A 57,671-nucleotide genomic window follows, 5' to 3' on the forward strand; every position below is an offset into this window, starting at 1 on the left:
CTTCGGCGACTGTCTTCCTCTCTTCGGGTGTGAGCCGGTCATAGAGGAGGTCGTAGCCGAGCGCAAGGTCGGTGAGCATGATACCGGTTATGTAGTAGGAATGCTTGCCCTGGTTGAGAATATGAGGCGGGACGTACGAGGGCCATTCAGCCATCTTGAGGAGCGCCCCGCGCGCTGCATCCCCTGCCCCGGCGTCTCCGGAGAGGGCGTAAACGAGGGCGTTCTCGCGTATGTAGTCCTGCGGCTCCCGTATCTCTCTGCCGTAATCGCCGAAAACGGGCAGCCAGTGGATGTCGTTGAGGGCGTCGAATTTATAAGCAAAATCGTCGACCGTATGTTCGGCACGAGCGCGGTCGGCGCGGCTCCTGATCGCCTCCCAGACCGTTTTCCCGCGGCCTGACGACATCTTTCCCCTGATGGCGCTCATATCCTCATGGGAATAGTACAGGCGCGGGTGGTCATCAGGGGCGTCCTTACGTCTGACAAGGAACACAAGGCTCGTGGAAAACGTCCCGCCGTTTTTATCGGCCAATGAAACGGTTGCCCGCCAGAAACCGGGGCCTGTTCCGCTCTTTTCATCGAGCGGAATGGTGACCGACCACTGTCCGCCGGAAGTACGCTTCATGGAAAACTGCCGCTCATCGCCGCCGGTGAGGGCGCGCACAAGCCGGACCTGCACCTTGCCTGTTTCGACAGGGGCTGTACCGGAAATGGTGACCGTTCCGCCCGCAGTGAAGTGGGTGCCGGCGATATGATCTTTCCACTCATCGAGCTTGTGAACCTTCGGGGCTGTGAAGACAAAGGGGCGTTCCCGCTTTCCGGTGAGCTTAACATCGTCGAGGCCGAAACGGAGGAGCGTTTCCGGGTCGGCGTTCGGACAGACCGCCATGAAAGCGATCCCGTCGACCTTTTTGCACACTCCCGCGGGAAGAATGTCCGCCAGACGGACCGTACAGTCCTTCCACACCTGGATTTCATCGAACGGCACCAGACGCTCCTTCATGACACCGTTGCCGAAACCGAACCGCACCATGACGCCTTTCGTTCCACGGTAGCTCTTGACGAAGGCGCGGAATGTCAGCACGCTCGAAGAATCCACGTACATATCGAGGAGCTTACGGGCGCCGAACTCGTAATCGATGTCGTAATCAGGGGTGATTTCACGCCAGAGAGCACGGTTTTTCACATTCTTTTCGCTGAGAAGCGGCAGAACATGAATGCTCGGGTCGTATGCCGTATCCTGGGACGGCGGGTAGCTTGCCCAGGGGCCGACTGCGCCGCTCTCGAAGTCCTCGGTATAAATACAGTCCTCAAGGACCGGCGCGCCATACGCAGCGCTGATTTCGGCGCCATCACCGGAACCGGTGAACGAAACCGGAGATGCAATCAAAAACGCTATACAGAGACAAAAAAGGGCAACTCTCATAATTTTTCCTTTCTATGGTCAACGATAAATCCGGCATATGTGGTATGATTTGTGACAAGAGAAGCATATAGTATAATACACAACCGATACCTGCATACAAATCAAAAATATATAAATGGCGGCGCCCCATTTCATCCTTGATTTTACCCGCTAAAAGCGTATTTTACGGTAAATCCGGGTTTTATCTCTGTAAACCTCTTACTTTCATATTTCATCATGACACAACCGGTATTCAGAAAGGACAACGCTTTTTTTTCAGTTCTGCTTGTCCTGTTTTCTCTCTACGCGGCCATTTTCATTTCCAGAACAAGCTTCGTTATCGACGGCGAACGGTATTTTTCACTGTTCGACGATGCCATGGTCTCCATGCGATATGCCCGGAATCTTGCCGGGGGACACGGTCTCGTCATGAATCCCGGGGAGCGTGTCGAGGGAATAACCAACCCCCTCTGGACACTCTACATGGCCGCCGTTCACCTGCTCCCCGTTCCGCAGCCGAAAATTTCTCTCGTTATTCAGATTACCGCGGCGTTCTGTCTTGTTCTCAACCTCTTTTTTGTCCGCAGCCTCGCGCTCCTGATTTCGGGAAACAGGCCGCCCGTTGCCATTGCGGCGGTTTTCCTCACCGCCTTTTATCTTCCTCTCATAAACTGGAGCCTTCAGGGTATGGAAGTGTGTCTCCTGACTCCGCTTCTGAGCTGCATCACGGTGCGGGTGCTCCGCGCGCTCCGCGAAAACAGGGTTCCGGTCGAAACATACATACTGCTCGGCATCGGAACGCTCATCCGTATCGACATGGCGGTGCCGCTCTGCGGCGTATGGCTGTTCCTGCTCGCGTTCGGGGGAAAAGATCGCAGGAAACGTAATCTCCTGTGGGGGGTTATCGTGCTTTTCATCTTCCTCGGCGGCCAGACCCTTTTCCGTGTACTCTATTATGGCGATCCGCTGCCGAACACGTACTATCTCAAGATGACCGGTTACCCGCTCTTCCTGAGAATCGCGCGGGGAGTGACAGTCTGGTGGGCTTTTATATGGAACATGAACCTGCTCCTCGTCCTTGTGCCGGTCGCGGCGCTCGTGCTGTCCGGTGACCGCCGGACCTGGCTTCCCGGGCTCCTCATAGCGCTCCAGATGCTCTACAGCATGTATGTAGGCGGCGATGCCTGGGAGGACTGGAAGGGAAGCAACCGCTATATTTCGATAATCATGCCCCAGTTTTTTATCCTGTTCATGTGGGGACTTTTTCTCATAAAAGAACGTCTCGGTACGCTCGTTACAGGACATCTGTCTTCTCGTGAAAAAAAGGGCGGTAAAAGTCCTGAGCTCTCAAAAAACCGCGAAGGGGCATATCGAGGAATACTGAGCTTCCTTTTCTTCGCAATCGTCATTCTCGCGTTTGTCAGGTTCAACAGCAATTCCGGCTCGCTTACCCTGAAGGGGATGGCTTTCATCGTTCCCCCACCCCACGTCGAGAACAACAAAACCATGGTCGAACGGGCGCTCGTGATAAAACAGATTACCACTCCCGATGCCCGGATCGCGGTGACATGGGCCGGTGCAATCCCCTATTTTTCCGAACGGTACACCGTGGACATCCTCGGAAAGACCGACCGGACAGTGGCGCACATGAAGATGCGTACCCCTTCCGGGCCGGGGAAATACACGTATTTTCTTCCGGGTCATCTCAAATACGATTACGCTTACTCGATCGGCAGGCAGGAGCCGGACGCCGTCCTCCAGTTCTGGGGGGACCTGCATGAAGCCGACCCGTACATCGCCGGGAAATATGTCAGGCTCGATGTCGGCAGTCTGTGGTTTTATATCCGCGCCGGCTCGAAAAGCATACGATGGGAGTTATTTGGAACAGGCGATCCTCAATAAAGCCTGAATATGGAAGAAGTTAAAATAAGTCTTGACTTACTGTACATATGCATAATATCATATAACGCCGGTTGATGTATCATGTTTTTCATGACAGCGGCTGGTTCTGATAATATGAATTTATTTTCTATCCGGGAATTGACAGACCTGCCGTTGCCGCTCTTTAAGTGGAACCGTGATTCTGATCGGTTCGGCAGTTCGGCAGTATCGGATACAACGGATTATTCCATGGTAATATATGGCTGATCGTTCGGCGCTCAAGTTTATCCCCATTTCGATTCAAACGATTAAAAACGACTCCATAAAATCGTTTGATCTTTTCATTAAAACTAAAACCGGCAGGTTGGTTCTCTACAGCTCCCGTGAGGAATTATTTACCCAGGAGGTTCATGACACCCTCCTCGCAAACGGCATTTCGGTTCTTTATATCAATGAAAAGGATAAAGATGCATACAACGCATATCTTGCGGAAAATCTCGCGGGTATCCTCAGCGATCCTGAATATTCAAACAGCGATAAAGCCGAATTCGCTTACCTTTCCATATCGAATATAGCGCGGGCGTTGTTTGAAAAACCTTCCGAACAGCTGATCACCTCTTATAAGATGGCTATCGCGGCGACCATGGATTTTGTTCTGAGCGAGAATGATGCTGTAAGCAATCTCATTCAATTGACCGAATTTGACCAATCCACATACAATCACTCCATCAACGTCGGTATTTTTGCCACCGGTCTTTCAAAGGCAATTTTCTCCGGCGATCCCGACCTGAACATGGCTGAAATTGCAGCCGGATTTTTCCTTCATGATATCGGAAAATGTGAAATTCCCCTCACTATACTGAGAAAACCGGGCCGCCTCACCCACGCCGAATGGAACATCATTAAAACACATCCTGTCAAAGGGCACGAAATCCTCACAAAATTCAACCACATTACACCCGAATCACGGCTCATCGTTCTCCAGCATCACGAGCGCAATGACGGGAAAGGATACCCCCGCGGTCTCAAGGGGGAGATGATTCACGTCTACAGTAAAATATGCAGTATCGCCGATGTATTTGAAGCCCTCGTCGCCGAACGTCCCTACAAAAAACAGCTCTCGTTTTATTATGCACTCAATACCATGAAAAGCGAGATGAAAAACGAATTCGATCCCGAATTTTTCAAACAATTCGTTCTGCTCTTCAGCGAATCCAGATACTCATAACAAAACTTGTTTTATATACGTTAAGAGGGCGGTTAAAAAATGGTAACATCTTGCTCGCCCCGATCCCGGCAGAATTCGAGATAATCGTCTATGGAATCACGAAAAGCTGTCTCGATTTCCTCGACCGTTGTCCCCTGAAACGTGATGACATCACGGGTGTCGACTACTTCGCCATGGAAAAGTTTTGCTTCATCATCATACTCGACATGGCCCGTATATCCCTTATAAGTCACCATGATGAATTTTCGATTTGCATTATCTATTGAATCTATCTGAATTACTTCACAAACCGGTTTGAATCCGTACCTCTCAGAGAATCTCATAATTGAATTTTCACTCGCTTTCTACCCTCACAACTCGATCCCCCTCTCCAACGCTTTGCGCGGGTGAGGGGAGAATTCAATCCGGACGTGGGAACTGCCCCTTGCTTTTTATCATAGCAGGAAATCAAAGGGTGAGGGAACACAATTTGATGTCTATTTGTGCCTTTATGTCTTTGTGGTGAAATATTCCCATGAATAATCCGGGATTCAATCATGGAAATCATTCAATCAGTTTAATCAGCGGTTTACCCCTACCTCGCCCTCCAGTGCGTCCCCATGAGGCAGGTCTTCTCCCCTGCCCTGTCGATCTGGTAATAGACCGTGAAAATGGAGCCGTCCCCCAGCTCGGTCGATGCCGGATACCCGAGGTCGCCGTTCGGCGCTCCCGTAAGCTCGATGATATGGTCGATATCCCATGTCTTTCCGCCGTCACGGGATATGCAGGCACGCTCCCCGAAGGGTTCCTTCCGGTATCCGTACACGACGACGAGCCTGCCGTCACGAAGCTGTATGAGGTGCGGCGGAAGACCCCAGATACCAGTCGATTCGGGCGTCGACCATGTCCTGCCGCCGTCCTTCGACACGCTCTGGCGCATGATCCAGTCGTCACGGTTTTGCGGCTGGTACCGTATCATGGCAAGGATAGTACCGTCCCCGTTTTCGACAGCGTGCAGCTCGTGGCAGTGATCGATGCTTCCTCCGGGAGGAAGAGGGATGGTGCCGATCTTTGTCCATGACACCCCGTCATCACGTGATTCTATCACATCGAGCGCTTCCGGCTTTGCCCAGAGCGTCTTGCCGACATAGAGAATACGGCCGTCCCGGAGCTGTATGGGCCCATGGGGAGAGTTGACCGCCACCCGTATGGGATCGCCCCATGTCGCGCCGCCGTCCTCCGAGCGCCTCACCCAGCAGCCGAGCCACTGCTTCCGGATTTCCGGGCTGAGCTTTTCGGCGTGACGTTTCCAGCTTTCGATGACCGATGCGGGATAGTGCTTTTTATAGGCTGAATCGTCGAACGCAAGCGAGGTGAACCACGATACGAGGATCGTTCCCTTCGCCGTCACGATGACACCGGCGTCACGGTCGTCGAGGGGAGTATTGTTGACCGTAACCGGCGCCGACCACGTTTCCCCGCCGTCGGCGCTGCGAACCATCTCTGTCTTGCCCCAGGGACATACATGTTCGTCACGGTCTCCGGAAAATACGGCGACGAGATCCCCGTTCTTCGTCCGTGCGACCGACGGCCAGCCGATGTAACGCCCCGGCTCCTTACAGACAACCGCGGTCGAGAGGATTTCGGCGTCCGGCTGCTGTGCTCCTGCGGTTGCCGTAAATCCCGGTAAAATCACGGCTGCGGCTGCAATACATACCGCCGCAATCGATGTAATCCTGAAGAATTTTCTCAACCTATCCCCTCCTCTTTCTTATAGCAGGGGCAATTCATAAATTACCCCTACTCAAAAACGCTGTCATCACGGAAAGGACCGCCCCAAACCATCAGACTCGGCATCTGCCGGTATACCTGCTCGCCGCCCTTGAAACGGACAAAAATCAACATTCCGTTCTCTATCAGGTGCTTTATGTTCTGTTCAATGCACTCTCTGCAGTCGGTGAACCCGACAAGGAAACTGCTGTGATTGCACTGCACCTGGCAGCGGGCGCAGTCGGCAATGGATTTGAATGTTCCCACATCGATTTCAACCCATCGCCTGGCCTGTTCATAGGGAAGTTTGAGGCCGGTCTTTTCAACAGCTTCCTTGAGGTCTTCCGGCGATACTCCAAGAAGTTCCGCAATATCACGGTAATCGATTTCACGGATGAAATCACGAATGAACGCTTTCCGTATATCGTCGAATATTCCCAGGGGATCGTCTGTTTCCTTGACGGCTGGCCGTTTTGCTTTTGTTTCGGGGTTACGGCTCAGACGCCTCAGTTTATCGGATATGGATTTCACCGATACTCCAAAATGTTCCGCTATTTCAGACCGGCTTAGTTTATCGATGTTCTCGACCAGAAAAGCCTCATCTTCATCTGTCCAGTGTTTGGGCATATGTTCCTCCGGTTAAATCAAAAAAAATGCATTAATCCCGAAACGGGATTCATGCGTTATGTATGTATCCTGCATGAAAGACACCGTATAAGAATTACCCATGTCTCCCGTGCAGGGTATTCAGAAAGAGTAAATACTGTTTAAAAAAAGCCTTGTTAAACACACATCATGTTCGGTGATGATTTCAATGATACCCTCTCCTTGTGTTTCCCCATAGAGGAGATACCTTCGTCGGCAGGCCGTGAAAATAATAACGGGTAACGGAATTAATCATATGTATCAGCCTGCCTGTTATTTTCTGTTTATCCTCCTTATCCGCGTTATACCGCGGTCGATTGAATACTGTGAATGAATCGTGCTAATTTATTTCAACAACGGTATTTTTTTTGCCATGATTACGGTATGCATCCTGTATATGTGAAAGAAAGTGGTCCACAACCCATGAAACAGAATCCGGCGGAGCACTTATACTGATCCTGTCCCCTTCAACCGCATCGAGCTTGAGCGGTTCTATAAAGGCCGAAAAGGAGTGCTCGTTCAGTACCGTCTTCAATTCATCCATGACCTGTATCCAGATTTTTATATCTTCATTCGTTACCGTTCGTGAAACCTGGTTTTTCTCGAGCTGCTGTTTCTTGTGCATCGCTTCCTGCTTCTCCCTGACAAATTCCTTTTCGCCCGAAATACCCTTCATTTCCTGGATGAGCTCGTTCATCGCATCGTGAATCGTATATTTGACGAGGGAAAAGCTTTCCGGCCTCGACCGTGAATTTTTAAACGTCCATCGTACGGCATACCTGATGTCATCCGGGGAAAAACCCGACCGTATCATGTCGAAGAAATCGAAAATCGATTTTCTGTATGCAGCCCGTGAGACAATGCTGAATCCGATTGACTCGTAAAACTCATCTATAATATCGACAGCGTGAGCGAGAGATGTATCTGTAATGTATTTAGATATGTTTTTAGGGAGTGCACCACCGTTGCCGAGCAGAGTATAAATGTTTGTGCCTGAATAATATACAGATTGTATAAAAGAATTTTGACCTCCAGAATTCATATCATGTCCATCAAGATTTTTGAGGTCAAGCGGAGAAAAACTGTCACTGTCGGTATTTTGGACACCAGCAGGAAGACCCTGTTTTCCCTGATACTGTGAGACGTGATTTGAAGAATTTGCAGGAGCAAAACCGCGTACTCTCTTATTTTGACTGTCAGTATATTGAGGAGCATTATCTGACATGCCAATTTCAGAAGGCAAAAATATACGATAGACCGTTGCCTTATGATAATCGCTGAATTCTTTTTTTATACATCCGGTTGTTTCAAGCTCTTTTATCGCTTTTCTGACTGTCTGAAGCGAAAGATTGCACGATACCTTGAGTTTTGGGAGGCTTTCGGCCGCCCAGTTACGGTTCCAGCCGAAAGACTGGCGATACAGACGGAGATAGACTGACTGTGCGGACGGAGACAACCGTGCGAAAAGATGATCGGATACATCATTGTCAAGTTTGCAGAAATTCGAGTGAATATTGATAGTATCGGACAAATCGCTCTGTTTACGGGAAAATACACGTTCGGTTATCTTAGAAACAAAAACAGGAGTTATATCGGTTTCACCGGAAGAACTCCCTCCGGTAACGGGCAAGGAAGATTCTGCTGATGCTGTGGGTTTTTCGGCTTCCGGAATGATCTCGTGCTCGATTACAACAGAATTATCCTGAGAATCATCGATAAAATCATCGTCGACATCATCGACAATAGTTTTGGGAACATCCCAGGGACGTGCAGGGCGGTTTTTTGCAGTGCTCGGTTTACGTCTCGCGACATTGATATCGAAATTATCAGGCATAGCAGGACCTCGAGATAGAATGCACACAAAAAACGGCATACTTGAAAGAGAACGGCAATATATACAATATAAATATTTGCAACCCAAAAACAAAGTAATATAATTTATAACATGATATATAATAGCATACTAAATACTAACACAGTAATCATAACACTTCAAATATACGATAACAATAATTAACTATCAATATATGCTATAGTATAATCAGCTATTATATATAATACCATGTAATTTATACTGTCTTCATTACTACTATAGCACATACGGTATGTCATATATTAACAGTCTAAATAATATCGCTCAAATATTGAATACTTCATCAACCAGCTTGTTTATATCTATAGAGGCCCTCGAATTGGGCGCATACTCGAATATCGTCATCCCCTGGGCTGTCGCATCCGACAATGTCGTGTTCTGACGGATCATCGTATTGAGTACATATTCGGAGTAGTTTTTCCTGATTGCGTCTCGGGTCCGCTGGCTTATATTCATGCTTTCATTGTACCGGTTGAGGAAGATATAGATGTTCTGCAACATATACTCAAAGTCTTCCTCGATGTCACGGAGTGTTTCGAACAGTATCTTCAAACCGTCATAACTCAGAAAATCCGCGAGTACCGGTACAAGAAGATCATCCACAGACAAAATGGCGTTAAGATTCAGGAGGCCGATATTGGGCGGCGCATCGAGTATAATGATGTCAAAGTTGTCCTCGATATCCGCAAGAGCCCGGCGAAGCTTGTATTCACGGGCGTGGAGACCTGTCAGGGACAGCTCGATGGGGGAGAGCCCGAGATTTGCCGGAATAAGCTCGAGAGTCGATAGTTTCGTCGAAGTTATCACACTCTGGATCGGGACCTTGTTGATGATCACATCATACAGTGTTTTCGTGAAATCCTCAGGATTGCATCCGAGGCATTTTGTCAGGTGTCCCTGGGCATCGAGATCGACCATGAGAACTTTGAATCCATGCTGCGCCAGACGGTAGCCATAATTTGCGCTGATGACGCTTTTGCCCGTACCGCCTTTGAAATTGAGGAAAAGCTGTTTCCGCTTTTTCGTAACAGGCGACTCGAGATTCATTGAAATTCTCAGTTCACGTATATCATCGGCGGTATAGTAACGGTACAAGGTTTTTCCGCGTTTGACCCTGTTGGCCTTGTTTATTTTTCCCTCTTTTTCCCATTTGTAGATTACCGCCTTTGAAACTCCGAGAAGCGCGGCAAATTCACCTATTGTGTACATACCGTCTTTCATTGATCACCCCGTGATAAGAAACCCGGATCAGGTATATCATATTATTTTTTATTCGTTCTGAAAAAACCCGTAACAGGTACGGTGTACGGTCTGAAATATGTTTTTTGGCATTACAGGCCAACGGTAATTATAAATCGTACAGTATTATTGTCGATATGTGATTTCTGGTATTACACGGTGTCATATTTTTCTGTTTTCTCGTGTTACCGGTGGAAAAATATTTTTTTTCATGTATATGATAAGTAAAGAAAAAATGAAATATTTTTTGTTTTATCTATGGAATCGAGCACATATCGACTGTCATTACCGGTCGATTCCATTCCGATTTTATGGATTACCATAGTTAAAAATTGTTTATACAGTCATTAAGTACTTTCCTGTATATTTTCTTGTGTAATAATTTATTAAACAGGTACGAATTGTATTTTATAGTATATATTCAATTGTTATTTCTATTAAAAGAATTGTCATATCATAGTTTTTATGGCCTATTGAATTTGAAACTATACTATATGTTTATTTGATTTTTGTCAAGTGTTTTTTTAAATCATTCTATTCACAGGAGATGCAATGATGGCAGCGCCATATCATCCCTGATAGAAAAATGGCCTTCACTGTAATCTCTATAATCTCTCACGGCGCTCGACGACTCTCCCGATGAACTTGATTTTTTCACGATCGACCACCAGTGGTTCGTAGTGATCGTTTTCCGGTTGCAGGATAACCTTCCCGTTGTTGAGAAAAATAACCGTTTTGAGTGTCCGATCGCCCTCATGAACCGAAACAACCGCGCAGCTGCGGTTCGTAATCGGAGCGTTTGGAGAAATGATGACGATATCGCCCGAGTTAATACGCGGTGACATGCTGTCGCCATCCACGATGAGGGCGAAAGCGTTAGGGTCGGCCACATCGCCCCGGTCGATGAATTCCTCGCCGAAACCGACAGGGTAATCACCGTCCGTCCATTCAGCCGGTATACCTGCGGGAATTTTTGAAAGGAGGGGGACCTTGTCCGGTTTCAATGCTGTTCCCGTCAGCAGGTAATCCGCTGTCGTATTGAGCGCCCGGGCGAGCTTGATAAGAGCCTGAGCGTTTGGTACTTTAATACCGCGCAGATAGTTGCGTATCGCTACCTGGGTAAGCCCGGTAAGCCGAGAAAGCTCGGCGGCATTTGCGATGTTTCTTCGTTCCATCATGTAAGCAAGACGGTCTTTAAGTTCCGTGATTCCCATAAAATTTCTCCGCTCAATAATAAAATATAATAGTAGTATCCGGAATGATCGGGCGCCAGATGTCAGGTGATACCGAACTTACGGAGACGATCTTTGCGCTTCCGTGCTTCTTCTTCCTGTTCTTTACGGCGGTCTTCAGCCATTTTTTCCTGTTCGGCGCGCCAGGATGCTTCTTCTTCCATGATCCGCTGAAGCTCGCTCTGTCTCTTTTTCTCGGCTTCTTCCTTTTTCGCCTTTCTCTGCTCAGGCGTTTGAATACCTTTCCGCGCACAGAAATCGTTGAATTCCTTTACGGATATTTCAAGATCACGGGCTGCTGATTCTGATGAACGGGCGTTCTGAGCGGTTACGATAGCCCTGATTTCGAACCGGCGTTCGATGAACTGCTTTTTGAGGATTTGCCGTATGTTGACAACGAAAACAAGCATGACGCCGGCCGCGACAATATCAATGGCGAGTATTATGAAGAAAACTTTATAGAGAAAGAGTTGCAGCATACCGGGCCTCCTTTTCATGAAACTGATGTAATATAATAATGAAACGACTGTTAGGCAAGCACTTTTTTTATGATAACATCATTAGCCAAACGAACGGTAGCACAAACAGTTATACCGGAAACACCCTTTGCGATGCACATTTTATTGACTTTATAACTGAATGTTGTATCTATTTTTTTACTCTCCACAACATCGTGTAGTATTAAAACTGTGTTTAAAAAAACGAAACCGTCGATGTGCCGCTCACGGTGCTGTCGTTGTTACCGGTGCAGGCAAATGAACGTTATGAATGACAGGCACAAGGCGTGAAAAACAGGCACAAGGCATAAGGCATAAGGCACAAGGCATAAGGCATAAGGCATAAAGTGAAAAGATGAAGAACAGGGATAGAGCATAAGTGGAATGATGCGGCTGGTATTGTGTGGGAGTTTTAAGAGGGTACCGGAGGGACTTTTCGCCAACAGCCCGTCCCCGACCTGATCGGGAGATTCAATGCCGGGGGAAAGGGGAAAGTACTTGAGGACAGAAGGAATGAAGAGAGCGGAAGGCATCAGAAACAGCTTGACAAAACGATGTATATCCCGTACTATTGCAATAATCCGCTTCGGCGGAAAGCACTAAACTTAACAGGCGAGCTTGAGGGAGCCTCCCGTGCCGAAATTATGACGGCATCATGCGGAGGCTTTCTCATTTCAGGGGATTCCCCTTATGCCTTGTCACTGGTTCACAGCTTCTGGTTTTTTAGTCTTTTTCCCCTTGTACTTTATGCCTGTCTTTATTTAGCATTTTCCCTTGTGCCTTGTGCCTTGTGCCTGTCTTTCATGCCTTGTGCCTGTCTTTTACTACCGAATGACTGCAAACAGCCGTCCGTTACGGTGCAGAACCTCGAAATCCACATCCATTGCCGTGGAAAGATTGTCCGAAGTGATCACCTCGTGTTTCAATCCCGAGGCAAGAACACGGCCATCTTTCAGGATGAGAGCATGGGTGAAGCCGGGCGGGATTTCCTCGATCCGGTGGGTCACCAGAAGCAGGGTAGTGCTGTCGGGTTGTGCTGTCAGGATATCGAGGCGGTTGAGGATGAGCTCGCGGGCTCCCATATCCAGACCCTCGCAGGGCTCGTCCAGGATCAGGAGCTGCGGATCCGCCATGAGGGCTCTGCCGATGAGGGCGCGCTGACGTTCTCCGGAAGACAGGACGCCGTACTGGCTGTCGGCGATTGTCTCGCAATGGAGGAACCGTATGATTTCTCCGGCTTTATGGTAATCATCGTCGAGCAGCTCGTTAAATATCCCCAGGCTTGCGAAACGACCGGACAGCACCACGTTGCCGAGGGTTTCACGCGGAGGGACACGTTCCGACAGGGCGGAGGACACGAGGCCGATGTGACGGCGTTTTTCACGGATGTCGATGGTGCCGTAACGGTCGCCGAGGACGGTTACCGTGCCGGACATGGGCCACACATAGGCGGTGATGATGTTCATGAGCGTGGTTTTACCGCTTCCGTTCGGTCCGAGCACTGCCCAGTGTTCGCCGCGGCGGACTGTCAGCGAAATGTCGGACAGTATGGTACGGCTGCCGCGGGAAAGCGAGACACTGTCGAGGATGAGAACGGGTTCCATGATTAATGATCTGTTCTTGGAGAAAAAGTTGAAATTGCCCGAACAGTTCTTGAGAGACTTTCGGAATGTTCCTTTGCTTGTGCAATATTCCATAAATTATTTACAAAAGCGCATAAACAGTTGTTATAATTACGTCCCACCTGAGCTGTGCTGTATTGAAGAGGAACAATGTCTTCCTTTATTCTTTTTATTCTTGATTTACGGGCAAGATTTATTAAGAACTGTTTGGGGTTTGAGATTGTATCGGTCGGGTAGGGGATTTTTTTTACAGATATTTCTAAATAGGCTGCAAAACCTTCTCTATCTGCAAGCAGCCATGATTCTACTTCCCGTACAGCGATTCTGTAGAGAAGGTTGTTATGTTTTATACGGGGCCCTTTTTGATTGATAAGAACAGGCGGACATTCGTATGTATCGAGATCTCGAAGGATAATGAAAGGAATGGTTTTGGATGCCTGAGCAAATCCATTGATGGATTTATCAATGAATGCACAGCCACTCTTGCCATAAGTGGTTGAAATTACGATATTAAGCCCTGATTCTCGGATAATTTTCTTCAGAATCTCTTCACTTAATTCGTCTTCAACAACGATGCTTATATATAGAATATTATCGTCCATTAAATAGATCAAGTTGATAAATATTACTGATTTTCTCAGGTTCCGTATGAGGCAGAACCGTATCAGCCACTGTTAATCCGCTTTCGAGAAGAGTTCTTATCTCATTGTTATCTATTGCCGGTATTGCCGTAGTTTTTTCTGTTTCGGGTCTGAGCATTATAACTTCATCTCCGCCAATTCCTCTGTCCGATAACAGTTCATAACTGTGTGTACTTATTATAACCTGAATTTTTTTCTTTTTCGTCCGTAAAACATCGTGAATCATCCAGGGAAGTTTCTTTACAACTCCGGAATGGAGAGACAATTCCGGTTCTTCCAGGAGAACCATTTCATCGGCATCCAAAAGAGACCATAATAGACCGATCAGCCTCAATGTACCGTCGGAAAACTGATCCTCTGATTGGTGAGCACCTTTTGCGCGCCAGTGTTCATAGTTCATTTCCAAGTGGGGATTGCCTTCATTATCAGTTTTATATTCGAGTTTTTTAAGATGGGGAACAACCAACTGTAAGACCTTTTCTATTTTCTTAAAACGGGAATTAACTGTTTTTTTTGATGTTTTTGACAAATAGAGCAGAAATTTACTTCCATGTGAATCTTCTAATGTACTTTTTTTATAAGTAAAATCATCAGAAAATCTGATGAGCTGTGGAATGATATGAAGATATTTAATTGAAGTAAAAAATCTATAAATTTCTCTGAATTTTATGTTGGTGCTTGCATGTTCGAGATGTGTAAATGTTTTTTGCATGAAGTCTTTATCATCTTCAGGTTTTGGCCTGTCCAGTAAAAGCTTATTACGCTCCCATACCTTTTCGGTACTTATATAAGGTTCGTTTCCCCCGCCTTTTCTCTGTCTTATTCCAATTGCGTATTTCCAAAAAGGTTCCTGTTCTTTTAACTCTGATAAATGAATTTCTATATAGATTTCAGGATACCTGCGGGCTGAAAGGCATCTGATTTTTGAGATGCCGCCTCTGTTTTCAATAGCCTTAATAAAACCGTTTGTTGCAATGTCCCGTAAGAAGAGAAAAGCATCGAGGAAATTCGACTTGCCTGAGGCATTGGGGCCAACAATAAAGACGCGATCACCCAAAGCGACATCTACATCGAGAAAATTTTTCCAGTTTCTCAGTAATACCCGTGAAATGATCATTTCCCACCTTACCTTTTATTCCTGATTTTCCCGATAAAATCCGAAAGTTTTGAGAATGAAATGGGTTTCTGGAGGATTAAATCGACCGTCGGCTCCTTTGCATTGAGTGCGAGAATGGTTTCTTCCCACCCGCTGAGCATGATGATGATCGTTTCGGGATTCTTGAGCTTGATGTAACGGGCGAGCTCCCAGCCTGAAACACCGGGCATGTTGAGATCGGTTATCACCACGGGATACGTGTGGTGTTTCGCATAGTCGAGTCCCTTTGCGCCGCCGGTGGCCACAGTGACCGTGAACCCTTCCTTCTGGAGGAATTCACGGAGCAGGGAGCAGATGTTTTCTTCGTCATCGACAACGAGAATTTCGTCCTGATTGTCTGCAGGATGTTGTTTTTCTGCGCTTTTTTGATTGGTTGTTTTTCCTTTTATGGATGGGAGGGTGATGATGAATGTCGAACCGGCGCCCTGTTCGCTTTCGACCGAGATGGACCCGCCGAATTTCTTTATGATGCCAAACGAAATGCTCAGCCCGAGACCCGTACCCTTGTTTTTCTTTGTCGTGTAGAACGGCTCGAACAGGCGTTTCTGGGTTTCGGGAGACATACCCGATCCTGTGTCGGATATGGTGAGCAGGACGAAATTTTCCACATGATCGGTTTTGATGGTGATAGTGCCGCCTTTGGGCATGGCATCGAGGGCATTTAACATGATATTGTTGAGCACCTCACGGATTTCCGCGGCGGTGCCGAGAATTTCGGGGACCTCTTTGAGATCGGTTTCCACCTGTATGATAATACCCTGGGAGAGGGGAATATGAAACCATTTCGGTTTGAGAATATCCAGGGTGTCGATAATGATCTTGTTGATGTCTATATACTCTTCACTCTGCTGTATATATACCTGTGAAAAGTCCTGAAGACGCCTGACTATCACGGCGCCGTCCACAGCCGCAGACCTGATTTTCCTGGTGATATCGAAAATATGAGGGGAACCGAACTTTTTTTCCAGCATCTCGATATTTCCGAGGATAATCGAGAGAATATTGTTGAAATCGTGGATAACACCGCCAGCTGTTTCTCCGAGAGCGTTGAGTTTCTCCATCATTTTGAGATTGTGCTCGAACCGTTTCTGCTCGGAAACATCATAAGTGTGAATTTTATATCCCCCGGTCTTTCTCTTCGAAATGGTCGTGGTAAACAGTCCCATTACCGGCATTATGCTTCCGTCACGGCACAGGAGGTTAAATTCGTTTATCCCTTTCATTTTCTCCGGCAGGAGAGATGTAATATCCCCGAGTTTATCCCCCGGATTTGACGGGAAGAAGAAGTGTGTTATATTGAGACCTTTTTTAAAATCTGTGTTTGAATATCCGGTCTTGTCGTGAAAAACAGTGTTTGCCCTCTGGATAAAGCCCTTCTGATCGGTTTCAAACACCATCTCCGGCTCCCCGGTCATTTCGGGGAGAATATCGGATAATTCCTCCGTTGTCATGGTCTGCGGCACTGTATCTTTCAGGGTTTTTTCGACATCCGCCATGTCATGGATAATCATCATACGGTAATGTTGTTCGTTTGCGGTGAACAGTCTGGTGATCATTATAACGGGGATTGGCCGGCCGTTTTTCTTTTTATGTACAGCCCTGACATCCATTCCGCCCGACTGGGATTCCTCTTTCAGCAGTTCCGGGATACGGTCGGCGGTTTCTTCGGAAAGGAGATCGATCATGGTGAGCTTCAGTATCTCCGATGACGAATAACCGTACAGTTTCAACGCAGATTGATTACACTCGATGATTTCTCCCGGCTGCGAGGTTATGAGAATAGCGCCGGGCGCCTGATTAAAAGCCTCTCTGAACATGTCCTTCTTAATGAGAAGGTTTTCCATGTCTTCGATGAGTTTAATGAGCTCGTTTTTATTCATTTCTGCTGGGATTGTCATTGGTAAAAGCTTTCCGGTTCCTGGAAGGAAACCATGAACAGGGGAATGGCGCAGCCTGTCCCCCTGTGAATTTATAAATGTAAATAACGCAATTCTGCCCGTCAACACAATAAAAAAACGTTCTGAACAATGGAGGGTTTTCGCCCGAATATATTTCTCTTGACATTTATTATTATTATATATATATGGATATTGCATAAAGTATCAATATCTTTCCGGTTATCTCATTTATTGCTTCGGCGATTAAACAGTGATATCGGATGACGTCATGCCGAACTTGTTTCGGCATCTATTTCTGCTATTGGTATCATTATTTATCCGACGGAGCAATAATAAGCATGAAACCCTTGAAGTAATTATCGGCAGCATACACGAATAACTGAAATAATGCTTTTCTTCCCCCTCCTGTTTACGGGAGAGAGGCCGGGGGTGAGGGTAATAATTTCAAAGGTTTCAAGCATGTAAGTGAAAAGAATTTCACCGCTAAGACACAGAGGATACGGAGAAGAAAAGAATAGAGAATAAGGAACCGGCAGAAACCTATTCTCTTATAGCCTCATTCTGCCCCATCTCCGGAAGAAAGAGACAGTTGTAGGGATTGCCACTGTGGCTGCCCTGTATTGTCAAACCATAAGGAGGTCGTTCATGAAAGTATCGATGATTTTCGGCATCATCATTCTTATTGCGGTCTGTCTTTATGGAATGATGTCGGGTACGAGTTTGCTGCTCTTTATCAATCCTCCGTCGCTGGTGATCGTGGTTGGGATACTTGTCGGCGGCATCCTTGTGCCGTTCGGATGTTCCATTCCGCTCAATGCCATGAAAAAAGCGCATCAAAAAGAAGGGGTCGTCAATCCCGATGAGCTGAGACAGTACTTGCAGTTCTTCGATTACGCGTCACGGCTGTCGATAGGGGCCGGGATTGTCGGAACACTTATCGGGATTACTCAAATGCTTGCCTTGATAAACGATCCGTCAATGATCGGTCCGTCGCTTGCCGTGGCGCTTCTGACAGCCTTCTATGGAGTGCTTTTGTCGGAGCTCGTATTCCGGCCCCTGAAACATGCGCTCATGTCAAAATCCGCCTGATTGGGGTCGGTTGTAGCAGCGGAAGGTGCAGATTCAAAAACTGATAGGGGCATACATTCGGACAGCCGGGGACGCGTATGAATATTGAAAGGTGAATAATGCGGGTACATTCCGTACGGTAATTGTGCAGGAATGAGGAGAGTTGTCAGCACTGATCGGCATGGTTTCTAAACTCAACGAGGATATTGATGAAAACGTCAAGAAGGAAATTTATCGGATTGGCCGCAACATCGCTGGTATTGGCAGGCAGCGGCGTTTCAGAAGGAGCACGTGAAAAAAAGGCAGGCACAAACCAGATTCTGAATATCTATGACAACATGGTGGATAATCCCGGCGATGCGATTTCCCAGTGGGGATTTTCGACGTATATCACCTATAACGGACAAACCATTCTGTTCGATGCCGGCACCTGTCCGGATATCCTCGAGCACAACGCCAAAGCGCTTGGAGCCGATCTCGGCGCGGTAGACATCGCCGTTCTTTCGCACAGTCACTCCGATCATATTTTTGGCTTCGACTATTTTCTGAAGGTAAACAGGGATTTTACGTTTTATGTACCCAACGATTTCACGCTCGGCGGGAAAATGACAGTGAAAGTTCCGGCACTAAAATCAGGGTCGGGAACAGCAGAGGCTGACAAAGAATATCCATGTGGTTTCATGTACCGTCATCCGAACACAACCATGGTGGAGGGGCATACGGATATCGGCGATGGCATACACCTTATAACGACATCGTCGCCATTGACAGGATGGTTCAACAAATACCCGCCCAACGAGACTGAGCCGCTGTTCATCGGATTACCGGAGCTTTCTCTTGCGCTGGACCGTCCGGATGGCCAGGTAACGCTCATTTCCGGCTGCTCGCATTCAAAAATCGAAGAGATCGTAAAGGAGACGAAGAAACATCTGGGGAAGAATGTTGCTCTCGTTATCGGCGGATTCCATCATGCGCCGTATTCCGCTGACCATGTCGTTACCGTAGCGAAGATGCTGAAGGACGAGCTGGGAGTACGACAGGTTGCCACATCGCACTGTACCGGTCAGAAGGCGGTCGGCATTTTTAAGGATGTGTACAAGGATGATTTCCTCAGAGCCGGTCTTGGCTCACGGCTGGCGTTGTAGAGGATGAAAGTGAATCGATCTGTTATAACAGACCGGAGAGGGGAGACAATGGTTTTCATTTTCTCCCCCTAATGCCTTTCTTCTCATCTTATCACTTGTGCCTTGTGCCTTATGCCTGTCTTTAAGCTATCCACGGCCTCTGGCGCCGGAGTGTTTCGGACAGAACCTCGTTCGCGATGTTGACATCCTCCACGATCTGGAAATCATACATGCCGACACAGATAAAATCCGCGCCATTGTCGAAAGCATAGGTAAATCCCTCCTTCGGCTCTATGGCGCCCGCGGCGAGAATCTTGTAGGCGATCCACGGCTGTTTCTGGGTCTTCATGATCTCGATGGTTCCCTCGGGGTCCGTGCACCAGATGTTGTCGTTTTCCGCCTCGCCGGGACGGGCCGACCAGTAGTCGGTCTTGTGGAGCGTTTTCATCCAGAAATCGGGTTCGAGCCCGATACCGAGGCATGCTTTCACCGTGTCGAGCGAATGTGCGCCGATGCCCGCCGGGAGCCCGTTCTGCCTGATGAGGTCGAGTGCCTTTCCGATATCCTCGACCTTTCCCTCTTTCGCCAGATTGTCCGCAATACCGCCGTGAACATAGCAGGCCGATGCGCCCGCGTCGATAGACACCCTGATCCCGTCGAAAATATCTTTCCCGCCGCAGTCCGAGATGAACTGTATCTTCCCGATGTTCCGTTTCCAGTATTCGCCGATAACCCCGCACAGGACAGGATTGGTGAGAAAAGCGGTGATCCCGCACTTTTCGGCGAGCAGAAAGGTTTCGAATATCTTTGATTTGTGGTGGTAGGCCTTAACGAGCTTCGAGACATAGATGAGGTCGCGTGAGTGCGCCCAGCCGCCGATGAGATTCCCGCCGAGGATGACCCTGCTCACTTCGAGATTGCGGATTTTCGCATGGGGAATCTGCCCTTTCAGGTCTTTGAGCGAGGCGAAGTTGAACGTTTTGATGGTTGCGCTCGAAATGGCATCGGGCCTGTTTTGAAGCTGTTTTTCCTCGTAGCTCTCCCAGCCGCGCTTCCTGAGAACCGCGATGACAAACGCCCCCAGGAATGGTACGGTCGCCAGGCTCTTGATCATCTCCCTGCGGCCGAGGAAGACTGGTGGTGCAGGTTTTACGCTGCTTTTTTCGGGTGCCGGTTCGCCTGCTGCGGGGGTGCTCTCCGACCGTTGCCGCCTCAACGCCATGATCAGCCGGTCGAGGCCGAACATCCTGCCGGTGGGGAAAAAGACGAGGACACAGAGCGCGATGAGCTCGACAAGGTTTTTGTCCACATAGAGGTAACTCCCCTCGGTGATGACACCGAAGTCCATGCCGATGAACGGAGGATTTGCCACATAGTAGAGGAAAATGAGCACGATGCCGGAGATGCTGGCGATGCGGGTGAAACAGCCGAGGATAAGCCCGAGGCCGATGAGGGTCAGCCCCCACATGTTGAGGAGGTCGACGAGCCTCAGTGCGGACGGGTTGGCGGCTATCCAGTGGAACACTCCCGAAAAAATCCACTTCGATACCGAGAGGAAGCTCTGGGATGTCCAGCCGGGTGTATAGAGCTTGGAAATCCCCTCGTACAGGAAATGCCAGCCTATTGCAACGCGCAGAAGAACAAGCATCGCCGTCTGGACAGTGGTCGCTGTCCGCGCCGATGGTGTTCCGGTGTTGGTGTGTTCGTTCATAAGGTAAACCTTTCATGAGATGTGTCCCACGGCGTTGCCCGGCATTGAAATGCCGGTCTACTGTCGGAAAGTCCCTTCGGGACTCCATGACTCCGCCGATTCACCCGTATGAGTGCCGGAGGCACTTTTCGGAAATAGCCCGGGGATTCATCCCCGGGTGTTCTTTCACTGGAGGAACTGCACCTCCATGTCGTCGAACCATGTCGTCCCGCTGCCGTCCTGCTGGAGCATGAACATGAGGCATCCGATCTCCCTCGGATACGCCACCGGCTGCGGCACCTCGATTTCGAGCTTTGTCCAGCCGTTCGTTCCCGTCAGGCGCTTTGCGGTCAGAATCGGGTATATCTGCGGCGAATTCGGTACATGGTACTGCACCGCGAGCGTCGAACCGCGTCCTGTTACCGTATCGGTTTTCACCCAGCAGGAGACCCGGAAGCCTTTGCACGGCGTCCATGGTTCCATGTAGTACCCCTCGCCGTCACCCTCGGATGTGCGCCAGCGGGTGAGCCCCGGCTCCTTTTTCGAAATCTTGAGGGAATACGAGTCGTTGCGGCCCGATGTTCTGTCCCATTCGGCGCCGTTGCCCTCGATCAGCCAGGGGAACGGGTCGGTCTTTCCCGGGTAGGAATCTACGAGCCTGAGCCCCTTGTCGAAGGTCGAGATGCGCTCGTACACCGGGAGCTCTTTTTTACCCTTCAGCTCGTTGTCACGGAGCGGGGGAACGACGCCCGCCTTAAGCAGTGCCTCAGCCTGTTGAGCCGGGCACCGGAAGATGCGGTACCGGCTCCGGACACTGCTGAAAAGCTCGTCGGCGGTGAAGGCGCGGCTCAGATGAAGGTCATAACCCCACCAGCAGATACCGATGGACGACTTTTCTGCGGTGTCTCCCACGAACTGGATCGCGGGATTGCCGTCCGGCTCGAACGCGGTGAGGAACATCCCGTCGCGTTTAAGCCTGATGCCGCCTTTATGGGAGGTCACGAAATGGTTGACCGGAATCGAACAGACCGTGCCGTTCTGCGCCTCGTAAACAAAGCGCTGGTACCGCTTCTGCCACATGCCCGTGAATTCGAGCGCCGGTCCCGGACACCCCGTAAGCCACGGGTCTGCGAACTCGACCGATGGAGGGGAATCGTTGAACAGCTCCGGGCTGTTGAAAGTCAGTTCCACCTGGAAATCATAGACGTATGTTTCGCGCCCGCTGTCCCATGTCAGGGTGAGAATACGTTTCGATGTGGCTATCCCGGTCTGGTCCCCGGTCACGAAGGTTACGGTGAGACGGTCGGTGCCCTGGCCCTCGATATCGAGGTCGAGGAGACGGTCGGTGACGATGTGTCCGCACTTGCAGTAGAGCTGCACCGCCTCGACCAGGGGAGCGCCGTCCGGTGTGAGCCTGAGGTGCCTGAGGAGCGGGGGCTTGGAAACCATATTGAAAAACATGAGCTGTTCCGCGGGCTGCTCGATTATCCGCTGTTCGAACAGGGCGATGGGTATGTCGCCATCGTAAATCCACTGTTCGGGATTGACCGCCCCGCCGCGGTGCTGCCAGGTGAATACCGGCGTATGGTTCCCCGCGGCATATGAGACCCCGGCTGCCAGAAGCAGCGACAACACTGCAATCCATACCGCCGCATGAAGCGTTCGCAATGATTTCATATCCGTTAACCGCCTTTCATGAGTTGAAATGACGTCATAGTGTATTGTGCATAGTAGAGCGGAAGATGCCGAAACACGTTCGGCATGACCGTCATCCTGAACTTGTTTCATGATCTTCTTTATATACAATGACATATGGCATCCTGACCTGTTTCCGCCCGGCATTGAAATGCCGGTCTATTACCGGGAAGTCCCTGACGGGACTCATTTTCCCTTTGTCTCTCAGTACCTTTGTCCCTTAGTACCTTGTTTTTTCCCTTATGCCTTTTCCCTTGTGCCTTGTGCCTTATGCCTGCCCCTTATGCCTTATGCCTGTCTTTTACTTCAACACTAATCCTTCCGCCGTCCTGCCGAAATCGTACCGGTGACGTTTGCCGCCGGCTGTGAATGTCACGGTCGCGTCGTTCTTTCCGGAAGACAGCTTCAGCGATTTAGCGATGGCTTTCGCTTCCTTTTCGCTCTCGACCGGAAGGATGACATGCGCTACGACCGTGGTGTTCCTGCCCGCCTTTACAACTGTGCCGTAATAAGGGTCCCAGCGCACCTCGGCATTCTGCATGAACGCCTGGATGCGGTGTTTACCCGGCCTGAACTCGATTTTCCCGGATGCTGCGGGAATGAGCGCCATGTCGCCCTTTTCGCCGTTCAGGAGCACATAGCCGTCCATGACTTTCTCCTCGACCTCCGAGTGGAAGCGAACCTCGATTTCCGCATTCGTATCGGCGGCGACCTCGTCCACCACCACGGTGATGAGCGGCTTGTCGTACACGATGTGACGACGCCAGCCTTTCATCTCTTTTTTCGGATATGCGCCGGAGGGGTCCATGCAGAGGTAGTCGCGGTCTGCTCCCGGCCTGAATTCGAGTATCCTGCCGCCGAAGGGGCCGCTCCATTGCTTGTCCTTGTGTTTCATCGGTTCCTGGAGCTCGCCGTTCACGAAGACGACGTTGTGGCCGACACTCGTTGCCTGCGGATAGCTCCAGCGCTCCTCCTGGAAATAGTGCTCGTCGTACGGCGCCCGCTTCATCTCGGAGATGTATCCCGCGCCGCGCCAGTAAACGAGGAATGTGCCGCAGTCGAGGTGCCCGTGATGGGGATCGTCGTGGAAACCTGCCTTCGCGGCGATGACAACCTTCTCCGGGTCGGTGAAATCGCTCCGCATCACCGCCCAGTCGATGGTCCTGAAGTGGTGCGACAGATGGTCGGGCAGACCGGGTTCGACCGTACTCTTCGGCCAGATGATGTCGAACATGCCCGATCCCTTGCCGAGGATGGTATCGCGGTACCAGACTGCTTCACGGCTGCCGGTTTCCGACGCGAGCTTGTTGTAGTAGTATGTTCTGCCGACCGGGCCGTCGCCCGAATCCTCGAAATTGACCGTCCTGTTCGGCGGAATGAGGTTGAAGAGCGGGCAGTTGACCGTATTTTTCGCCAGCTTCGGGTGTTTGAACAGGTTGTATTTCCCGCCGCTCATGCGGTTGAGCGCGTCGGCGAACATCGCCGATGTCGAGGTGCCGTAATACCAGTAGGAGCACCCTTCCTGCCAGCCGCCGTCCTCGTCGATCTGGTCGAGCATCTTGCCGATGCGGTTGTAGGACTCGGCGACGACATCATAGACACGACGGTCATCGGAGAGAATGGAGAGCGCCGCGATGCCGATCCCCGAGTTGCACACGCCCGCCCAGTTGCACCGGAACGCGCTCGACCACCAGAGAAATTCGTAGTTTCCCTTTACGGTCAATATGGCTTTTTCGAGGAGCGCCCCCCTGATACGATCGCGCTGCGCCTTGTCGAGAACGGGGTAGAGCCAGTCGAACACCGTGGCGATATCGCGGGCCGTCTCGGCTGTCCAGAGGTCGCACCCGAAGCTCACCTGGTCGTCGGGAACATTCCACGGCCATACCCGGGTGTAGATAATGGGGAACTGGTGATACCGTGTCGACCAGCACTCGATGTCGCAGACCGCGTCGGCATACTCGAAGGATTTCTCGGCGTATTTCCGCTCCCCGGTCATCTGGTACACGAAGGCGAGATTCAGGGCGGCGTCGGTGTACGAGCGCTGGTAACCCGCCCGTGGATTGCTGCCGGTGAAGTTGGGATTCTTGGGCTGAACCGGAACCTCGGGCTCGATCGTCTTTTCGAGCAGGCGGTCTGCCTCCTCCCGCAGTTTTTTCATGATCCCGCCGCTTTCGGGATCGCTCTGAATCCGTTCGAGTATCGCGGGTTTGTCCTGCGCGGAGAAGTAGAGGTACGGGTGTTCGGGTTTATCCGGCAGGGCAGACTGAATGTCCTGCGAAGTTATATCTGCGGCTGCTTGCGATACGGCCGCTGCGAGTATCAATGCGAAAACGAGCGCGTATTTCATGGAACGCCTCCTCACGCCGAAGTTACGGCAGTTTGTGCGTGCGATATGCCATTGGATATGATTGTTGTCCCTCTTCTCTACCCGAACTCACCCCTGGCCCCTCTCTTGCCACAAGAGAGGGGAAGCGCCACCAACATCTATTTTATCAAAGTGTTATACGCGGGGTGAGTTTCCATAATGAATAATAGCAATATCATGTTTTACTGTAAACAACAAGATATTCAAAATTTTTTACCGGCCTGTTCTTGTATTCCTCTATTATAATGAGTTTGCGGTGAGGGGGAAAATAGTTTCTCGCGGCATATTAACACATCCGCCGCCCGAATTCCCCCCTAAAACTGTTTACCCGGGATTTCCATGATCAGCCGGATGACCGCGATTAAAAAATCCGGGTAATCTCTTAATCCCGGCAATCCCGGTTCCGGGTATTGTCCTTGTTGGGGGTACCATAGGGAACAATATTTTTGTAATAATGATTTATTTTATACTTGTTATTCGATGAAAATTGTTATAATGAGCATTAATGGGAAAAAAATCAGATTTGCATATCAATTCCTCAAATAACCGGAGGGGGAATTATGAGTGACTTTACACATGTGAACTTTCTTGAAACCGATATCGGTAGAATCAAAGCAGAAAATAAGTTTATCGATAGTTTCGTTGATCTTTCCGGCCATGTGACGTATCAGGACAACAACACAAATTTTTATTTTTGGGGTAAGGATCCACTGGGAGGTGGAAATATAATATATGGCAGTTATGAAAATATTGAATTACAAGGACTTAAACAGCGGGCTTTGAAAATGATTTCTTCTTCAAATGTATCTTTGGTAATGAATGTAGAAATAAAGTGTACGGCAATAAGCGCTCAAAGACTGTGTGTAGGGATTATAGATATTAAGTCTGAAAAATACAATCATATCGGTGAAAAATCAGTCAATGGTTTGACAACGGTAGGATTATCCAAAAAATTCGATTTTAAAAAAAATCAGGATTTTGTTTTGATTGTATGGCAGGGAGATATCGGAGATTTCATACACATATTCGATCAGAATAACCCGAATTGGAAAAATGTTGTAAATTTCAGCTTTCATTGAGATAACAGAAAATGGCAAATCAACGCGGATACCAATTTTACTTTCGCGACATTTAACTGATTATTTACACCGTTTCTTCAATCATTATGGCCCGGAATGTAAACATAATCGAGAAAAATTACGATCTGATTGCGGAGAAATACGCGGAAACGTTCGCGGACGAGCACGACCGGAAACCGAAAGACCGTGAAATACTCCTCAGGTTCTCGCGGGAGATCGGGAACAGAAGGCCGGTCTGGGATTTCGGCTGTGGTCCCGGGAATACGTCGCAGTACCTGAAGGACCTCGGTGTTGACATTTCGGGGCTCGATCTGTCGGGAAAAATGCTCGAACAGGCGCGAACGATACACCCTGATATACCATTCCGCAAGGGGGATATGCTCGATCTCGAATTTGACAGCGGCTCGATTGCGGGCATCGTTGCTTTCTACGCCATAGTTCACTTCACAGCCGAACAGGCGGGCACGGCATTCCGTGAGGTATTCCGTGTGCTGAAGACGGGCGGATTGTTCCTGTTGACATACCACATCGGCGGGGAGACAATCCACCTTGACGAGTTTCTCGGCAAAAAAATCGATATGGACTTCATGTTTTTCACTTCCGATTTCATCGGAGGTTGTCTCAGGGACTGCAGATTCGAAAAGATAGAGATAATAGAGCGAGAACCGTATCCCGGAGTGGAATACGAAAGCCGCAGGGCCTATGTGTTCGCGATAAAACCGGGCATGTGAACGGTTTTACTGAAAAGGCGCCTAACCGTCATTCCGCCGCGCCTGTTCGCGGCAGATTTGGCGTAACTCAAACTATAATCTTCTCCCCGGAGCAATTTAAAGATGGAAAAGAAGCTTTCACGATTCGACAAGCTCTTTGGCAGCGGTCCGGCCGGGTTGCTGATCAGTCTTGTTCTGTTGTTCATTGCCGGTTGGCTCGACAGACGGTTCGATCTGCCTCCCATATCGGAGAGCGGGTTCCTCCTGAATTCGGTCTTCGCCGTTTCGTGTCTGTTGACTCTGGTCGTAATCGTCTGGAGTGTCAAATCGTTACCCACGGCTGACAGGGGCAGCAGGCTCTGCACCTCCGGGGCATTCAGGTATATGCGCCATCCTCTCTACGCCGCGTTTTTATCGGTATTTGACTTTGGATTGGCAATCTTCCTCAACAGCTACATTTTCGTTTTATGGGCGATTCTCCTGCATCCGGTATGGCATTACGTTATACGATATGAAGAAAGGCTGATGATCGATATTTTCGGTGAGACGTACATTGAGTATGAGAAGAAAACCGGGCGGTTTTTTCCCCGGTTGATGATAAACAGGTTATAGAAGGCTTTTTGGTCATTGGTGGTTTTAAAACCGAAAACGGCATGACAACGGTTTGCACCCAACTCGGCTGCCGCCCCGTTTTTCAACCATACTCTGCCGGTTAAAAAGACGAACAATAAGGAGCAAGAACTGTTATGGATCAAGACAGCGAGACGGTCTATCGGGAAGGATACAACGGGTGTTTATGAAGAAACGGCTTGGATATGATGACAAAGAAAGGAGCTCATGTGGCAGAAGATATCATTGTTACCACGGGTGATCTGAACAAAGACTATGAAATTATCGGGCCTGTATATTTTCAGATTTCCAATAAGGGGATATTCTCGAACGCTCTGTCAAAACTGGTAAAGAAATATGAAGCAGAGATTGCCCAGATGAAGAAACAGGGTATAATTGAGCCGGATCGCCCTGATTGGGGATTCCTGTATGGGGAGTGGAGTGTCGGTCAAAGCGATTTCGAGAAAGCGTTCTTTGTGGCGGTTCAGGAACTGAAGAAACGGGCTTCACTCATAGGAGCCGATGCCATTATCGGAATGAGACAGGATATTGACCTGGATACCACTACCTTCCAGTTCTTCTATCTCCAGATGTACGGCACTGCGGTAAGAATAAGATAGCGGAAGCACCTGCCTTGCGGGCCCGGGGCGGGAGCTCTGTCTGCGAAATCTCTTGACATCGAAAGGATTACAGGGCTATTATTACAGAGTACGGTTGGGGTGCCGGTTGCGGCTGAGAGATACCCATCGAACCTGATCCGGATAAGACCGGCGTAGGGAACCGAATGCTGAACAGTCAGCCAGACCACCTGCCCGGGTGGTTTTTTTGTTGGTGCGGGCTTCACCCCTTTCTCGCCCGGACTAACCCCATGATAAACGACAGCTCTTATCATGAAACACAAGACAGGCACAAGGCAGAAGGGGAAAAAACCATGAACCGTAAACTATAGACCATAAACCATAAACCAATCTTTTTTTAACCAGGAGAATGAACGTGATCTATGAAATCCTCACCAGAGTGCGGAACGAGAAACCTCTCGTGCACCACATCACCAACTGGGTGACCATCTACGACTGCGCCAATGTCACGAGGATGGTCGGAGCGCTCCCGGTCATGGCTCATGCCGTCGAGGAGGCGGCTGACATGGCGCGGATAGCCTCTGCGCTCGTGCTCAATATCGGCACGCTCACCCCAACACTTGTCGAGGCGATGATCCTCGCGGGGAAGGCGGCGAACGAGAAGGGCATACCGGTCGTGCTCGATGCGGTCGGCGTCGGTGCGACGAAGCTGCGGGACGAGAAGGCAGGGGAGATTCTTTCCGGTGTGCATGTTGACATTATCAAGGGGAACGCCACCGAGATCGCCCGTCTCGCCGGGGAGGATGTACTCACCCGCGGAGTCGAGTCAACCGGTATAGACTCCGATCCGGTCGATGTCTGCGTGAGGCTCGCGAAAAAGCATAAGGCGGTCGCGGTCATGACCGGCCGGGAAGATGTTGTCACTGACGGGAGTTTGGTGTATCTTGTCCGTAACGGCGACCCGATGATGGGGAAGATCGTCGGGACCGGCTGCATGGCGGCGTCGGTTATTGGAGCGTTTGCCGCGGTCGAGCGCGATCATGCCCGCGCCGCGTCTGCCGCTCTCGTCTGTTTCGAGGTGGCCGCGGAACTCGCCGCCGGGCGCTGTTTCGGGCCGGGAAGCTTCAAGGTGGGCCTGTTCGACGAGATCGGTAACCTTGACATGGTGAAAATAACCAGGATGGCGAACGTTGATGAACGAAAAGCTTTGTGACATCGATTACTACCTCGTCACCGATTCGCGGCTCAGCAGGAGGGGGACCCTCGGCGATGTAAGGGAAGCCCTCCGCGCCGGCTGCCGTATCGTGCAGTACCGCGAAAAGGACAGCGATACGAAGACCGTGGTGGAGGAAGCGGCGGCGATAGGTGAGCTCTGTCGCGGCAGGGCTGTGTTCATCGTCAACGACCGTATCGATGTGGCGCTCGCTGTCGGTGCGGACGGTGTCCATATCGGGCAGGAGGATATGCCGTTCGGGATTGCTCGCCGCCTGCTCGGGCCCGACAGGATCATCGGCCTGACCGTGCACGATGTCGCCGAATCGATGGAGGCGGAACGTCTCGGCGCGGACTACGTCGGCCTGAGCCCCATCTTCGAGACCGGCACCAAGAAGGATGCCGGGAAAGCGTGCGGAGTCGCCATGATACGGGCGGTGAAGGAGCGTGTCGCCATTCCCGTCGTGGCAATCGGCGGCATCAATAAAGCGAATATCGCCGGGGTCATCGGGGCGGGCGCCGATGCGGCCTGCGCCATTTCGGCGGTCCTCTGCGCGGACGATGTATTTGCGGAGACAGCCGCTTTTCGCGAGATCATCCGGAACAACCGCCCGTGACTCGCACCGCGCTGAAATTGGCAGGGAGATATAACGGTTCATTTATAATAATTATTGGAACGCGGATTTTCGCGGATCGGGCGGATTTTCGCGGATTTGTTTTTAATATTTTTTATGTGGTCGATTAACCCGAATTTTTATGAAAATGCGTCTGCGGTTCCCGGTGCTGAAGCTCCGGTCTGGAGTCGTGAGTCTCTGTAATGCCGTCATTCCCGAATATTTAATCGGGAATCCATATGCGGTCTGCAAACATTTATCATCCGGACTTGCTTCGGCATCTGATCCCCATACCGGTATCATTATATATTCGTCAGTGGAATATTCTATTTAAGGAGGGAATAACCCATGAAGCATATCTGTCATTTCACCGCGCTTGCCGTCTGCCTCGTGCTCCTTTCGTGCGGGCAGGGGAAGAAGGATACCGGCATTTTCCCATCGCCGCACCCGGTGACCGTGAAAGCGCCTCCGCAGGGTATTCCCGACCGTGACCGCTACACGAAATTCGACCGTGACGCCGTCCTTAAAAAAGTCGCGGAAGACGAGCGCTACAGCGGCCTGATCGAGAACGCCCGGAAATCGGTGGCGCAGCTCGTTGCGATGAGCGACGATCAGCTTCGGGGTCTCATACCCCCGGCGAACACGAAGCGTGCGCTCATGGTGAACCGTAATGGATGCCCCGTGCATGGCGGCGGTGTGGCGGTCTACCAGCCGTTCGGAACCTCAGCCGACCTGTCGTATCCGCTCCATGTGAAATGCCCCATCGGCGGCGAAGTGTATCCCAACAAAGACTTCCCCGATGATGGCCAGGGATGGGTCGATAACCGTCCGGACAGCCCGACGAAGGGCGAAAAGTATTACTTCGTCGGCTGGTTCAACCACTGGTTTCTCACGAGCCTCCCCGGAAGGATAAAGACACTCGGCCAGCTCTGGTTCCTCACCGGCGATGAGAAGTACAGCCATACCGCGCAGGTGCTCCTCAAGCGGTTCATGGAGGTATATCCCGACATCGACAGCAACGACCTGACCTACGACGGCTCCGACTGGGGCATCTACATCAAGACGACCTGTACGCCGTGGGAAGGGCCGGGGCTCATGAACATGACAATGGGCTTTGAGCTGCTCCTGCCGACAGTGGACGATCAGTTCATCAGGGATTACCGCGAGAAAGTCATCCGCCCGGCGTTCGAGGCTCACCGCGCAAAACCCGCTCCGAGCAACTGGGGCAACAGCTGGAATCCCGCGTTCGTGAAATTCGTCAATGTCACCGGTGACACCGAGATACTCGATTACCTGCTCTACGAGCACCCGGTCGCCGTGGTTCCGACCCTCGACAACCAGCTTTTCCGCGATGGATTCCCCTATGAGGCGGCGTTCTCCTATGGGTCGGACTACCTCTACGAAGCCCGCAATATCGCGAATGGACTCGGCCCGGACAACAGCGGATGGATTTGGGAGCATCCCCACCTGAAGGAAGCGTTCAAAGGGTATGCGGAGCTTATGTGCCTCGACCGTTTCACTCACTTCTTCGGCGATACCGGCGGCCTGACCAACAAGGGGCTGACCCTGGCGCCGTACCTCCTCGAGGATGCGTGGAACGTCTACCGCACGCCGGTTGCGGCGCGCTATCTCCTTCAGGCTTACGAGGTGAACGGAACCGCCCGGTCGGTGACCCTCGATGACCTGTTCACCGGCAAAATCGCGGTCGATATGGATGATGTGAACCGCGCCGCCGCTCAGGCAAAACCGCTCGAAAGCACGCTCGCTCCCGTCCGTGGATTCGCCATCATGCGCACCGGTGCGGGAGATGACCGGACTGAGCTCTTTCTCGATTTCGGGTACGCGCACGCCGCCCACAGCCATGCCGACCGGCTCAATATCAACATCTTCGCCCTCGGACGGGAGTTCATACCCGAGATGGGCTATCCCGAGTACATGGACTCAGTCGCGCCGACTCCCGGCGGCTGGACGACCCATACGGTCAGTCATGCGACGGTCGAGGTCGATGAAAAACGCCAGCTCGAGGGCGTGTTCGGCGATCTCCACGGCTTCGTGAGCGGTGACGGCATCAGGTATGTCGATGCATCGTGCGAGGACGCCTATGTCCACTGCGGCGTCGATCTCTTCCGGCGGACACTCGCGCTCATCGATGTGCCCGGCGGCGCCTATGTCGTCGACCTGTTCCGCGTCCGGGGTGGAAAAACGCACGATTACCTCTTTCATGGTCTCCCCGTCGATGTAGCTCTCCGTGATGTAGAGCTGTCGAAGCCCCGGAAAGGCACGCTTGCGGGCGAGGATGTCGAATTCGGCTGGAAACCAGACAGCGTTCTGCCGTACCATGTCGACAACAAGGGATACCAGTACCTCTATGATGTCTGTGAATGCAGGAAAGACTCGCCGTACTCCGCGAACTGGACAGACAAGGATGGCGTGACGTTTTCGGCTGCTTTTCTGCCCGATGGCGAGGAGATGTTCTACCTGACAAAAGGTTATCCGCGTCCGTCGAGCAAGACCCTGCCGCCCATGCCTTTTCTCGTCCGCCGAAAGATACCGGCCGGTAGTGACGATATTTCGCAGTTCGTTTCCGTGTTGAGCATCGACCGCGATGCTAAAAAGCCCCTCGTTGTTGAGGCACGCAGGCTCGAAATGACCCCCGACAGCGACCCGGGCGCATGTGGCGTGATTATCAGGCATGCGTTCGGTGAGGATGTGGTGATCTCGACGCTTTCCCCGGATGGCCGGGCGAAGACAGCGGACGGGCGGTTCGAACTCAGGGGACAGTTCGGCGCGGCGTCCTGGCGCGGTGGAGCGCTCGAGCGCATGACGCTCATCGGCGGGACGGATTTTACCGCCGACGGGAAGACTGTTCATCAGGAATCGGCCGGGATACAGGCGGTTGTCAGGCAGGTTTACGACGACCGTATCGTGCTCGACCGGCCGCTCCCGCCGGAGACAACGGGACAGGTTATCTACGCCGACCGCGCCCCGGTCGAAACCTCGTACAGGGTCGAAAGTATCGAGGGTTCCACCGTCCGCGTGTCGCCCGGCACCTGGATCGGCAGAGGGCGTGTCGCCAGCTATGATGAGGCGGCGGCCACCGTCTACGACAGCCGTGATGTTTTCCCCCTCGGCGAAAAGCGCAACAGGCTCGCCGATATCACCGGCATGAAATACCCGGAAGGCAACAGGAACTATTACGCCGGGTCGTGGATGGCGAAGGAGGACGGCTCCTCGTATTATCGTCTCACATCGGGCGGATTCCCGGGATTCGTCCTCGACCGGAGCCAGAATCTCTCGAAAATCGAAAAGAATTTTCCGAAGGGCGCGACATTCGTCCTCTACGATCTCGGCCCGGGCGATACGGTGCGGACGCTTGCATGGAAGCAGGAGGTGTTCAGGTAAAGTGATCCAGCCGGGCGCTCATGCAACATTCTTTCCCTGAGAGAGCATAGGCGCTTATTTAAAATGAAAAGACAGTCTGAACCGCTGATTACATTGATTTAATGATGATCATGGTAATCAGGTTAATCGCAGATATCAGTGGTTCAGACAATCAATTTCCGGTATCCGCTGGAGGGAAAACATGAAAGCGAGTTCCCCTGTGAAACCGTTACATATGTTATTACTGGCGACGGCACTGTTTTTTGTCGCCGTCCCGGTCTGTCCGGCAGTGCTCCGTGCCGCCGAGCTGCCGGTGGGAAAGTCGAAACCCGCCCTCGAATTCCGCCATTTTCCCGGCAGGCTCTATACATTCGTGTGGCGGAACTGGGAATCGGTCAGCCTTGAACGCATGGCGGAAGTTCTCGGAACCACGCCGGAGAATGTCCGAAAAATCGGCGATTCCATGGGACTTCCATCATATAAGGAACCTGCGCCCGATATGGCGAGCCGCGGATATATAACCATCATACGCCGGAACTGGCACCTCCTGCCGTACGACCAGCTTCTGACTCTGCTCGGGTGGGACTCCGACCGGCTCCTTTTTACGCTCCGGGAGGATGATTTCCTCTGGGTGAAGCTCGGCGGCTTCAAACCCGAATGCGCTCCGCTGCGCTATGAACAACCAACACGCGCCCAGCTCGACCGGTGCGCGGAGATCAGAAGGGTTGTCGAAGCGAATTTCGGGAACGAATTCACCCTGCCTCAGGAGCCGCGATTCGCCTTCGTCCCTCCGCTGACCGTCGATACCTTTTCTGCCCCGCCTCGCCGCGACGGTGCTTCCGGCGACGACCGGATACGGTTCCTCTATTCATATTTCGGCGTCTTCGGCGATCCGCTGCTCAATCCAGCGCTCGACCCGTATCCCGATGGTCTCCTCCGCCGTCTGAGCGAACAGGGTGTCAACGGTGTCTGGCTGCACACCGTCCTCCGGCAGCTCGCGCCGAGCGTTCTCTTCCCCGAAGACAGCCGTGACTGCGAAATCCGGATTGAAAATCTCCGCAGGCTGGTCGACCGGTGCGGGCGGTACGGCATTAAAATCTACCTCTACATGAACGAGCCGAGGGCGATGCCTGCTTCGTTTTTCAAAGGCCGCGAAGAGCTCATGGGCGGCAGGGAAGGCGATAATTATGCGCTCTGCACGAGTCTTCCCGAAGTCCGTCAGTGGCTCCGTGACTCGCTCGAGTATGTGTTCAGCCGGGCACCGGGACTCGGCGGCGTGTTCACCATCACCGCCTCGGAAAATTTCACGAGCTGCTGGAGCCACGGCAGGGAAGCCGCGGGGTGTCCGCGCTGTTCGAAGCGTCCGGCGGCCGAAGTCATCGCCGAGGTCAACCGCACCATTTTCGAGGGTGTGCGCTCGGGAAGCCCGGACGCGAAGGTCATCGTGTGGGACTGGGGCTGGCAGGACAGCTGGGTGGAGGCGATTATCGACAGTCTTCCGAAGGATGTGTACCTCCAGAGCGTGAGCGAATGGTCGCTGCCCATCGAGCGCGGCGGCATTAAAAGCACGGTGGGGGAGTATTCCATCTCCTCGGTCGGTCCGGGACCCCGCGCGCTCGATCACTGGGCGATGGCGAAACGCCGCGGCCTCAAAACGGTCGCCAAGATGCAGGTGAACTGCTCGTGGGAACTGTCCGCGGTGCCGTACCTGCCGGTCATGAACACCATCGAGCGCCACTGCCGTAACCTCGCCGGTACCGGTATCGACGGTATGATGCTGAGCTGGTCCGTGGGAGGATACCCGTCACCCAACCTCGAGGTGGTGTCGAAATTCGGGCGCGATGTCCCCGCCGAAGGGCAGGTTCTGCCCGATATTGCCCGCAGACGGTATGGCGCGCAGGCGGTTACGGATGCACTGGAAGCGTGGTCGGATTTCAGCGGCGCATTCTCCGAATATCCCTTCCATGTCGGTTTTGTATATCGCGGACCGGCGCAGTGCGGGCCTTCTAACCTCCTCTATCCCGAGCCGACAGGGTACAGCTCGACTATGGTCGGGTTCCCGTACGACGATGTGGACGGCTGGCGGGAGGTGTATCCGGCGGATGTGCTTGCCGGGCAGTTCGAGAAGCTCGCCGGAGGGTGGGAGAACGGTCTCGATGCCTTCAGACGGGGGCTGAAAAAGGGCATGACGCCCGCGGAGCGGAAAAACCTTCAGGACGACCTCCGCATCGCCGAAGCGGCGTGTCTCCATTTCCGGAGCGTGGCCGGCCAGGTGCGGTTTGTAATGGCCCGTGACGCCCTGCTCGCGGGAACAAACGATCCGGGGAAACGCGCCGGTCTCATTACCGGAATACGGATTTGCGTTGAGGACGAAATCGTCAATGCCCGCCGTCTCTACCGGCTCACCTGCGAGGATTCGCGTATCGGATACGAGGCCTCGAACCATTATTACTATCTGCCGCTCGATCTCGTTGAAAAAGTCATTAACTGTGACTATATTACCAATATCTGGCTGCCGGAGCAGGAGAAAAAATGAGATTTGAGCGTGATGGTGGAATGGAAAGACAGTCCGGACCGCTGGTTACACTGATTGAATGATGATCGTGATAAAAAACCCGTTATTCTGCATTTTATCATGATAATCGGGTTAATTACAGGTAACATAACAAGTTGAGTTCAGTGAAGAATGTAGTTTTCAATAGACCCTGAAATAAATTCAGGGTGACATGAGTACCGTCATGCTGAACTTGTTTCAGCATCTTTTGGAATCACTGCGGTTAACAATGGTGCCTGTTCGAATGCAATTTGGTAGTCAGTGGTTCAGATTTTTTACCGGAAAGCGAGCGCATATGGGATACGGGGGAACCATGAAACGGATAGTTTTATTTGCATTGTGTGCGGGGATGATCGTTTCCTCGCTGACAGCCTGCGCCCAGCAGGCGCAGAGCGGCTACCCGCGGCTTCTGACGCCGTTCTGGAAGACCGGAACCATGGACGGCGAGAGCGTGCTCTTCATCCAAAGCCGTAAGGGGGAGCCGCCGCGCGCGCAGCTGCTGTTCACCCCGGATTCGCTCGTCTCGGTCATGAGCGCGACCGGGCAGATAACCTATGAAGAGGGCAGGGACTACGTGTTCACCCCGGGATCGAACGTCCTCACACTGCCTGAGGGCTCCCGTATCCCGTTTAAAACGCACGCCGCGATGTACCCGCCGAAAGGAACGCCGCAGTCGATCGACGGCTTCCGGGGCGGCGACAGCAGCCTCTTCTGGAGCGAAGGGCATATGTACCACGATCTCCAGGCTGTCGTCACATACACCCACAAGGATTCGTGGCAGGGCTATACGCCGGAATTTGCCGGGGATATTCTGATTTCCACCATGACGAAGCTGAAAAAACGCGAGCCCCTCAAGCTCGTCCTGTTCGGGGACAGCATATCCGAGGGGTACAACGCGTCCGGTTTCACCAAAACGCCGCCGTTCATGCCGCCCTATGGGGAGCTGGTGAAGATGTACCTCGAAGCCGTCTACGGATCGAAAGTCACGTTCGTCAACCGCTCGCTCGCGGGAAAAACCTCGGGATGGGGAGTCGAAACCATCGGCAAGGTCGCCGGGGACAATCCCGACCTCGTCATACTTGCGTTCGGCATGAACGATGCATCGGCAGGGATGAAGCCCGCGAGCTTCTCCGCCAACGTTGTGCGGATGATTGCCGCGGTGCGCAGGGTCAATCCCGCCGCCGAGTTCATCCTTGTTGCGACCATGACCGGCAACCCCGAGTGGACAAAATCCTCGCCGAACCTCTATCCACGGTACCGGGACGCGCTCAGAACGCTCTGCGGGAGAGGCGTCGTTCTGGCGGACATGACCGCCGTGTGGACGGAGCTCCTCAAGCGCAAGACCTTTGCCGACATTACGGGGAACGGGGTCAACCATCCCAACGATTTCGGGCACAGTCTTTATGCGGAGGTAATACTCGGCCTGCTTGTCGGGGAGGGAAACCAGGGTAAATGATGCTCCGGCTTTAGCAGATACTTACTCAGTAGCCCATGATGTTCAGAACGAGCCCTATGGACAGCGACCGGGTTTCGTATTCCCATCCGTGTTCCGTGGTGGACGGCCTGCCGTAGGAAAAGCTGAATTCGGCGCTGATGTGCCGCGAAAACTCGTAGCCCGCACCGGCGCAGATACCGAAACCCATCCACGTGTCAGTATCCTCTTCGAACGGTGTCGCCCATGTCGAATAACCGATCCCGCCCATGATGTACGGCGATGGGGCGGTTTCCGCAAAATAGTACGATCCCCCGACAGCCCCGATGCCGTTGGTGATTGTAACGGTGTCCCCGAAAACGTTATCCAGGCTGAACCATGACACTTTGCTCATCCAGTACAGCATGAGATTGTTGTTCGGAGCATACCCGATCTTGAAATCGGAAGTGATTGGCAGCTTTTCATCGCTGGAAAGCTTTTCCCCCTCAAGCCACTGGGAATACGATACAAAACCGGAACCTGCGCCTGCGCCCATTACAAATCCCTTTCGCACACCATCCCAGCACAGAGCTTCCGTGGATAGAAACACCGTCAGAAACACCGTCAATAGAGCTGTCGTTCTGTTAATCATGCAAGGCTCCTTGTGATATAAGAGGGAAAATGAGGACAGATCGTGACAAATATACATATACATGAAAATGACCATGAACTGCATGGTAAGTCAAGGTATTTTTAAGGGAAAGGCAGTCACGGGGGGCTACCCCGACAGATAACCCGGGCGGGCAAGCGCAATCTCGCCGTTTGCGCGGGAGTTACTGCGGTCTAAGGAGAAAGAATCGGGGAAATGAGATGGAAAACAAGCAGAAATTCATGAGCGGATTGATCTTGCTGATTGAAGAGACGAATCAGGAAAAATAATTATTATCTGTGTGATACGAATCACACACATTATTTTTCGGTGTGTAATATATTATCCGCCAATGAACCACTGAATCTCCACTGTTTTTATCTCATCATTACTTCAATAAAAAGGGGAAAAGTATGCACGCACTGAAAATCGTGGGCATTGCGATTCTGGCACTTGCTGCGTTCTCATCGCCCGTGCTCGCTCAGTACGATTCATCCTCGGCGATGACCCTGCCGCTCAACGGTTCATCCTCGGGGTCCATGAGCGCCGATTATACCAGCTACTGGTGGAAAGTAACAACCACCGCGGACGGATACCTTACGGTAAGCACCCATTCAGATGAATCGCTCGAAATCGACACCTATCTCTATGATGTTGATGGCGCAACGCAGATAGCCGGTTACGATATAAGCTGGGGAGTCGACTCGTCTTCGCATTACAGTAACCTGCGACCCGGAACATACTATTTTCTTGCAGTGCGGTATGGCGGCACCGGGAACTATACCGTCACAAGCTCGTTCAAACCCACGAGATTCGATAATGACATCGCGGACAACGACTCCGCCGCGGTTGCTTTCGAACTGGACAAAAATGGCACCGATACCGGCCACCTCGGTTTCTATTCGGGGGGCTACATCGATGGAGCTGACTGGTGGAAAGTTACCACAACGTTCGACGGCAGACTGAATGTTTCCGCCGTATCCGATTCCACTCTCGAGCTGGATACATACCTTTATGAAAAGACCGAATCCGGCTTTCAGCAGATCGCCGGATACGATATAAGCTGGGGGATCGAATCGCCAACCCACTACAATAACCTGCTGCCCGGTACATACTATGTGGGCGTATACCGGTACGGCGGGTACGGGAGTTATACCATCCGCTCTTCATTCACACCCACGAAATTCGATGATGACGTCGCGGACAACGACTCCGCCGCAGTCGCGGTCAATCTTGGCAAGGATGGCACCGATACAGGTCATCTTGGTTTTTACGCCCGGGGGTATACCGATACCGAGGACTGGTGGAAGATAACCATTCCACTCGATGGCAGGCTCAATGTTTCCACCCTGTCCGATTCCACCCTCGAAATAGACACATATCTCTATGAAAACATCGGTACGGAGTATCCGCAGATAACCGGGTACGATATAAGCTGGGGGATCGAATCGGCTTCCCATTACAACAACCTGCTGCCCGGAACATATTATATGCGGGTAATCCGTTACGGCGGCTACGGGAGCTATACCGTCCGCTCTTCGTTCACTCCCGCTAACCTCGATAACGATGTCGCGGATAACGATTCCGCCTCTGTCGCTTTCGCGCTGAACAGGAACGGCACCGATACCGGTCATCTCGGTTTCTACGCCCGTGGATATACCGATACCGAGGACTGGTGGAAAATCACCATTCCCGGCGACGGCAAGCTCTCTTTCACCACCCGTTCAGATTCGACTCTCGAGATCGATACTTATCTCTATGAACAAAACGGCTCGGATTACCCGCAGATTGCCGGGTACGATATAAGCTGGGGAATCGAATCGGTGTCGCATCACAATAACCTCCTGCCCGGCACGTACTATGCGAGAGTGATCCGTTACGGCGGCTACGGCTCGTACAGCATCGCGTCGACCTTTGTCCCGGCGACGTATCCCAATGACACCGAGCCGAACGACTCCCTCGCGGTTGCAATGGCAATACCCGTCAATACGGTAAAAACGGGGCATCTCGGATACTACGGGAAAGGATATGCCGACCCGCGGGATTTCCTCGCCTTCACCGTGCCGTCGGGATGGGACTCCCTGTTCGTCCGTGTCTCCACCGAAAATACAATCGAGGTGGATGTGAACCTTCATAATAACATTGGGGAGCAGATTGCCCACGAAGGCAGCTGGGGAACTGAATCGGTGTTCTACTACGGAGCTCCGGCCGCAGGGCAGTACTTTCTCAATGTTTACGATTACAGCGGTTACGGCTCGTATGCGGTTATCGTGACAAACCACTGGCAGAACGGCATACAGGTGAATCTACCCACGGAAATTCTCCCGCCGACCAATATTGCGGTCACCGATGTTACGGGCGATAACGGGCATGCGCTTAAAATCTCCTGGGCGCTCTCGGCTTCTGAGAACAGCGGCATAGTCAACCGGTACCGTATCTTCCGCTCGCGGTCGTCGGCGTTTACCGATCCGGTGCCGCTCACACAGTTTGCGTCGCTCGATTCGCTCCTCTTCTATGAGACACGCGTGACGGTTCTCGTGGATTCGGTTGCCGCCGGGGTTTCGCAGTTCATCGACACGAGCGTACCGCTCGACGGGGCTTCATACTATTACTGGATTCAGGCGACGGGCACATCCGGGATGAGCAAGCCCGCCCCGTCCGGCGCCTGGCTCGTAACCGGGGTCGCGGAGGCGCCTGTTGCATTCCGTGTCGATCCGCCCTATCCGAATCCCTTCAATCCGGCGACGACCATCCGGTATGCGCTCCCGTCCGAGGCGTTCGTCCGCATAGTCGTGTATGATATCATCGGGAGAAAAGTAGCCGTTCTCACGGAGACCCGTATGGGCGCCGGTGTTCATGAGGCTGTCTGGGACGGCAGGAGCGAAAACGGGGAAACCCTCGGCAGCGGCGTCTATCTCTACCGTCTCGATGCAGGTTCGTTCCATGGTCAGGGGAAGATGATGCTCCTGAGGTAAGGGAAAGCAGTTTTTGAAGCTGGTTCAAAAAAAACGGCGGGGGAATGGTAGTGCTCCCGCCGTTTGACTATGATATCCGGATATCGTTCATTTTGTAAACGTCATATCGGGTTTTACGGCTTCAGCGAATGCGACGAGAAGCCGGATGGTGTTCTCCACATCCTTCATGCTCAGCGTTTCCACGGGAGTATGCATATACCTGAGAGGTATGGATACAACACAGGCGGCGACACCCGCCCGTGAAATCTGGATGGCATCGGCATCGGTGCCGGTCGATGATGGATTGACCTCGATCTGGTACGGGATGTTGTTTTTCTGCGCGGTTTCCACGAGCAGATTGAAAACATGGGGGTTGCTGCGCGAACCGCGGGCGATGACCGGACCGCCCCCGAGTTTGATGTCGCCGACCCGTTTTTTCTCCACTCCCGGCTGATCGGAAGCGTGCGTAACATCGATTGCGATTCCGACAAGTGGTTCGATGCTGAACGCGCTCGTGTACGCGCCCCTCGCGCCGGTTTCCTCCTGTACGGTCGAAACGCAGTATACGCCGGCCTTGAGTGTCTTCGAACCGGCAAGGGCTCTCAGCGCTTCTGCTACGATAAAAGAGCCAATGCGGTCATCGAAGCCGCGTGCGACATAAAGGTCGTTCCTGAGCGGTATAAAATCGTACGTGTAGGTTACCGGGTCGCCCAGAGCAACGAGAGATTCGGCTTCCTTTTTGTCTGCCGCGCCTGTATCGATGACGAGGTCTTCAATTTTCGCTCCCGTGCCACGGTCTTCGCTCTTCATGAGGTGTATGGGAGGCTTGCCGATAACGCCCGGAATCGGTCCGTGGGAGGTATGAACAGTCACCCGTCTCCCCGGAATTATCGGTTCGTCGAAACCGCCGAGTGCGCCGAAGGAGAGAAACCCGTTGTCGTCGATATATGTGATGATAAAGCCTATCTCGTCACAATGACCGGTAAACATGATACGGGGGGTTCCCTTGGCGTTGACAACACCGATTGCATTTCCCTGTGTATCGCCCGTGACTTTTTCGGCGAACGGGCCGGTATAATCACGCCAGAGTTTCTGGACGGGCTGTTCATACCCCGATGGGCTCGGATTAGCAAGCATGGATTGCAAAAAATCGAGCGATTCTTTCCTCATGGTGTTCTCGGCCAGAAGAGGGAGCGCGGCAAGAATGGATGCGGTTGAGATGAGAACGGCAATCAGCGGAATACGCTTCATGGACTTAACCTCCGTTACCGGGATGAATTATGTAACAATATGATAACAAAAATGTTGTGTATATTCAGTATACGGTTGCTCCCGAAGATTCACAAGCAGGGATTACCTGAATAAATGATAATGTACGGAAAGAATTTTCGTTTTCAATAAAAAAAGTTTTCTCTCCCCGTGATTTTTTATAAATTAAAATACATGAATATCTCGTGAAGAAAACGGGAGATAAGCCACGGCAAGGATGAGGGGAAAACATAAGGGTATAAAACCATATGATCCGTAATATCATAAAACGCTTCGAGCAGGGGTCGGATTATATTCCGTATGGCATCACCTTTGTCATAATAGTGGGAATTTTCGATTTACTGACAGGGACAGAGATTTCATTTTCCATATTCTACCTGCTTCCCATATCGCTGGTGAGCTGGTTCGGGGGAATAATTCCCGGTGTTGTGTTTTCCGTGCTCTGTACGGTTTTCTGGTTCATGAACGAAAAGATCGGCGGGCATTTCTATTCTCATGAAATCATGGCCTACTGGAACGCATTGATGAGGGGTATGATATTTCTCATGACTGCGGTCATTCTGTCGCAGTTGAAAAACGCCCTCGGAAGGGAAAAGAAAGCCCGTGAAGCCGCCAACCGCGCCTCCTCGATGAAATCGGATTTTCTCGCCACCATGAGCCACGAAATCCGCACGCCGATGAACTCGGTCATAGCGATGACCGATCTTCTGTCGGAGACGCCGCTCAACGAGGAACAGAAGGAGTTTCTCCAGATTCTCAGGCGCGAGGGGAATCACCTTCTGAAAATTATCAACGATATACTCGATCTTTCGAAAGTCGAAGCCGGTAAATTCGATATCGAAAACGTTCCCTTCGATCTCCGGAGGCTCATCGAGGAAGTCGTCTCGGTTATGTTGGTGCGTATCCATGAAAAGGGCCTTCGTCTTGAACATACCATCGGAACGGATGTTCCGGCGCATGTCATCGGCGATCCCTCATGCCTCCGCCGTATTCTGATCAATCTTATCGGTAATGCGGTCAAATTCACCGCGCACGGAGAGATTAATCTCAGGATCGAAAAGAATCCCGATAATCCCGCTCCGGGCAGTCTTCTGTTTTCCGTTTCGGATACCGGCATCGGCATACCCGCGGAGAAGCTCGATATAATTTTTGACCGTTTTACCCAGGCGGATATGTCCATTACCCGCACATACGGCGGTACCGGCCTCGGTCTCAGCATATCGAGGAGGATGGCCGAAGCGATGGGAGGCAGTTTATGGGCGGAGAGCACGGTCGGGCAGGGGAGCACGTTCCATGCGAGCCTGCCGTTCGGTGTTCCCGATAAGGCTGCTGAACCCTCCGGTTATGCTGCCGGAGAGATGAGGGAAAAGAAGAAAACCTTCGAGCCCGATACACGCCCGCTCCGTATTCTGCTGGTGGACGATTACGAAATCAACCGGCGGATTATAAAAGCTTTTCTCGGCAAAACTCCGTACCATATCGACGAGGTCATAAACGGTGAGGAAGGGGTGAATAAGGTCAAATCCGGCAGGTACGATTGTGTGCTCATGGACATGCAGATGCCGGTGATGGACGGGTATGCGGCGACGCGGGCCATTCGCGCCTGGGAACATGAGATGAGCCGCCCGGAGACACCCATTCTGGCGCTGACCGCTCATGCATACCGCGAGGATGTGCAGAAAAGCATCGATGCGGGCTGTACGGCGCACCTGTCAAAACCGATCCATAAGAATGAATTGCTTGAAAGCATATACGCCGTAACGGCGGATGTGTCCCCGCAGAGTGAATCGGAACACCCCGGGTCCGGGGGATACCGCGTTACGGTTCCCGCCGAACTGCGTGAGATTGTCCCCCGCTTCATCGAGGAGATGAAGGATTTCACAGGGATTATTGGCAGCGCGCTGGGGCAGGGTGATACCGAGACCATTCGTCAGACCGGCCATAAAATAAAGGGAACGGGCGGCAGTTACGGATTTCAGGTTTTATCCGACTCGGGGGCCTCGATTGAAAATGCCGCGCGAAACGGCGATATGGACGAAGTCCGGTCTCAACTTTTGAAATTAACCGATTATCTTGACCATATGGAGGTGTTCTATGAATAGTCCGGAACAGCCAAAACCGAAGGTACTTGTAGCGGACGATGTGGAATCGATTTCCAATCTCATGAAGTTCATCCTGGTGAAAAACGGTTTTACTGTCGATGTCGCCGCGGATGGCGAGGAATGCCTCGAAAAGGTCAGAACATTCAATCCCCATCTTGTCATCCTCGATATCATGATGCCGAAAATGCATGGCCTCGATGTTCTGAAGGAAATCAACAAGGCGGAGAATCCCCCCGGCGTCATCATGTGTACCTCCAAGAGCTACAAACCCGACCAGGACCGTGCTCTCGAGCTGGGAGCGTTCGATTATATTGTCAAACCCTTCCACCGTGACGAATTTCTCCAGAAGGTGCAGAAATATTTCCTTGGCTGGACCGGTATTGAAGAGACATCGGAAGAAAAACCCGAGCACGGTTCACTGGTTGACGCTTTTATTCCAAAGATAGAAACATCCCGCTGTTTCTGCCGTCTCTGGGGCACGCGCGGATCGGTGCCCGTTTCAGGTCTCCGCTACATGCACCACGGCGGCAATACATCGTGCATCTCATTCGAATGCGGAGACGAGATTATTATCTTCGATGCCGGTACCGGGATACGCGAGCTGGGAATGGAGCTTCTGAAACAGCCGCCCCGCAGGCTTCATATGTTTATATCGCACACCCACTGGGATCACATCCAGGGATTCCCGTTCTTTGTGCCCGCATTCCTGCCCGGTTTCGAGATCATCGTGTACGGCGCATCCGGGTTCGGGAAGGACCTCGAATCGGTGTTCAGGGGGCAGTTCGACCGTGACTATTTCCCGATCCAGATGGATGACATGAAAGCTGATTTCAAATTCGTGCATCTCGGCGAAAGCCCCCTGTGTATCGGCGACACCGAAATATACTGGGAGTTCACCCATCACCCCGGCGCGGCGCTCGGCTATAAGATCAGGGCCAACCGCAGGATGGTCGGCTATGTCAGCGACAACGAATTCCTCAAGGGTTACCTCGGTCACCCGGACAATGTCACGAGGGACAGCGAACTTCTTCAGCCCTATAACAAGCTCGTGGAATTCATGTCCGATATCGATGTTCTCATCAGCGAGGCCCAGTATACGAACGAGGAATACCAGCACAAGATCGGCTGGGGGCATTCATCGCTGTCGAACGCCTGCCACCTCATGCGGCTCGCCGGCATCAAAAAGTGGATTGTGACGCACCACGATCCCATGCACGACGACGAGTTTCTGCACAAGAAGCTCAACCTCACGAGACAGATCATGCGCGAGCTGAACTACCAGATCGATGTGTCGAACGGTTTCGACGGGCTGATCGAATATCTGTAAACTCGCACCGTTGGTTTTTCTCTATTCCATAATCGATTGAGATACGGGTATATCCGGGGCAGGGGAGCGGGTATGTCCGGATAATTTCTATCTCACGAGCAGTATTTTGCCGGTCGATGAATACGGGCCCGCCGTTATGCGGTACGGGTATATCCCCGAGCCGAGTCTGCCGCCGTTTCTGTCGGTTCCATTCCACACTGCGCTGTGAAAGCCTGCGCTTTTCATGCCATCCTCGAGCACCGCTGTCTCTCTCCCGAGAATATCGTACACGGTCAGCCGTACGTGATTTTCACAGCCGAGCATGTATGTAATGGTCGTTGCGGGATTGCAGGGATTGGGAAACGGCGGGAAAACCGTGAAGGAATCGCGGGCGCGGTCGACAATGGAAACGGTGGTGTCCTCGGGTGTATCGTTGAAGGCGAGGCTGTGCGACCAGCCGTCGGCGGCGTTTTCAGTTATTGTGCCGCTGTACCACGCGAGGGGCGCCATGTGGTTGAAGGGATTGGGGAGGAAGGATGAGCCCAGTTTCCTGTTGATATCCTCCGGGCGCCAGCCGAACGACGATTCGGTGCCGACGACATCGTTGGCATAGAAGTAATTTTCGAGCAGATACACATGCTGGAGGGTTGCCAGCGCGTTGATTTTATCGATGGTGCAGTCGGAATCGGCATCGGGCGCTTCACCGGGTATGTAGGGATCGAGCAGGGTGACCTGAATCCGGATGGAGCTGTAATTCTGTGAAAGATAGATGGCCGAAGCCCGAGCATTCCATGTTCCGGCGCTGTGAGCGATAAACTGGATTTGTTCGAGGTTCGGGAGCCTGTTTTTGATGAGAGGGCCTAAATGCTGGCCGTGCTGATGCGAGATTTCCGCCGCCTGAGTACCGTTCCTGATCGCATTGCCGAGGATATTGATACCGCCGCTCAAATCCAGTATCGGTCCCGTGGCTGCATCTTCGGCCCAGTTGTATGCCAGCACGTTCCAGTCGGGATGGGCATTAACCCAGGCATCCAGGGCGGCGACGAGCGCGGGCCATCCGTATCCCTCATACGGATTTTGCAGCTCGTCCGGATTCCAGCCGTGGATGAGGACGATCAGTTTTCTGACGGAGCTGTCCACCGGTATGTCCGCGGGGAAGGAAAATGACTTGTACAGCGCATAAGTTCCCGTCACAGCGGGGGTGTAGCTCCCGGCGCAGTCGGGAACGCCGTCATTGTAGCGATACCACGGATTGAAGGTGACCGTGCCCCCGGAAAACACCCATCGGTCGCGCTTGAAATCGAAAACACCCGCATCGCCTTCCGTCGGGGTATGGTACAGGAATATCTGCGACTGAGTTGAAAGCGCCGGGACGCTCATCGTTATGCGTGTCGTTGAGCACAGCAGGTTTTCATAGTCCTCGTTGAGCATGCCCCGCGCATGAATATCCTGAATCCTGACATCGTATTGTCCCGCAAAAACACGGAACGGCGCTTGAATTACAAGAGCGAACACAGTCAGTATCATTACCATGCGGTACCTGTACATGATACCCTCACGGAAAGTCCGGCGAATTGGAATGTATATCGTATTCATGGTATAGTATATCCGGACGGGAAAAGCAAGAAAACTCTTTATATATAGAGTCAATTGAAAAAATGGCGTTCTGTACAGATATATAAAAGGGTGTTTCGAAAAAACGGGACACACATGCCGGGGTGAGGAAAGAGTGAAGAAATAAAAAGGCCCGCACGAGGGTCGTGTGCGGGCCTGGAGTGTGGAGGGGATTGCGGATGCATTGTTTGCATTCTCGCATGTAATTAAACGGCTGAACTGTCCCTCCAGTTCCGTTTTTTTATGGTCACTTGAGAAGAAGCATCTTCCTCGTGGCGCTGAATCCGGCGCCTCTGACACTGTAAAAATAAACCCCGGAAGAAAATCTGCTGCCGTCGAACACCACATTATGGGCGCCCGCCGGGAGGAAACCGTCCACGAGCCGCGCAATTTCCTGGCCCATGATGTTGTAGACGACCACCTGCACGGTTCCGGCCTGCGGCAGGCTGAACTGAATGAGGGTTGCCGGGTTGAACGGATTGGGCTGATTCTGCTTGAGCACGAGACTCTCGGGAATCTGCCCCTGTTCTTCGACGCCGGTAACGGACTCGTCATACTCGAACAGTCCGAATGAGCTGAAGCTGTTTGTATACGCCTCGATATACTTGTTGATGGTGTCGATCCTGCCCTGGAGCATCTCCCATTCCGAATCGGACAGGAGTCCACCGAGCGCATCGAGCGGATTGTCCTTGGTCGGGTCGATATTCAGGGGAGTCCAGTTGGGATTGTCCTTCCAGTGGGCGATACGGAGTTTCAGAGGATCGAAATCCGGATTCTCCTTTTCCATGTCGCCGTAATAGATGCGGACGAGGGCGCTGTCCATTCCGGCGCGGATCGTTGAATCGGCGTCGATTTCGATCATCTTGAGAAACTGGTGTTTGTTGAGCTGTTTGTGAGGATTTTCAAGCACTTCGGAAACCAGAATCTCGCCGGAAACGTTGTCGTCTTTCATCGACAGGTCTATTTCGGCGTTGAACGTGCCTTTTACTTCCACGACCATTTCACGGTTGCGGGCCTGAGCCTGAATGCGCTCGCTCGTGCTCGGGACAACGAGCACCCTGACAAGGCCCCCGATATAGCCGGACTTGATCGTTTCTATCGAACAGCTTGTGAAGGCGAGAATACCCTTGACAATATACTTCCCGCCTTTGTCGGGAACCACGTCGGCGAATGTCCCTTCATGAGTGAACACGCGTCCCTCGCCGGGTTCGATGGTTACGGTGAATTCGGCGGATGATTTACCCGCTTTCTCGCTTGAGCTCCAGAGAACCTCTTCGTTCGAGCCCAGGATGGCCCAGTTCACATAGTCCTCGTTATCGAACGTGAAAGTAACCGCTTCCTTGCGAGTGTTCAGAATGCCGAGAAAAGCCTTGAACGGCGAATCCGGCTTGTACACCGTCGCATCGGTTCCGAAGGATATGACGAGACCCTCGACGAGCTGACGGTTGAAGACGACCGGCTGGTCGGGAACGTTCTTTTTGGGCTTCAATACGATACTGAGGAGGTTCTTTTCGCCGAGGAACCGTATGGTTTCGTTATAGGGATAATAACCGTCCTTGTAGACACTGAGGATAAAGTACATGCCGATCGGGACATCGGCGATCGTGAAAGCGCCATCGCTGCCGGTGGTTGCCGACCAGCTCTGTTGAGATGTGCTCGGCATGAAATTCACATCGTTCTCGCGCATTTTCGGTATGACGGGTTTAAGGTAGATTTCCGCGCCCTCGACCGGGTTGTACTGCTGATTGTTGGAGACGGTTATCGCCGTCGCGGGGGTAGTCACCGTTCCCGCAAGCGTGCCGTAGGCGAGGTCCTGCGATATGGTGAATGTCGTTTTCGCATAGATGGAATAACCTGTCAGGCCCGCGTAGAGAATATGTTCGCCGGGTTTGTAGGTGAGGATATCCGGGCTGTGTGTCCCCTCGTACGTGACGGAACCGCCCGCGGGAACAACCACTTCCTTCTTTGTGAGCGGCCGTGAGAACAAGAGCTCGTACTCGGTATTGAGCGTATCGATCATGTACTTGATCGGGAGGAAATCCACGATATTCAGGGTGATATCGCTCTGGGTCGTATTGGAAGCGGTCACCGTGAAATCGATGATCTCGCCCATTGAATAGGTATCCTTTCCCGTGGCGACCGTGAGCTCGATTCCCTCGGGAAGAACGGGAAGGCTTTCGATCACGAGGAAGGACTGATACGCGCGGATGTTCGTTCCGACAAGCTCGGCCGTTATGATGTGCTTGCCCGTCGCCACCTTGAAATCCTCCGGCGTATGGGTGAACGTCCACTTGTACGTATCACGCGCCGCGATGGTCACCGAGGTAAGCTCCTGAGTGAATGCGCGGTCGGACGACCAGCGGTAATCGTTGTCGATCGTATAATCGACCTGGAGAGAGCTCGGGAAATCGAGTTTCACTTCCTTGTCGCTCCAGTTGAGCACCGTAACCTCTATCACGATGTTTTCTCCCTCGACATAGAAGGACTTGTCGAGTTTTACATCCATACGGTAGAAGACCGGCTGAGGCGCCTCCTCGGGGAACGTCGCCTTGACAAGCTGGTGCATCTGCGGGCCTGCTATGGTGTCCCATTTCCGCATAACGCACCCGACACCGGGAGCGAACCATTCCTCGACATATCCGGCATCGGCGACACCGGGCCGTTTGGTGATGAAATGGTATACGTCGCTGAACTTACCCATGGGCGTTTCAACATCGAGACCCGTTTCGAGAAGGGTGATTTCCGCGTCCTTGTTTATATCGTCGAGGGATTCATCATCGTTTCCGATGTCCGAAACATTGACATTGGGACGGTTTTTTCCGGTTGTGTTGCCGGGGTCCTCTTTCTGAGCAGTGGCCGAGCGCCATTCGAGCTTCCATGAATCACCGGCGCTGCTCCCGAAATCATACCACATCCGGTAATAACCGTTGCGCCATTCATAGACCTTTTTGCCGATGCGGAAGTATGTCACCTTCTCGGACTGAAAATACTTCATGGTATACGCCAGCACCGTGCGCTGTTCCGGTACGGCGATTTTGGTGAATGAATCCACATGGTCCACATTCTGATCATCATAGGCCCAGATCATGCCCTGATCGAGAGGGAAATAGCTGTCATCGGCCGCAAACGCCGCTGTCGGCATGATGACCAGAACAGCGGTCAGAATCAGTAAAAGTTTTCTCATCGGTTGAATCTCCTTTGCAACGTGTTAAAAACTTACGGTATTCGTCATTTCTATTCTGAAAATCCCTTGCCGGCTGCCTGGCAGCTCATGTATTAACGGGGCGGCTTTCTCACTGTAGACTAACGAGAGGGTGAAAAGGTTTCTAGTCTGGGTGATACCCGAGAAAGCCGACCCTTTTTATACATCTGCTGTTGCAAGATACCAGTAACCTGACAGGAATGCTGTGACTCCGGTCACCTGAACGAAGATATTCACTTCGCGAGCGCAATTTCATGAGGCGCCGGGCTGTCCGTCCGGGTAAATAAAGAGCAATGATTGTGCCAGAAAGGATGAAAAGGCCCGCAAACGAAACAACTATCATATTGATATTCATGAGGTTGAAAAATGAGCGCCTGTTTTGGCCCGCTTCGCCGTACCGGAAAGAGTGTTCGACATATTTGTCGAACATTTTTGGCAATAATTAATAATATTGTATAATTAACAACATGTTAGTGGGGTATGACCGATACAGTCTTTACCGACACGATTGTCGAGATGCACTATTGTTCCGGTGTTTGATTGACAGAATACCCCGGTGCATGAGTCGGATAGAGAGGTATGCGTCAGCTCAATGATAAAAAAATCCCCCTCTGTTTCACTGAAGCAGAGGGGGATCGAGAGGATATGATACGGGGTTTGGTGGGGGGAAAAATCAGGCGATAAATGTTACGAATTCGACAGCCTTGGCAAACAGGTATGCAGCACCAACACCGAACCAGGCCAGGGTTACTGTAATCAAAAGAATGCTTTTCATGGTTTTCTCCGGTTTTCAGCGGTTGTTTCTTCAGCTTTCTGATATATGAGACGAAAATCCCGGGGAGAAAATTTCATATTTCCGCAAGGTACACCTTTAAGGGATATTTTGACCATATTGGCAGACAGAAACTGCCGGACAGGCAGAAAATGTCCCGTCATGTGACAGAATGTCACAGCGTGAATGCCATGATGTCATAATGAGAAACCGGGCTGGTAACGGGCATGGATGGAGTATTGATGTAAGATGTAATATAATAATACAGTAAGCACTGAATCTGTTTGAGCCTGCACCGAGGGAAAATATCTGGCATGAAGTTTGCAATATATAAAACCAGGCAACCGGTACAACTGAGATACAGGAAAAAAATATAAAAATATTTCACTGTCATCCGAGGAAGTAACCGGCGCTTCTTACCATACATTCTTCATTGATGTCTCCTCTACCCGAAAGCCTCCCGCAAGGGAGGCTTTTCTATGACCGGTACAGTTTTTCATGTAAAGAATTTTTAGACAGGATTAACAGGATTGACAAGATAAAATGAAATGTTTTCGGTGTTTTTTTCATGACTAACGATTAATCACAGTGTAATGGGTAATTTGACTTTCTTTTAACCGTGCGGAACTCACCACTTTCTCACACCCCTCTGAGCAGATTCCACAGAAGACGGTCTGCTGCCGGATCGCTCCCCAGGTTTTCCGCAATTCTGTATGTACTGATGACAAACCGCCCGCGTCCATAAGGAACGACCGCCAGATCGGCGCCGTACCGCGGGTCACGGGCGTGTTCGCATCCCCGTATCCTGAAGTGGTAGCCGATGGGCGTTCCGAACGAGCCGCCGAGAGTCTTCATGCCATCGATGCGCACCGAGGTGAGCGGCATGATGTTGGCATAACGGTCGTCGAGCACATGCCCGGGATCGAGGCCCTCGAACACGGGATGTTTCCTGAAATAGTGATAAGGCCCGGCGAAACGGGGCTTTGAGTCGTAGTAGGGGATGGGGAAGTCGAACACATCTGTTTCGAGCTCGGTCGGCGAGCACCAGCAGACGTACTTGCCCTGGTCGCGCAGCTCCTGGAGTTCCTCGTCTGCATCGGAAAGGCAGATAAGCGGCAGCCCGAGGAACAGCACATCGGCGCCGTCCTCCTTCACCTTTCTCAGAACTTCGGCGATACGGGCGTCGCCGAGGCGTTTTTTATCGACCGGCCCGACGACATACAGCCCGGGATTCGCCGCGGATGTCCCGACACCGTGGCCTTCGAGCCATGTCAGTACTCTGCCGTCGAAATCGACGAGATGGATGGATTTGAGTTCCGATACATCGCCGGTTGGAGGCAGCGCATATGTGGAGTAAACCGCCGAGTCGATAAGTTCACCGCCTTTGGACAGCTCGGCCCGGGTCGTGTAAACTCCCGCCGAGTCGCCGGTTCGTGCGGAGCCGGTGAAAGCTGTAGCGATACCGGGACCGATGCCGAGCTGTTTCCGTTCATCGAGAAGCGCGGAGCCGTCCGGGTTCGTTACGGTCACCGCGAGATCGACCGCGCCGGAAATACCGGCATCGTTCACGATGTATACCATGATAGTGAATGTTCCGCCGGGGAATATCGTCCGCTCCCATGTCTCGACCACGACCCTGAGGGGACTGTTCGCCTCGCGGGCAGCGTGATAAGCCTCTTTGGGATGGAACAGCGGGTCGAGAATTCCCGCATTGCACTCGTAATCGTTGTCGTGGAGCTGGGTGAACACATACCCGGCGCAGAGGCTGTTCGTCCTGAGGGCCTCGATCATGCGGCGCGCGGACATTGCCTGGACAGCCTGCGTTTCGCGGAGGGCGGCCTCGTAGGAGTCAAAAACATCCGCAAGCTCGCGAGCATAGTAATCGCGCAGGATGCCGTCGATACGGCGGTACACCGCTTCATCACGGTAAGTGACACCGGCGCCATCCTCATAGTGTTTGAGCACTTCCGGCCAGAGCGGGATGCCGCCGCAGCCGAACTCGCTCTGGAGAAAGAGCTTGTCGGGGGAGCCGCCGCCGATACGGTGGTTGATGGTGAAGGTCTCGAACTGGTGCGACCGGAAGAAGTCTTCGGGTTTGCCGAGATTGCGGAAAATCTCATATCCCGCGTGCGACAGGGGATACGACATGTAGAGGTGGTTGTCGTAATAGCGCACCGGCTCGTCGCTTCCGGGGAGATAGTAGTTGCAGGTCACCGCGCCGCTGTCATCGGAGATGATGCGCCCCGGGTCTTCTTCCCTGATTGCGCGGGCGAGCGCCGGTTTGAGCCGCTGTACTCCCATGTCGGCCTTGTTCCAGTACATCTTGGTGCGTCCGAGGATGTCGGGCGCGCCGCGCACCCCCGATTCGTTGAGAATTCCCCACATGACGACCGAGGGGTGGTTACGGTCGCGACTGACCATGTCGCGGACTTCGGTGAGGGCGCGCGCCTCCAGCTTCTCCGAGTCCACGATCCATCCGATGGCCGGCTCCTCGAACACGAGCATCCCCTCCTCGTCGCAGACATCGAGAAATTCCGGCGTTGTCGGGCGTATATGAACGCGGATGAGGTTCCAGCCGCCCTCTTTGAGCAGACGCACGATACGGCGGGTTTCTTCCTTCGATTCGGGACAGGCAAGGTTTTTCGGGTACTGCTGCTGATGGAGCAGGCCGCGGAGAATGATTTTTTCGCCGTTGAGGTAAAAGAAATTGTCCCTGATTTCGAAGCTCCGTATCCCGAAACGCTCCGAAACGCTGTCCGTGATGGCGTGTTCGCAGGAGAGCCGGGCGGTCATGGTGTAGAGTACGGGACTGGACAGCTCCCAGAGCCCGAAACCGTCGAGTGGGAGATCGATGAGTGCAAGATTGCGGCCCTCCTCGATGCAGGCCATCCGCGAACAGGATGACAGCACCTGTGAGCCTTCGGGTGTCGAAACGAACAGAATGATTTCGCCGTCACGGGCGCGGTCGCTCCGGATGATAAGCCTGACCCGCGCCGTTTTTTCCGCCGGATCGGCTGTGATGAACATGTCCTCGATGTATGTCCGGTCGGTGATGATGAGGCTGACATTCTGCCAGATGCCGGAAAAGTTCACATACCAGCTTTCCTTGCCGGAGGGTATCTCCATGTGCCTCAAGCCCTCGATTTCGCGGCCTGTCCCGTCGTTCGGCGGATCGATCACCCGGACGACGAGCGTATTGTCACGATCGAAACGGACCGCGCCGGTGATGTCGAGCTCGAACGGCGTATAACCGCCCTCGTGAGAGCCGATGACAGTTCCGTTCACGGCGACCTCGGCGAAGTAATTGACCGCGTCGAACCTGAGCCTGATCGTTTTACCCTCGTGTCCGGATTCAAGCCGGAACCGTGTCCGGTAAAAGGCGACGCCCTCGTATTCGGGCTCGATGAGGTTCCACGTGGACGGAACCTCGATGGTGCGGTCGAACGGGATGGCGCTGTCGGTAAACAGACCCGCCCCGACGCCGCTGTTGTCACGGTCGAACGTTATTTCCCATGTTCCGTTGAGCAGAACGGTTTCGCGGTACAACGGAGCCTCCTTGATGGTATTTATGTGTAAAAGAATACAATTTACGAAAAGAATGCATGAATTTCGGTTTCACATCCAGCGGAACAATATACTCCATCGGAAAGAATTTAGGAATCAAAAAGGCTCATGGGACATACTTTTAACCCGACCTATTCATAAAATTCTATAGAACGCGGATTTTCGCTGATTGTACTCTTGAATATATCTTTTTTATGTGAATGATTAATAATTACTAAAGATATTATATACAATTTGTTATATCTATCAGTGTCTTAGTGTCTTTGTGGTTAGAAATTATCATGAATAATCAGGGTTAAATCGGGGATTGCCGTGATTTTTATTCGCTTGACAAATTGGGTATGGCATAATATATCTACGTTCTTATATAACTAACTTATGGTATGAAATTGAGAGCTTTTGGTTTGCAGCAGAACATGATAGTTGCCGTTGTAAATCATTGAAACTTATACACACATAACACTTTGATAATACATATGTTGTAAGGAGGAAACAGGAAATGGACAAGCAGAAGACCCTCGCGAGATGGACGTATCTTGTCATTGTTTTGGGACTGCTTTTTAACGTGTTGGTGTATTTCAAGTATCATGTACCAATTGTTCCTTATAAGTATATGAAAGGGGTGTCCACAAGCGAGTGGCTTTCGTTCCTCTTTATAGAGGTCAACTTATTTATCATGTGTTGCGCACCATTTTTTTTATTGTGGTTTGCCACTGTGGACTTCAATAAAAAATTCGGTTCTTTTCGCGTATCACTGTCGATGCTCATTTTCTCGATTGTCGTTGTTATTTCCGGCGTTGCGATGTTTATCCCTTTTTACTACGGAAGCAGTAATCATAGCATTACTTTTTCGCAAATTGTGTCAGTTTACATGTTACAGGTGTTTGAAACAGGGTTAGTTTTGGTAATTATTGCTTTGGTATGTTCTTTTAATAAATTCTCCAAAGCGGGTGGTTACGAATACCAGTGGGAGGGACACACAATCCGTTACGAGGCTGTTGTATCCCACAAAACCCTCTGGCTCTACTCGCACGATGAACTCTGGGTCGACGGGAAACTTTGCGCGCGAACAGGCGGTATCCATTTATCGGGAGGGAAAGCCAGCTGCCAGATTGAACATGCCGGGAATCCTGTGACCATCGCGATGATGACGAAGACCTATTGGAAAGGTGATATGGGTATGAAGTACCGTCTTCTTATCCAAGGTATTGAAGTTGACAGCGGAATCATGCAGATGATGCTCCGCCTGTAAAGGAAATAATCCGAAAACACCTTGGATAGTAGGGGCGGTTATCGTGCAAAATTCTCAAAGGAAAACTTTATACCGATGATTTTGAAATTTTGCAGGGAAAAATGAAGAAGGGGAAATACCATGAACCGCAGAACATTCGTAAAAGCCGTACCTGCCGCCACCGTGCTGGCCGGATCGGCATCCTCCTTCGCTCAGTATCTGCAGCCGGTCATGCTGCCGGAGCCGGGGAAGGACGGCGGAATGTCAGTACTGGCAGCCCTGAGGGAAAGAAAGACTGTCCGCGCCATCAGTGAAGAGAAACTTCCCCCGCAGGTGCTCTCCGATCTTCTCTGGGCGGCGTTCGGTGTGAACCGTGAGAAAGCGGCGTTCGGCAAGCCGGGAAGAACGGCCCCGTCCGCCAGCAACTCGCAGGAAATCGACCTGTATGTTGCCATGCCCGAAGGTGTTTATCTTTACGAGGCGGTTCCCCATCGGCTGAAACCCGTTGTCGCCGGGGACTTTCGGGCCAGGGCGGGAAGGAGGGGCGCGGGCGTGGCTCCGGTCAATATTTTCTATATAGTCGATCTCACCCGTTACGATCTGGGAAGCGGGCAGCCGGACAGGTCCATCGGAGACCCGGAGGTTCAGAAGTCCTACTATTACACCGACACGGGCTTCATTGCCCAGAATGTCTACCTGTTTGCAGCCTCACAGGGTCTGGCGGCCTGGTTCCACAACTGCGACAAGGAAAACACGGTGAAGGAATTCGGGCTGCGGCCCGAACAGCGCATACTCTTCGCGCAGTCGGTGGGTTATCCGGCGAAAAATTAGCCCGGCCTGTCCATAAGGTATAATGGAACGCGGATTTACGCGGATCGGACGGATTTACGCGGATTTCATTTTTTATTTATATATCTGGGTCATCCGAATAATGAGTACCTGAACGATTCATGAATTATCAGCTTGTTTTTTTTTGCCCTCACCCACCTAACTCCCACTCCCCCGCTTCGCGCGGGCGAGGGAGAGCTTCCATACGGACGCTGAAAGTTGAACCCTCTCCCATGCATGGGAGAGGGAATCAAAGGGTGAGGGAACATATTGTAAAACAATGCGATTAAGAAAAATCATGATATGTATATCCCGCCTTCTGAAAAATGACAGGCATTTTACGAACAGCACATTTACCGGGAATCCGGGTATGCATTTACCGGATGACACTCTTATATAAATAAGGGGGAAACGGCGAAGCCGAGAGGGATCAATTATCTCAGCTGATTTAACCGGATAACCGTATTATGGAATTCTCAGCTTCTGAAAAAATCCGGTTGCATTTTTCACGGTAATGCTGCATTTTTATTACAGGGCCGCCTGCCTTATTATCATATTACTTGTGGTGCTCAGCGACCACGCGGTGACGATTTTGCCTGAAATCGGCGTATTTATGGGAAGGCAGCCTTTTTATTTTCCCCTCCTCAATCCTTTGTTGATCATTCTATAATATCTGCCGGGGAGATGTCCGATTCGCCGGGCTGTCGCTTTGATGCGCCGCAGTTTAAGAGAATGAAATCATCTATATATAAACCGGGTGTATTATATATTCATCACCCTCCCTGCAGCCGTGAAGGAGACCGGAATGGAAGAAAAAGACTATATCGTCATCGTTCAGTGTGATCTGGTCAAGCAAAGATGCTCGGGATATTTCTGCGAAAAAGCGTATCATGAGCGTACGGGCGGATTCGCGGAGTACCCGCGTGACAAGGCCTACAGGACGCTCTATCTGACATGCGGCGGTTGCTGCGGGAGAGCGCTGCACCGGAAGCTGAGTCACCTGATCGGCAGAATGGCAAAAAAG

General features: G+C 51.8%; 37 protein-coding genes, 2 pseudogenes and 1 riboswitch (1 of these 40 running past the window's edge). Of the genes and pseudogenes, 19 read left to right on the forward strand and 20 right to left on the reverse strand.

Translation table 11 applies throughout. The annotated features are described in order from the left end of the window. Window positions 1-1,426: hypothetical protein (locus LLG96_06670; protein ID MCE5249888.1), on the reverse strand; the 1,426-nt coding region annotated here is incomplete at its 3' end. A gap of 216 nt (window positions 1,427-1,642) precedes the next feature. Here LLG96_06670 and LLG96_06675 point away from each other — a divergent pair. Together LLG96_06675 and LLG96_06680 are read left to right on the forward strand one after the other, a co-directional pair. Continuing rightward, entirely contained in the window at window positions 1,643-3,307 is a 1,665-nt protein-coding gene (locus LLG96_06675; GenBank protein MCE5249889.1) for a hypothetical protein, read from the forward strand. 238 nt (window positions 3,308-3,545) lie between these two features. Next, window positions 3,546-4,514 carry an HD-GYP domain-containing protein gene (locus LLG96_06680; GenBank protein ID MCE5249890.1) on the forward strand — a complete coding sequence of 323 codons (969 nt, stop codon included), beginning with the start codon at window positions 3,546-3,548 and terminating at the stop codon, window positions 4,512-4,514. Between the two features lie 50 nt (window positions 4,515-4,564). Here the strand turns inward: LLG96_06680 and LLG96_06685 are convergent. From LLG96_06685 to LLG96_06735, 11 genes and pseudogenes are all read right to left on the reverse strand, one after another. Then, window positions 4,565-4,750 (reverse strand): annotated as a pseudogene (locus LLG96_06685) (type II toxin-antitoxin system HicB family antitoxin). Between the two features lie 338 nt (window positions 4,751-5,088). Continuing rightward, entirely contained in the window at window positions 5,089-6,246 is a 1,158-nt protein-coding gene (locus tag LLG96_06690; protein ID MCE5249891.1) for a glycoside hydrolase, read from the reverse strand. A 47-nt stretch (window positions 6,247-6,293) separates the two neighbouring features. After that, window positions 6,294-6,890, reverse strand: a complete 597-nt coding sequence (locus LLG96_06695; protein ID MCE5249892.1) for a hypothetical protein — start codon at window positions 6,888-6,890, stop codon at window positions 6,294-6,296. A 358-nt stretch (window positions 6,891-7,248) separates the two neighbouring features. Beyond that, on the reverse strand, window positions 7,249-8,742 hold the full coding sequence (locus LLG96_06700) for a helix-turn-helix domain-containing protein (protein ID MCE5249893.1): 1,494 nt from the start codon (window positions 8,740-8,742) through the stop codon (window positions 7,249-7,251). 303 nt (window positions 8,743-9,045) lie between these two features. Next, the gene (locus tag LLG96_06705) at window positions 9,046-10,002 is read right to left on the reverse strand and encodes an AAA family ATPase (protein MCE5249894.1); all 957 of its coding nucleotides are present in this window, start codon (window positions 10,000-10,002) and stop codon (window positions 9,046-9,048) included. Between the two features lie 623 nt (window positions 10,003-10,625). Then, on the reverse strand, window positions 10,626-11,234 hold the full coding sequence (locus LLG96_06710; protein ID MCE5249895.1) for a LexA family transcriptional regulator: 609 nt from the start codon (window positions 11,232-11,234) through the stop codon (window positions 10,626-10,628). 62 nt (window positions 11,235-11,296) lie between these two features. After that, window positions 11,297-11,731 (reverse strand): hypothetical protein, encoded by a 435-nt coding sequence (locus LLG96_06715; GenBank protein ID MCE5249896.1) that lies wholly within the window; start codon window positions 11,729-11,731, stop codon window positions 11,297-11,299. Window positions 11,732-12,573: 842 nt separating this feature from the next. Further along, entirely contained in the window at window positions 12,574-13,353 is a 780-nt protein-coding gene (locus LLG96_06720; GenBank protein ID MCE5249897.1) for an ABC transporter ATP-binding protein, read from the reverse strand. Window positions 13,354-13,355: 2 nt separating this feature from the next. Further along, a complete protein-coding gene (locus LLG96_06725) occupies window positions 13,356-13,973 on the reverse strand; it encodes a DUF4276 family protein (GenBank protein MCE5249898.1) in 618 nt (205 codons plus the stop codon). Continuing rightward, the gene (locus LLG96_06730; GenBank protein ID MCE5249899.1) at window positions 13,963-15,129 is read right to left on the reverse strand and encodes an AAA family ATPase; all 1,167 of its coding nucleotides are present in this window, start codon (window positions 15,127-15,129) and stop codon (window positions 13,963-13,965) included. Before LLG96_06730 ends, LLG96_06725 begins: the two co-directional genes overlap by 11 nt. Window positions 15,130-15,137: 8 nt before the next feature. Then, a complete protein-coding gene (locus LLG96_06735; protein MCE5249900.1) occupies window positions 15,138-17,066 on the reverse strand; it encodes a PAS domain S-box protein in 1,929 nt (642 codons plus the stop codon). A 645-nt stretch (window positions 17,067-17,711) separates the two neighbouring features. Here LLG96_06735 and LLG96_06740 point away from each other — a divergent pair. Both LLG96_06740 and LLG96_06745 read left to right on the forward strand, forming a co-directional pair. Next, window positions 17,712-18,155 carry a MotA/TolQ/ExbB proton channel family protein gene (locus tag LLG96_06740; GenBank protein ID MCE5249901.1) on the forward strand — a complete coding sequence of 148 codons (444 nt, stop codon included), beginning with the start codon at window positions 17,712-17,714 and terminating at the stop codon, window positions 18,153-18,155. Window positions 18,156-18,343: 188 nt separating this feature from the next. After that, a complete protein-coding gene (locus tag LLG96_06745) occupies window positions 18,344-19,279 on the forward strand; it encodes an MBL fold metallo-hydrolase (GenBank protein MCE5249902.1) in 936 nt (311 codons plus the stop codon). Window positions 19,280-20,459: 1,180 nt separating this feature from the next. Here LLG96_06745 and LLG96_06750 read toward each other — a convergent pair. The 3 genes and pseudogenes from LLG96_06750 to LLG96_06760 form a co-directional block, all read right to left on the reverse strand. Beyond that, window positions 20,460-20,906: pseudogene (locus tag LLG96_06750) on the reverse strand (DoxX family membrane protein). 228 nt (window positions 20,907-21,134) lie between these two features. After that, window positions 21,135-22,625 carry a hypothetical protein gene (locus tag LLG96_06755; protein ID MCE5249903.1) on the reverse strand — a complete coding sequence of 497 codons (1,491 nt, stop codon included), beginning with the start codon at window positions 22,623-22,625 and terminating at the stop codon, window positions 21,135-21,137. Between the two features lie 319 nt (window positions 22,626-22,944). Next, the gene (locus LLG96_06760) at window positions 22,945-24,990 is read right to left on the reverse strand and encodes a heparinase II/III family protein (protein ID MCE5249904.1); all 2,046 of its coding nucleotides are present in this window, start codon (window positions 24,988-24,990) and stop codon (window positions 22,945-22,947) included. A gap of 578 nt (window positions 24,991-25,568) precedes the next feature. Between LLG96_06760 and LLG96_06765 the strand changes: the two genes are divergently transcribed. The 9 genes from LLG96_06765 (at window position 25,569) to LLG96_06805 (ending at window position 37,201) form a co-directional block, all read left to right on the forward strand. After that, complete coding sequence (locus tag LLG96_06765) at window positions 25,569-26,087, forward strand: hypothetical protein (GenBank protein ID MCE5249905.1); 519 nt, start codon at window positions 25,569-25,571, stop codon at window positions 26,085-26,087. Between the two features lie 86 nt (window positions 26,088-26,173). Beyond that, window positions 26,174-26,818 (forward strand): class I SAM-dependent methyltransferase, encoded by a 645-nt coding sequence (locus LLG96_06770; protein MCE5249906.1) that lies wholly within the window; start codon window positions 26,174-26,176, stop codon window positions 26,816-26,818. Between the two features lie 102 nt (window positions 26,819-26,920). After that, window positions 26,921-27,409: an isoprenylcysteine carboxylmethyltransferase family protein gene (locus LLG96_06775; GenBank protein MCE5249907.1), complete on the forward strand. Its 489-nt coding sequence runs from the start codon at window positions 26,921-26,923 to the stop codon at window positions 27,407-27,409. A gap of 227 nt (window positions 27,410-27,636) precedes the next feature. Beyond that, window positions 27,637-28,026 carry a YbjQ family protein gene (locus tag LLG96_06780; GenBank protein MCE5249908.1) on the forward strand — a complete coding sequence of 130 codons (390 nt, stop codon included), beginning with the start codon at window positions 27,637-27,639 and terminating at the stop codon, window positions 28,024-28,026. An 85-nt stretch (window positions 28,027-28,111) separates the two neighbouring features. After that, window positions 28,112-28,202, forward strand: a riboswitch (TPP riboswitch). Window positions 28,203-28,393: 191 nt separating this feature from the next. Next, the gene (gene thiM / locus LLG96_06785) at window positions 28,394-29,197 is read left to right on the forward strand and encodes a hydroxyethylthiazole kinase (protein ID MCE5249909.1); all 804 of its coding nucleotides are present in this window, start codon (window positions 28,394-28,396) and stop codon (window positions 29,195-29,197) included. Next, window positions 29,178-29,813 (forward strand): thiamine phosphate synthase, encoded by a 636-nt coding sequence (thiE, locus tag LLG96_06790; protein MCE5249910.1) that lies wholly within the window; start codon window positions 29,178-29,180, stop codon window positions 29,811-29,813. Before thiM ends, thiE begins: the two co-directional genes overlap by 20 nt. Window positions 29,814-30,158: 345 nt before the next feature. Continuing rightward, on the forward strand, window positions 30,159-33,212 hold the full coding sequence (locus LLG96_06795; GenBank protein ID MCE5249911.1) for a heparinase II/III-family protein: 3,054 nt from the start codon (window positions 30,159-30,161) through the stop codon (window positions 33,210-33,212). 181 nt (window positions 33,213-33,393) lie between these two features. Beyond that, window positions 33,394-35,727, forward strand: coding sequence for a hypothetical protein (locus tag LLG96_06800; GenBank protein ID MCE5249912.1), 2,334 nt, complete (start codon window positions 33,394-33,396; stop codon window positions 35,725-35,727). Between the two features lie 331 nt (window positions 35,728-36,058). Next, entirely contained in the window at window positions 36,059-37,201 is a 1,143-nt protein-coding gene (locus LLG96_06805) for an SGNH/GDSL hydrolase family protein (GenBank protein ID MCE5249913.1), read from the forward strand. 25 nt (window positions 37,202-37,226) lie between these two features. On the opposite strand, the gene LLG96_06810 is transcribed toward LLG96_06805, so the two are convergent. Then, on the reverse strand, window positions 37,227-37,808 hold the full coding sequence (locus tag LLG96_06810; GenBank protein ID MCE5249914.1) for an outer membrane beta-barrel protein: 582 nt from the start codon (window positions 37,806-37,808) through the stop codon (window positions 37,227-37,229). A 410-nt stretch (window positions 37,809-38,218) separates the two neighbouring features. Here LLG96_06810 and LLG96_06815 point away from each other — a divergent pair, with 410 nt between their 5' ends. Beyond that, window positions 38,219-40,780 carry a T9SS type A sorting domain-containing protein gene (locus LLG96_06815; GenBank protein ID MCE5249915.1) on the forward strand — a complete coding sequence of 854 codons (2,562 nt, stop codon included), beginning with the start codon at window positions 38,219-38,221 and terminating at the stop codon, window positions 40,778-40,780. Between the two features lie 87 nt (window positions 40,781-40,867). Here the strand turns inward: LLG96_06815 and LLG96_06820 are convergent, their stop codons facing one another. Further along, complete coding sequence (locus LLG96_06820; protein ID MCE5249916.1) at window positions 40,868-41,929, reverse strand: M42 family metallopeptidase; 1,062 nt, start codon at window positions 41,927-41,929, stop codon at window positions 40,868-40,870. Between the two features lie 347 nt (window positions 41,930-42,276). Between LLG96_06820 and LLG96_06825 the strand changes: the two genes are divergently transcribed. Together LLG96_06825 and LLG96_06830 are read left to right on the forward strand one after the other, a co-directional pair. Continuing rightward, window positions 42,277-44,130, forward strand: coding sequence for a response regulator (locus LLG96_06825; GenBank protein ID MCE5249917.1), 1,854 nt, complete (start codon window positions 42,277-42,279; stop codon window positions 44,128-44,130). Further along, window positions 44,123-45,457, forward strand: a complete 1,335-nt coding sequence (locus LLG96_06830) for a response regulator (GenBank protein ID MCE5249918.1) — start codon at window positions 44,123-44,125, stop codon at window positions 45,455-45,457. The genes LLG96_06825 and LLG96_06830 overlap by 8 nt, the downstream gene beginning before the upstream one ends. A gap of 87 nt (window positions 45,458-45,544) precedes the next feature. Here the strand turns inward: LLG96_06830 and LLG96_06835 are convergent, their stop codons facing one another. The 3 genes from LLG96_06835 to LLG96_06845 form a co-directional block, all read right to left on the reverse strand. Beyond that, window positions 45,545-47,032, reverse strand: a complete 1,488-nt coding sequence (locus LLG96_06835) for a hypothetical protein (protein MCE5249919.1) — start codon at window positions 47,030-47,032, stop codon at window positions 45,545-45,547. A 265-nt stretch (window positions 47,033-47,297) separates the two neighbouring features. Next, the gene (locus LLG96_06840; protein MCE5249920.1) at window positions 47,298-50,234 is read right to left on the reverse strand and encodes a T9SS type A sorting domain-containing protein; all 2,937 of its coding nucleotides are present in this window, start codon (window positions 50,232-50,234) and stop codon (window positions 47,298-47,300) included. A gap of 1,429 nt (window positions 50,235-51,663) precedes the next feature. Beyond that, window positions 51,664-54,570 carry a hypothetical protein gene (locus LLG96_06845; protein ID MCE5249921.1) on the reverse strand — a complete coding sequence of 969 codons (2,907 nt, stop codon included), beginning with the start codon at window positions 54,568-54,570 and terminating at the stop codon, window positions 51,664-51,666. Window positions 54,571-55,087: 517 nt separating this feature from the next. On the opposite strand from LLG96_06845, the gene LLG96_06850 reads away from it, so the two are divergent. The 3 genes from LLG96_06850 to LLG96_06860 all read left to right on the forward strand — a co-directional run. Beyond that, window positions 55,088-55,840: a hypothetical protein gene (locus LLG96_06850; protein MCE5249922.1), complete on the forward strand. Its 753-nt coding sequence runs from the start codon at window positions 55,088-55,090 to the stop codon at window positions 55,838-55,840. A 120-nt stretch (window positions 55,841-55,960) separates the two neighbouring features. Then, window positions 55,961-56,650: a nitroreductase family protein gene (locus tag LLG96_06855; protein ID MCE5249923.1), complete on the forward strand. Its 690-nt coding sequence runs from the start codon at window positions 55,961-55,963 to the stop codon at window positions 56,648-56,650. Window positions 56,651-57,452: 802 nt separating this feature from the next. Continuing rightward, the coding region annotated (locus LLG96_06860; GenBank protein ID MCE5249924.1) for a CGGC domain-containing protein crosses the window boundary (this coding region is incomplete at its 3' end): on the forward strand, window positions 57,453-57,671 show 219 of its 246 nt. Its footprint extends 27 nt past the window's final position.

Source organism: bacterium (assembly GCA_021372535.1).
Lineage (GTDB): Bacteria > Latescibacterota > Latescibacteria > Latescibacterales > Latescibacteraceae > JAFGMP01.

Coding starts and splice junctions, on each gene's coding strand:
- LLG96_06675 (MCE5249889.1), top strand. CDS start 1,643: ATGACACAACCGGTATTCAGAAAGGACAACGCTTTTTTTTCAGTTCTG.
- LLG96_06680 (MCE5249890.1), top strand. CDS start 3,546: ATGGCTGATCGTTCGGCGCTCAAGTTTATCCCCATTTCGATTCAAACG.
- LLG96_06695 (MCE5249892.1), bottom strand. CDS start 6,890: ATGCCCAAACACTGGACAGATGAAGATGAGGCTTTTCTGGTCGAGAAC.
- LLG96_06700 (MCE5249893.1), bottom strand. CDS start 8,742: ATGCCTGATAATTTCGATATCAATGTCGCGAGACGTAAACCGAGCACT.
- LLG96_06705 (MCE5249894.1), bottom strand. CDS start 10,002: ATGAAAGACGGTATGTACACAATAGGTGAATTTGCCGCGCTTCTCGGA.
- LLG96_06710 (MCE5249895.1), bottom strand. CDS start 11,234: ATGGGAATCACGGAACTTAAAGACCGTCTTGCTTACATGATGGAACGA.
- LLG96_06715 (MCE5249896.1), bottom strand. CDS start 11,731: ATGCTGCAACTCTTTCTCTATAAAGTTTTCTTCATAATACTCGCCATT.
- LLG96_06720 (MCE5249897.1), bottom strand. CDS start 13,353: ATGGAACCCGTTCTCATCCTCGACAGTGTCTCGCTTTCCCGCGGCAGC.
- LLG96_06725 (MCE5249898.1), bottom strand. CDS start 13,973: ATGGACGATAATATTCTATATATAAGCATCGTTGTTGAAGACGAATTA.
- LLG96_06730 (MCE5249899.1), bottom strand. CDS start 15,129: ATGATCATTTCACGGGTATTACTGAGAAACTGGAAAAATTTTCTCGAT.
- LLG96_06735 (MCE5249900.1), bottom strand. CDS start 17,066: ATGACAATCCCAGCAGAAATGAATAAAAACGAGCTCATTAAACTCATC.
- LLG96_06740 (MCE5249901.1), top strand. CDS start 17,712: ATGAAAGTATCGATGATTTTCGGCATCATCATTCTTATTGCGGTCTGT.
- LLG96_06745 (MCE5249902.1), top strand. CDS start 18,344: ATGAAAACGTCAAGAAGGAAATTTATCGGATTGGCCGCAACATCGCTG.
- LLG96_06755 (MCE5249903.1), bottom strand. CDS start 22,625: ATGAAATCATTGCGAACGCTTCATGCGGCGGTATGGATTGCAGTGTTG.
- LLG96_06760 (MCE5249904.1), bottom strand. CDS start 24,990: ATGAAATACGCGCTCGTTTTCGCATTGATACTCGCAGCGGCCGTATCG.
- LLG96_06765 (MCE5249905.1), top strand. CDS start 25,569: ATGAGTGACTTTACACATGTGAACTTTCTTGAAACCGATATCGGTAGA.
- LLG96_06770 (MCE5249906.1), top strand. CDS start 26,174: ATGGCCCGGAATGTAAACATAATCGAGAAAAATTACGATCTGATTGCG.
- LLG96_06775 (MCE5249907.1), top strand. CDS start 26,921: ATGGAAAAGAAGCTTTCACGATTCGACAAGCTCTTTGGCAGCGGTCCG.
- thiM (MCE5249909.1), top strand. CDS start 28,394: ATGAACGTGATCTATGAAATCCTCACCAGAGTGCGGAACGAGAAACCT.
- thiE (MCE5249910.1), top strand. CDS start 29,178: ATGAACGAAAAGCTTTGTGACATCGATTACTACCTCGTCACCGATTCG.
- LLG96_06795 (MCE5249911.1), top strand. CDS start 30,159: ATGAAGCATATCTGTCATTTCACCGCGCTTGCCGTCTGCCTCGTGCTC.
- LLG96_06800 (MCE5249912.1), top strand. CDS start 33,394: ATGAAAGCGAGTTCCCCTGTGAAACCGTTACATATGTTATTACTGGCG.
- LLG96_06805 (MCE5249913.1), top strand. CDS start 36,059: ATGAAACGGATAGTTTTATTTGCATTGTGTGCGGGGATGATCGTTTCC.
- LLG96_06810 (MCE5249914.1), bottom strand. CDS start 37,808: ATGATTAACAGAACGACAGCTCTATTGACGGTGTTTCTGACGGTGTTT.
- LLG96_06815 (MCE5249915.1), top strand. CDS start 38,219: ATGCACGCACTGAAAATCGTGGGCATTGCGATTCTGGCACTTGCTGCG.
- LLG96_06820 (MCE5249916.1), bottom strand. CDS start 41,929: ATGAGGAAAGAATCGCTCGATTTTTTGCAATCCATGCTTGCTAATCCG.
- LLG96_06825 (MCE5249917.1), top strand. CDS start 42,277: ATGATCCGTAATATCATAAAACGCTTCGAGCAGGGGTCGGATTATATT.
- LLG96_06830 (MCE5249918.1), top strand. CDS start 44,123: ATGAATAGTCCGGAACAGCCAAAACCGAAGGTACTTGTAGCGGACGAT.
- LLG96_06835 (MCE5249919.1), bottom strand. CDS start 47,032: ATGAATACGATATACATTCCAATTCGCCGGACTTTCCGTGAGGGTATC.
- LLG96_06840 (MCE5249920.1), bottom strand. CDS start 50,234: ATGAGAAAACTTTTACTGATTCTGACCGCTGTTCTGGTCATCATGCCG.
- LLG96_06850 (MCE5249922.1), top strand. CDS start 55,088: ATGGACAAGCAGAAGACCCTCGCGAGATGGACGTATCTTGTCATTGTT.
- LLG96_06855 (MCE5249923.1), top strand. CDS start 55,961: ATGAACCGCAGAACATTCGTAAAAGCCGTACCTGCCGCCACCGTGCTG.